Raw genomic sequence first — 57,671 nt, 5'->3', positions numbered from 1 at the left:
CAGGTTCCCGAGCACCCGTTCCAGCCGCCGCTGGTCCGTCTCGACACGGGCGTCCCGGACGATCCGCACCCGCGTCCCCGCCGCGCCGGACGCCCCGGAGGCCCGCACCACCCGCTCGGCCAGCGGCCCCAGCGCGTACACGTCCAGGTCCACCGCCTCACTGCGGGTGTCGAGCCGGGAGATCTCCAGCAGGTCCTCCGTCAGCGCCCGCATCGCCCGCACCCGGTCCCGCACCAGCTCCGCGGGACGCCCCGGCGGCAGCAGCTCGGCCGCCGCCGACAGGCCCGTCAGCGGCGTGCGCAACTCGTGCGCCACGTCCGCGGTGAAGCGCTGCTCGCTGAGCAGCTTGCCCTGCAGCGACGACGCCATCGTGTCGAGCGCGCCCGACACCGTCGCCACCTCGTCCAGCGGCCGCGAAGGATCCTTCGTCCGCGGGTCGTTCACCCGGGCGTCCAGGTCCCCGGCGCTGATCCGCCGCGCCACCTGGGCGGTCAGGTGCAGCCGCCGGGTCACCCGCGTCACCGCGAACCAGCCGACCACAAGCGTCGCCCCGATCGCCAGCACCGACGAGCCGAGGATCGCCTGGTCGAGGCCGCTGATCGTGCGGGCGCTCAGCGAGTAGTCCACCCGCACGGCCAGGGCGCGCCCGTCCGCGGGACCCGCCGCCCACATCGTCGGCCGGCCCCGGTGGTCGGCCACCATCGTGCCCCGGCTGCCGCGGGCCGCCAGGTCCCGCAGCGCCGAGGGCAGTCCCTCCGGGTCCACGCCCGCATACGGCGGCAGCGGCCCGCCCGCCTCGTACGTCCGGGTCACCTCCTCCAGGCGGTCCAGCGCCTTCTCCCGGGAGGTGTCCACGGTCTGCCGGGTCACCGAGACGTGGACCAGCGCGCCCAGCAGCGCCGCAAGGGCGCAGCACATCAGCGTGATGAAGACGGCGGCCTTCCACGTCAGGGTCGCCGTCCAGGCCGGTCGGCGGGGTGCGCTCACCGGGCGCTCCTCTGCGGCTCGGGTTCGGGTTCGCCCCCGGGCGGGGCCGCCGGGCCGGGTCCGCTCGCGGAGCCGCCGTCCGGCTGCGGCGCCTGCGCCGGAGGGCTGGGTTTGACCCGGACGATCTCGTCGCGGGCCGGCAGCATGGTGCCCTGCTGCCCGTCCCACGACCAGGCCGTGCGGTACTCGTAGCCGGGGATCCCCGCGGACACCGAGCGCAGGATGAGGTCCCGGCCCGCCAGCTCCACGCTGACGATCTGGTCCACGGTCGACATGACGCGGACCAGCCCGCCGTCCGGCCCCGGCATGTAGCACCGCACCGCCACGAGCTGCTCCGGCAGGCGCACGCCCACGATGAGTTCGTCCTTCCCGTCGCCGGTGAGGTCGCGGTAGTACGGCTTGAGGACCGGGCAGTCCCCGGGCTCGGCGGCGCACGCCCGGATGCGCTCGGCGGTCTCCTCGTACATGCCGTCCGCCCCGGTGTACGTGTCCGGGTTCGCGTCGAGCTCGGCCCGCAGCACCCTGATCGGGTCCACCCGGTGCACGTCCCCGCCCGGCACCTCGATCCCCGGCACGGCCTCGGTGTCGTTCTCGCCGTAGTCGTGCGGCGGCGCCGTGACCGGGGGCAGGTCCGGCCAGAGCCGGACCGGACCCACGGCCGTGGGCGTGGCGCCCGCGCTCTGCAGCCCCCCGGCGTCACCGCACCCCGCCGCCAGCGGGAGCAGCAGGAAGGGGACCGCCGCGAGCGGCAGCAGACGGGCCGCGTACGCGGACAGGCGGCGGCGGTGCGGGGTCACGGTGCTCCTGGTGCTTCTGACGACGGCTGCGGCGGCGGCCGTGTCGACACCTTATGCGCCGGACGTCCCTTCGCCCGCTCCTCCCGCACCGCAGCGCGTACACCGTAGGCGGGGCGTGTCGCGACCGTGCGGCGGCCGTGTAACAGCGGGCCGTAGCCCACCCCGCGGTCCTGTCACGGCGCACGTCCTGTCACGGCGTACGGGCCGGGGCGCGCGCCGCCGGAGCGGCTCAGGGCGCGGTGTCGCCGCCGTCCGGGCCCAGGGCCTGCCGGCACAGGGCGAGGAGCCGTTCGTCGTCGTGGATGTCGTGGTCGCTGCCGCCGACGAGGCCCGCCGAGGCGTTGTGGCGGCGGGCACGGGCCAGCTCTGCCCGCAGCAGCGGCACCATGGCGGCCCCGTCCTCCCCGTCCGCCCCGAGCGGGCCCAGCTCCGCCAGGAACTCGGCGACCCGCAGCCGGGTGTGCCGGTTCTCCCGCCAGGCCGCCGCCAGCACCGGCGACACCTCGCCCAGGCCGCCCGTCACCCGGCCGAGCGCCACCGCCGCGTCCACCCGGAGCCACACGTCCCGCGCCGTCAGGCAGGCCCGCAGCTCCGGCGCCGCCACGGCCGCGGCGCCGCCGAACGCGCCCAGGGCCCCGGCGGCCGACCGCCGGCTGAGCGCGTCCCCGGCCAGCAGCAGCGCCCGCAGCCTCGGCAGCACCGCGCGGGCGTCGCCGCCCTCCACCGCCCACAGGGCGCGGGCCGCAGCGGCGGCCATCCCCGCCGACGGGTCGTCCAGCAGCCTGCGCAGGTCGGGCGCCGCCTCCCGCGCCGCCGGCCCGAACGACGCCAGCGCCCGCAGCGCCGACTCCAGCACCCACTCCCGGCGGAACACCGGCGCGCCCCGCAGCACCCGCAGCACCTCGGGCAGCGCCTCCACGGCCCGCAGCCGCGCCAGCGCCAGCAGCAGCGGACCGCACCGCTCGCCCAGGTCGTCGTCCAGCGGCAGCGCCCCCAGCCGGCGGCGCAGCGCAGGCGCCAGCGGCGCGCCCCCTCCTCCAGGTGCGGGATCGCGTACAGCAGCCTGCCGTGCGGCTCCGGCTCCTCCAGGGCCCGGGCCAGCGCCGGCACCGCACGGGCGTCGCCCGCCCGGGTCAGCGCCAGCAGGGCCCGCGCCGCACCGGGACGGCCGCCCTCCCACTCCGGAACCCACGGTGCGGGCTCCGCCCCGACCCGCGCGGCCAGCGCGTCGGCGGCCGGCGCCGCCAGGGCGAACAGGTCCTCCAGCCAGCTCGCGGCCGCCGCCCGCAGCCGCGGGTCCGGGGTGTCGAGCTGCGCCCCGACCAGCCGCACCACCTCGCCGTAGCCGCCCCGCCAGGTGCGGACCAGGCTGCCGCACATCCACACCGCGTCGGTCCGCTGCGCGGTGTCGGGGCTGCGGAGCTGGGCGGTGATCAGCGCGATGCGGTCGTCGACCCGGTCGTCGAGGGCGCCGTGCAGGGTCCGCAGCAGGTCGTCGGCCCAGGCCGTGCCCCGTCCCGCACGCTGCTCCTCGCGCAGCTCCCGGAGCTGCCCGACAAGGGTGGGCGCCGCGGGCCGCAGGTCCCCGGCGGCTTCCGGCGCGCTGACCGGAGCGATCGGTTCCCGTACGCCGGGCGCGGTTCGCGAGTTGGCCGAATCCCACGGGGTCGCGGAGGCGTTGTACCCCGCAAGGGTTGCGCTGCCGAACCCGGACGGCATAACGGAACCACCCGCCCCAGCCGTACCACCGCTCCCCGCCGTACCGCCCCCGGCCGCCCCGCCGGCGCCCCCCGCCGCGCCGGCGCCCGCTCCGGGGCCGTCCACTCCCGCCGGGCACGCCCCGGCCGCGCCGCCCGCGCAGGACGGTCCGCATCCGCCCTGGTGCGCGCCCTCCGGCAGCTGCCGCAGCTCCGCCAGCAGCCCGATGACCGTCACCGCCACGTCCCGGGGCAGCAGCGCGGGTGCGCACCGGGCCAACTGGGCCAGCGCCGCCAGCCGCAGCGCCGGGTCCTGGGCCGCGCCGGACAGCCAGCCCAGCCAGCCCGCGGTCTCCCCGCGCAGCGACTCGTACCGCAGCGCGATCCGCCCCACCGCCTCGACCAGCGCGAGCCGCACCTCCGGGTCCAGCTCGACCGTCAGCCGCTCCCGCAGCAGGTCCAGGACGCGCGCCGGGTCGCCGTGCAGCGAGGCGAGCGCGCCCGGCGCGGCCAGCCGCACCTCGCGGTCCTCGTCGCCGACCAGCCCCAGGAAGACGTCGGCGCCCGCGGCCACCGCCGCCGCGGCCATCGCGTAGTTCGCGGCGTCCTCGAACTCCTCGCAGTCCGGGTCGAGTTCCTGCATCTCGTCGTCGCCCGACAGGTCGATGCCGCCGATGCTGGCGAGCAACTCCACGACGCAGCCGCGGTCCTGGACCTCCGGGCAGGCGACGAGCTCCAGCAGGAACGGGATGCAGGCCAGCGTGGAGTCGTACACGTCGCCCTGGTGGTGGACGGTGCCGTACATCCCGTCGAGGGCCTGCTCGCGCTCCGCCGGATCCGCGGAGGCGAGCCCGCGCAGCAGCGCAGGCACGTCGTCGGCCGGGCCGTAGGCATGACCCAGCGAGGCCCAGTCGACCTCGTCGATCCCCGTGAACATGCCTTCCCTCCCCGTGAACACTGCACTTGGGGGCAATAGTGCACCACACCGGGGACGCCGATGCCCCGGCAATCGGACACGCCTGGGACACGCCTCGGCCACATCTCCGGCCACATCTCCGACCACATCTCCGAGCGCCTCCCCCGACCGGCCCCCGGCCCCATTCCCCGGCCGAGCCCCGGCCCCGCCGCCCTGCCGTCCCGGGCGTGTCCCCGCCCCCGCTCCACGGCCCGCGCCGCGGCGGCCACGCCCTGCTCCTCGCCCCGCACCCTGTGCCCCGTCCCCCTTCCGCGCCATGGCCCGCGCCGCGGCCACGTCCCGCACCCCCGCGCCCCGCCCCCCTTCCGCGCACCGCGCCCCGTTCCACGGCCCGCGCCGCGGCGGCCACGCCCTGCTTCTCGCCCCGCACCCTGTGCCCTGCCCCTCACCCGCACTCCGTGCCCTGCCCCCGCTCCACGGCCCGCGCCGTGGCCACGCCCCGTACCCCAGTGCACCTGCCCCCTTCCGCGCCCCGCCCGCCGCACCGCGCGCCCGCAGGTCGGCCCCGTCCGGCGCGCCGCGCCCCGCAGTCCGCTGTCCCGCGACCCGACCCCCGCTCCGCGCTCCGCCGCCGTGCGGCGCCCGTACCGGGGCGGGCGCGGGTGAATCGCGGGCCCGGCGGGACTGACGGAGAGGACGCGGGGTCAGGACTGACCCCGTGGACCTGCCCCGTATCGCCCCCATGCTCGCCACCCCCGGCACCCTCCCGCCCGCCGCCCAGGACGCCGAGTGGGCCTACGAGACGAAGCAGGACGGCCAGCGGGCGGTGTTCTACCTCCCCGGTGACGGCACCCTCGCCCTGCGCTCCCGGTCCGGTGAGGACATCACCGCCGCCTACCCGGAGCTGCGGCCCCTGGCCGGTGCGCTGCCCGCCGGGCTCGCGGCCGTCCTCGACGGGGAGATCGTGATGCCGGACGAGGCGGGCCGCAGCGACTTCGCCCGGCTCCAGCCCCGCATGGGGCTCGCGGCCTCCCGGAACGCGCCCGCCGGCTGGCCGCCCGCGCGCCCGTCCACGCGGTGCTGTTCGACGTCCTCCACCTGCGGGGCCGCCTGCTCACCGGCCTGCCCTGGACCGAGCGGCGGCAGGAGCTGGAAGCCCTGGGCCTGGCCGGCCCCGCCTGGTCCACGCCCGCCGCGCTCGTCGGCCACGGCGCGCAGGCGCTGCGCGCCACCCGGGAGCACGGCCTTGAGGGCCTCCTCTGCAAGAGGCTCGCCTCCCGTTACGCACCCGGTGCGCGCTCCCGCGACTGGATCAAGATCCGCAACATGCGGACCGCCGACGTCGTCGTCGGCGGCTGGCTGCCCGGCGCGGGACGGCTCACCGGTCTGCCCGGCTCGGTGCTCATGGGCCAGTACGAGCGGCCCGGCGGGGACCTCCGCTACGTCGGCGCCGTCGGCACGGGCTGGAGCGAGCGGGAGCGCGCCGAGCTGGCCCGCCTGCTCCACGCCTCGGAGACGCCCGCGTGCCCGTTCGCCCAGGCGCCGCCGGTCGCCGCGACGGCCCACTGGGTACGGCCCCGGCTGGTGGGCGAGGTCCGCTACGCCACGCGCACCAGGGGCGGGCTGCTGCGCCAGCCGTCCTGGCTCAGGCTGCGCCCGGACCTGTCCCCCGAGGAGTCCTCCGCGTACCTGGACTGACGCCCGGGGCCCTCAGCCCTCCGGGACCGGCCCCGCGCCGGCGCCGTCGACCAGGGGCCGCAGCACGTCCCCGTACCGCTCGGCGCGCGGGGCGACGTCGCCGAGCAGGAACGTCAGCTCCTCGGGGCGGCCGCACGCCGCCACCTCTTCCCACGTCACCGGCGCCGACACGGCGGGCCGCGCCCGCGCCCGCAGGGTGTAGGGCGCGGCGGTGGTCTTCGCGGCGGCGTTCTGGCTGTGGTCCACGAAGACCCTGCCGGGCCGCAGGGCCTTCGCCATCCGGTGCACGACCAGCCGGGGCAGTTCCGCTTCCGCCTCCACGGCGAGCCGCTTCGCGTACGCGGACACCACGTCCGACGGCGTGGGCCTGATCCCCGCGTACAGGTGCAGCCCCTTCGCGCCGGAGGTCTTGGCATAGGCGGTGAGCCCGTCCGCCGCGAGCCGGTCGCGCAGCCACAGGGCGACCCGGCAGCAGTCGACGACCGTCGCGGGAGCGCCGGGGTCGAGGTCGAAGACGATGCGGTCGGCGACGCCCGGGGCGCCGGCCCGCCACTGGTGGGTGTGGAACTCCACCACGAGGTTCGCCGCCCACATCAGGGATGCCAGGCCGTCGACCACGACCTGGCGGGCGCCCGGCTCGTCGGAGCGGGGAACGGGCGCGGTGGTCACCCAGTCGGGGGTGCCGAGCGGCGGGTTCTTGGTGAAGAACAGCTGCCCCTCGGGCCCGTCCGGGTAGCGGAGGAAGGACAGCGGGCGGTCACGCAGATGGGGGAGGAGCAGGTCCGCGACGACCGCGTAGTAGTGCAGGATCTCCCCCTTCGTCGTCCCGGTCGCCGGATGGATGACCTTGTCCAGGTTGCTGAGGGCGATCCGCCGCCCCTCCACCTCCGTGATCGGCGTCATACGATGAGAATCCCACGATTCCGGTACGAAAGGGATGAACCGTGCGATCCATATGGAACGGCGCTATCTCCTTCGGGCTGGTCAGCATCCCCATCAAGCTGGTGAACGCGACCGAGAACCGGTCGATCTCCTTCCGCCAGATCCACACCGAGGACGGCGGGCGGATCCGCTACCGCAAGGTGTGCGAACTCGACGGGCAAGAGGTGACGGCGGCCGAGATCGGCAAGGCGTACGAAGAGGCCGACGGCACCATGATCCCGATCACCGACGAGGACCTGGCCGCGCTGCCGCTGCCCACCGCCAAGACGATCGAGATCGTCGCCTTCGTACCGGCCTCCCAGATCGACCCGCTCCAGATGGACGCCGCCTACTACCTGCAGGCGAACGGCGTCCCCGCAGCGAAGCCGTACACACTGCTGCGCGAGGCGCTCAAGCGCAGCGACCGCGTCGCGATCGCCAAGTACGCGCTGCGCGGCCGGGAGCGCCTGGGGATGCTGCGGGTCGTGGACGACGTGATCGCCATGCACGGGCTGCTCTGGCCGGACGAGATCCGCCGCCCCGAGGGTGTGGCACCCGAGACGCCCGTCACCGTCCGCGACGCCGAACTGGACCTGGCGGACGCCCTGATGGACACGCTCGGCTCCGTCGACATCGGGGAACTGCACGACGACTACCGGACGGCGGTGGAGGAGCTGATCGCCGCGAAGGCGGAGGGGGCGGTGGCGCCCCCGGAGCCGGGCCCCGAACGCGGCGCCCAGGTCATCGACTTGATGGCGGCGCTGGAGAGCAGCGTCCGCGCGGCCCGCGAGGCCCGCGGCGAGGAGGCGGCAGGGGAGGAGGTTGCGCGGGCAGCCGAGGCGTCGGTCACGGACCTGCCCTCCCGCTCCCGCAGGACGCCCCCGCGCGCCCCGGCCGCGCCCAAGGCGGCGGGCGGCAGGAAGTCGGCCACCGCCGAGGCGCCGGGGGGCCGGGCCCGGAAGGCCGCGTCCAAGACGGCGTCGGCACCGGCGTCGAAAACCAAGGAGGGGGCGGCGGCCGACAAGGCGGCGGTGAAGAAGGCGGCGGCCGCAAAGACGGCAGCGGCCGACAAGACGGCAGCGAAGAAGACGGCGGCCGCCAAGACGGCGGCGAAGAAGACGGTGGCGAAGAAGGCCACCGCGGGGCGGGGTGCGGCCCGCAAGCGCTCGGCCTGAACGGCGAGTGGGACGGCGCCCGCCGGGAGGGCTGTGGGCCGGGCGACGCAGCGACCCCTCCCGCGCCCGCCGAGGGAGGGGCGCGCCCGCTGCCGTCCCGGACGCCCGGACCCCGCGGACGGCGGCCCCGGGGCGTGGAGGGCCCGGGGCGTGGAGGGCCCGCCGGTCCCCGGCTATGGTTGCGCGAGCGAACCACGGGGGAGGCGGTGAGCCGGAGATGGCACGGGACTACGACAGCCAGCTGCTGGAGTCGGTGGCCGTACGGCGGCGCCGGATGCGGGACGCCCTGCTGTTCGGAGCGCAGCGGGCCCTGCGTACGGCCGACGAGCGGCTGGGCAAGGTCTTCGCCGGTATCGCCATCGCCGCCGTGCTGTGCGCGGGCTGCGTCGGCTGGTCCTTCCTCCAGCACACGCTGGCGAAGCAGAAGGCGGAGGAGGAGCAGCAGCGGCTCCGCCTGGAGCAGCCCTACGAGACGCCGAGCCCTTCGGCTGCTCCGTAGCCGATACGGTCCTGCGGGCGCTCCTCGGCAGGCGGAGTCCGCCGGCGGGGAGACCGCCCGCAACGGCCTTGCCGTGACGCCCCATCGATCCCGAAGGCAGCCGAAGCCGTGATGATAGGTTCCGCCAAGTGGTGAGCACAGCAACGACGTCCCGGGCCCCACTGAGCCGGGTGACCCTGGTCGGGGAGCGGCGCCGCGCCGATCTCGTCCTGCCCTCGGACACCCCGATCGGGCAACTGCTGCCGGACATCCTCCGGTTGCTCGACGACCGGGCCGCCTCCCGCCCGATGACCCGTCAACTCGTCACCGTGGACGGTTCCGCCCTGCCGCACGAGACCACGCTGGCCTCGGCGGCCATCGCCGACGGCGCCGTCCTGCGGCTCGTCCGGACCCACTCCGCGCCTCCCGCTCCCGTGGTGCACGACGTCACCGACCAGGTGGCGGACGATCTCGACGTCCAGGCGTGGCGGTGGCGTCCGGCCGCGCGCCGCGTCGGTGCCGGGGCGGCGTCCGTGGTGTTCGCGGTGACGGCCGCGGTCCTCGCCCGGCGCGAGGTCCCCCTCGACGCGCTGGCGGGAGTGCTCGCGGCGGCCATGGCGGTCCTGCTGGCGGCCGGCGCGCTCGTCAGCCGCATCGGGGGCGGAAACCGGGGCCTGGCGACGGCCCTGCTGCTGGTGTCCGGCACTCTCGGCACGCTCGCGGCCTGGACCGCGGCCGACGCGTACGCCTGGCCCGGTCTGCTGCGGCTCGCCGCGGTCGCCGCGGCGTTGACCGCGACCCTCGCGGCGCTCGGCCTCTTCTCGCCGCTCGGCCGCGGCGGACTCGTCGGCGCGGCGGCCATGGCCGTGACCGCCGCCGGGTGGGAGGCCGTCGCCGCCGTCCAGCCCGAACTGCCCCGGCTCGGTGCCGTGATGGCCGTGTGCTCCCTCGTGCTGCTCGGGCTGCTGCCCCGGCTCGCCCTGATGGCGTCCGGGCTGGCCGCGCTCGACGACCGCCGGTCCGGCGGCGCGTCCGTGAGCCGCCACGAGGTGCACAACGCCCTGGCCGCCACCCACCGGGGGCTCGTGCTGGCGACGGTTGTCACCGCGGTCTCCGCCGCGGCGGCCGCCTGGCTGCTGACGCTGGGTGGCCGGCCTTCCGCGTGGAGCACGGCCCTCGCTGCGGTGGTGGCGGTGGTCCTGCTGTCGCGGGCCCGCGCCTTCCCCCTGGTGGCGGAGGTCGCCGCGCTGTCCGCCGCCGGGGGAGCCGTCGTCGTCCGGCTCGTGGCGGTGTGGATGGAGCACACCGGGGGCGTCGGGCCGCTCCTCGTGCTGTGCGCGGCCGCGGCGCTGCCGCTGCTCGTGCTGGCGGTCCAGCCGCCCGAGCACGTGCGGGTCCGGCTGCGGCGGACGGGCGACCTGGCCGAGTCGATCGGCATGGTGGCGCTGTTCCCGCTGGCCGTGGGGGTGTTCGGCGTGTACGGGCAACTGCTCGACCGGTTCTGAGTCGGCGTGCCGAGCGGCGCGCGAGGCGGAGAAGAAGGGCAACGGGGCGGAACGACATGGCGAGCGGAAACAACTGGCAGAGCGATGTGCTGCGCGACCTGAGGGGCGGCGGCGCGGCCGCCTCCTCCTCGGGTGCGGCGGCCTCCGGAGGGACCGTCGGCGGAGCCACGGACGGCGGCGGGCCCGGCCCCGCGGCCCGGGGAGGCGCGTCCGCGGGCACCGGGCCGGGGAGCGACGCCCCGGCGCCGCAGTCCCCACTGGTCGACGGACCGCACGGGCACGTCCCGGGGCCCACGGGCCAGACGGCGGGGACCCCGGGCACCGCCACCGTGCCGCCGCGGACCCCCGCGCCCGCGGCACCGGGCGCCCCCGCCCAGGCCGCACCCACCGGGCCGGGCGCACCGCCGGCCCGGCCCGCGCCCCCAGGACCGGGCGCCCCTACGCAGGGCACCGCCCCTACGGAGGGCACCGCCCCTACGCAGGGCACCGCCCCTACGCAGGGCACCGTGCCCGCCCAGGGCACCGCCCCGGTCCCACCCGCCTCCGCTGCGCCGGGCGCCGCCCCAGTGCATCCCGCCCCAGTGCATAGCGCACCCGCCCACCCTGCTTCCGCCCAGCCGACTTACCCCCGACTTCCGCCCAGCCCGCTTCCGCCCATCCGGCCTCCGCGCACCACCCGACCTCCGCCCACCCGGCCCCCGCGCACCCCGCGGCCTCCGCCCGCCCGGCCCCCGCGCACCCCACGGCGGCCCACCACCCCGGGCCCGCCGCCGGGCAGCGGCCCACCGCCGAGTCCCGGCCCGTGGCCGACGCACACCTGGCCGGTGCCGTCCGCACACCGCGGCATGGCGAGTCCCGCACCGCCCGCGTCCTCCGCACCATGCGGAGAATCGTTTCCTCGTCGGTAGCGCGCGAGGTCGCGGAAGCGACCCGTACCGCCGAGACGCTGCAGCAGCCGGTGACGACCGGTCGGCAGATCGCGGTCACCTCGATCCGCGGCGGCGCCGGCAAGTCGACCGTCGCCGCCCTGCTGGGCACCACGTACGCGCACTACCGCCAGGACCCCGTCCTGATCGTGGAGGCCGACCCGTCCCTCGGCTCCCTGCCGCTGCGGCTCGGCGCCGAGCACCTGCGGTGGACGACGGCCGACATCGCGGACATCGTCGAACCGCAGATGTCCCTGCTGGACGTCACCGGCTACCTGACCCGGCTGCCCGGCGACGCCTGGCTCCTCCCCGCCAGCCAGGGCCGGATCGGCGCGATGCTGGACAGCACGACGTACGGGCGCGCCATGGTCGCCCTGCGCCGCTACTTCGGCGTCACGGTCGTCGACTGCGAGACCCTGCCCGCCGAGGTGGCCCGCGTCGCGCTCTCCGCGTCCCAGGCCCGCGTCCTCACAGCCCCCGCCACACCGGAGGGCGTCTCCAGCACCCGCACGGTCCTGGAATGGATGCGCGGACTGCCCGAGCACGTGATCGCCGGCACCGTCGTCGTCCTCACCGAGACGACCCCGCACACCCGCCTCGATCTGGCCAGGGCCGCCCGCGTGCTCGCACCGACCGGGGCGTCCGTGCACGTCCTTCCGTACGACCGGCACCTCGCCGCCGGCGGGCCCATCCGCACCGACCTGCTGGCCGAGCCGACCCGGCAGGCCGTCACCCGCTTCGCCGCCGACGTCTTCCAGATGTCCCTGCGGCGCCACTGAACCCCGTCTGAGCAGCTGATGAGCACCCGACTGATCCACCGCCCGGCCCGGACCACCCGCCCCCCGGCCGCCTCGGAGCCCCGCGTCGTCGAGGCACCGCCCAACCTCCCCGAGGGGAAGGCCGGCAACGTCGCGATGTCGCTGCTGCCGGTCGCCGGCGTCATGTCGTCCGTCGTGATGATGACGGTCGTCCGCAACAGCCAGTTCGCCGCGCTCGGCGCGCTCCTCCTCGTCGTCACCGTCATCGGCTCCCTCGTGATGGTGTTCTCCCAGCGCGGCAAGGCCCAGCGCACCCGCCGCACCCAGCGCGAGGCGTACCTGGCGTACCTGGAGGACCTGCGCGAGGAACTGGCCACCGAGGAGCGGGACCGGCGGGAGACCGCGGACGTGCTCAACCCGCCGCCGCACGCGCTGTACGACATCGTGCGCGACCCGGCGCGGCTATGGGAGCGCCGCCGCCACGACGGCGACTTCCTGCGGGCCCGGACGGGCACCGGGGAGATGCCCGTACGCGATCTCAGGATCGCCCAGCCGGAGTCCACCGTGCTCAGCCCGCCCGACCGGTTCATGCTGAACGAGGCGTCCGCCCTGACGGCACGCTTCCGCACCGGCCACGAACTCCCGCTCACCGTCCCCCTCGACCGGGTGGGCGACATCAGCGTCATCGGGCCCCGCGAGGACTGCCTGCGCGTGGTCCGCGCCCTGCTCGTGCAGGTGGCGGCGTTCCACGCACCCGACGACGTGGGCGTCGCCGTCGCCGCTCCCGGCGAGCGCCTCGGCGACTGGGAGTGGGCCAAGTGGCTGCCCCACCTGCTGGACACCGAGCGGTTCGACGGGCCGGTGGCCGCCCGGCGCATCGCCCCCTCCCTCCCGCAGCTCGCCCGCCGACTGGCCCCCGAGCTGCGGCGCCGCGCCTCCTACGCGGCCGAGGTGCGGCGCGGACTGTCCGGCAGAGACGCCCTGACGATGACGTCCCGGCTGCTCGTCGTCTCCGACGGCCACGGCGAGGACGCCGTCGAACTCCCCCTGCCGGACGAGGCCGTCGGCCTGCGGGACATGGGCGTCACCGTCGTCCACCTCCTCGCCCAGCGCATCCAGGAGCCCGGCCACGTCGGCGTCCGCATCACCGTCGACGGGGAGCGGGTCGTCATCGAGGACCTGCGCGGGGAGGAGCCGATCACCGCGCACGGCACCGCCGACGACGTGGACCTTCCGTTCGCCGAGGGCCTGGCGCGGATGCTGGCCCCGCTGCGGCTGTCCGCCGAGTCACTGGCGGACGCGCCGCTGTCCGGTCCGGTCGACTTCGCGGACCTCCTCGGCGTCGAGGACGTGGCCCGCCTCGACCTGGACCGGCTGTGGGCGCCCCGCGGGGAACGCTCCTTCCTGCGGGTGCCCATCGGGGTCAACGACGCCCGCGAGCCCGTACTCCTCGACCTCAAGGAGTCCTCCGAACTCGGCATGGGCCCGCACGGCCTGTGCGTCGGCGCCACCGGCTCCGGCAAGTCGGAGCTGCTGCGCACCCTCGTCCTCGCCCTGGCCGCCACGCACCCGCCGGAGGACCTGGCGCTCGTCCTCGTCGACTACAAGGGAGGGGCGACCTTCGCCCCGTTCGCCGGGCTGCCGCACGTCGCCGGGGTCATCACCAACCTGGAGAACCAGGCCGGCCTCGTCGAACGGGTCCACGCCTCCCTCGCCGGCGAGGTCAAGCGCCGCCAGCAGGTCCTGAAGGACGCCGGGAACGTCGCCGACATCGGCGACTACGCGGCCCTGCGCGCCGACAGGCGCCCCGACCTCGAACCGCTGCCGCACCTCTTCGTCGTCATCGACGAGTTCGGTGAACTCCTCACCGCCAAACCCGACTTCATCGACCTGTTCCTGTCCATCGGCCGTATCGGCCGCTCCATCGGCGTGCACCTGCTGCTCTCCAGCCAGCGCATCGAGGGCGGCAAGCTGCGCGGCCTCGACACCTACCTGTCGTACCGGCTGGGGCTGCGGACGTTCTCCGCCGACGAGTCCCGCACCGTCCTGGACACCCAGGACGCCTTCCACCTCCCGCCGCTGCCCGGCTTCGGCTACCTCAAGGTCGACACCAGCCACTACGAGCGCTTCAAGGCGGGCTACGTGTCCGGCGCGTACCGGGGACCCGTCCGGCACCCCGACGACTAGGACACCGGCCCCCTGGTGCTGGAGTACCCGACGCTCAACACCCTGGGTGATCCCGGGCGCGACACCGACGCGCAGGAGCCCGCCGTCCGGCGCCGGGAGACCGGCCCCACCGAGCTCGGCACCATGGTGGAGCAGCTGGAGCGCGCACCGGCAGCACCCGTGCGCCGCATCTGGCTGCCGCCGCTGCCCGCCGCGCTCCCGCTGGACCGGGTGGCCGGCCCCCTGGACGTCGGCGCCCGCGGGATGCAGCTGCGGAAGCGGCGCGGCCCCCTCCAGGTGCCGCTCGGGCTGCTCGACGACCCGACGAAGCAGTGGCAGGGCGAGTGGTTCCTCGACCTCACGGTCGCGGGCGGCCACGCCGCCGTCATCGGCGGCCCCCAGTCCGGCAAGACGACCCTGCTGCGCACCCTCGTCCTGTCCCTCGCACTCACCCACACGCCGCAGGAAGTCGGCGTCTACGCCCTCGACCTGGTGGGCGGCGGCCTCCAGGCGCTGTCCGGGCTCCCGCACGTCGGTGGCGTCGCCACCCGCGCCGACCGGGAGCGCGCCGCCCGCACCGTCGAAGAGGTACGCGGCATGCTCGCGCAGCGCGAGGAGCTCTTCCGCACCCACGGGATCGACTCCGTCGAGCAGCTGCGGACCCTGCACGCGACCGGCCGCCTCCCGGAGCTGGCGTCCGCCGAGATCGTGCTCGTCATCGACGGCTTCGGCGCGCTCCGCGACGACTTCGAGGAGCTGGACGACACCGTCTCCGACCTCCTCAAGCGCGGCGGCGGCTACGGCATCCACGTGGTGGCGGGCATGCTCCGCTGGAACGACGTGCGCATCGCCGTCCAGTCGAACTTCGGCACCCGCGTCGAACTGCGGCTCAACGACCCCGGCGAGTCCAGCATCGACCGCAAACTCGCCGAGACCCTGTCCCCCGACGAGCCCGGCCGGGTCCTCACCGACCGCAAGCTGTTCGCGCAGGCCGCCCTCCCCCGCACGGACGGCCTCGCCGACGCGGCCGAACTCGGCACGGTCCTGGAACGCACCGCCGGCACGGTCCGCGCCACCTGGAGCGGCGATGTCGCCCAGCCCGTGCGGGTCCTGCCGCACGTCCTGGAACCGGCCCTGCTGCCCGGCCCCGCGGCGGAGCCGCGCCGGGTCCCGATCGGCCTGGACCAGACCGGCCTCGCGCCCGTCCTGCTCGACCTGTTCGCGCACGATCAGCACCTCCTGGTGCTCGGCGACAGCGAGTGCGGCAAGACCAGCCTGCTCAGGACGGTCGCGAGGGGCCTCATGGAGCGGTACGGCGAGGACGACCTCGTGTTCGCCGTCATGGACCCGCGCCGGGGCCTGCGCGGGCTGATCCCCGAGGAGTTCCTCGGCGGCTACGCGTACAACGGCAAGCTGTGCGCGGGGCTTTCGGCCGGCATCGCCACCGAACTGGAGAAGCGGTTGCCCGACGAGAGCGCCCCCCTGGACGCCCTGGAGCCGGGCAGCTGGGGCAGCGGCCCCCGCATCGTGGTCCTCGTCGACGACTACGACGTCCTCACCACCGCCGGGCAGGCGCCGCTCACGCCGTTCCTCCCCTACATCCCGTCCGCCGTCGACATCGGCCTGCACTTCGTGCTGACCCGCCGGGTCGCCGGAGCATCCCGCGGCATGTACGAGCCGCTGGTCCTGGGCCTGCGCGAGTCCGGTGCCTCGGCGCTCGTGATGGACGGTGACCGCGGCGAGGGCCAGCTCTACCCGGGCGTGTACGCCTCGCCCCAGCCGCCGGGCCGGGGCGTCCTCGTCCGCCGGGGCCACGCCAACCGCCTGATCCAGACCGCCTACACCACCTGATCCGTACCGCTTGAACCGCATCGCCTGCACAGCTGACCGGCACCGCCTGCCCCGCCGGGTGCCTCGCCGCCCCCGGCCCGGCGCCCTGGGGCCCGCCCGGACACGTGCCGGGACGGCCGCAGGACCCTCACGGACCGCGACGGACCCGGCAGACCAGCGGGACCGGAGAGACCCGGCAGACCAGGGGGGCCGGAGAGAACCCGCAGGGCCGCCAGCCCCGGAGCCCCCGCCAGACTCGCCAGACTCGCCAGGTTCGCCAGACCCGACAGCCGCGGCAGACTCGCCAGACCCGAGAGAGCAGCGAGACCGGAGAGACCGGAGAGGCCTGAGAGAGCAGCGAGACCGGAGAGACCGGAGAGGCCCAGCAGGCCAGCGAGACCAGAGAGACCGGAGAGGCCCAGCAGGCCAGCGAGACCAGAGAGACCGGAGACGCCCAGCAGGCCAGCGACATTAGAGAGACCAGAGAGACCAGAGAGGCCGGAGACGCCCAGCAGGCCGGACAGCCTGGGGCACACCCGACAGACCGACCCCACACGCCCGAGGGACCGAAGGACCACATGACCAAGGACGTCATCGCGCTGACCCGCCGCATGCCCGACCCGGCGACCGTGCTCGCGGGGCTGCTCGCCGGAGGCCCCGACAAGGTGGGGCGCCTCACGGGCGAGGGCGCCGTCGTGCAGCTGTGCGACGAGACGGGCAGGCCGCTCGTCTCGGTCGAGGCGCCGCTTCTCGTACAGGTCGAGGGCGAGGCCGAACGCCTGATGGGCGCCGCTCCGCCGCCCGTCCCCTTCTGGTGGACGGAGGTCCGCGCCAGCACCGGTGTACCGGACGCCGAGCGGCTGGCCGGCACGTTCGCGGCCCGGCTCGCGGACCTGGCCGGGGGCTCCGCATGGCCGCCGGACGCCGCGGGGTCGCTGGACGTCGTCCGTACGGACGGGGTGGTCGTGGCGCCCGAGCCGGCCGCCGCGCAGCCCGCGGTGGACGTCCTCACCGACAAGGTCGCCGTCGTCATCCAGGACCGGCCGGTCGTCGCCATGACGGCCTGGCTCGCGGACGCCTTCCGCGCCGCGGCCGAAGCGGGTCTGGGCCTCCAGATCGTCAGCCCGCCCGGCACGTACATGTCGCCCGCCGTACGCGACAGCCTCGGCGGCTGGCCGTCGCGGTGGGTCGTGCAGGACGAGAGGGACGGCTACTACGACGGCCTGACGGGAGCCGTACTGCGCTGGCAGGAAGGCATGTTCGCGCCCCTCGTCCCGACCGCCCCGACCGCCGGCGGGCCGGCGGCAGCCCCGGCAGGCGCTACCGCGGACGCGCCGGCGACAGCCGAGGCGGAACCTCCGGTGGCCGCCGCCTTCCGGGAGGTGGCGCCCACCGGGGAGCGGCAGCTCGCGATCACCTACCGCGCGGTGCACCCGGCGGACGAGCGCCTGGTGCTGGGCGGCGGCCTGGAGGCGGTCTGGCGGGAGCTGACGGGTGAGCCGCCGGCCGGCTGGGGCACCGCCGAGCCCGCGAACCTGCCGTGGTCGCCCCGCCGCCTCACCGACGTGGCCCGCGCCCGGGCCCCCCTGCCGACCTGGCTCGTCGTGGTCGGCAGCCCCGACCGGCCGGGCCTCGCCACCGTACGGGTGCGCCGCACCACGGCGGGGGTCGAGGAGGAGGTCACCCTGGCGCTCGGCTACGGGGCCGGCGAGGAGCCGCCGGTGGACGCCGTGCCGCGTGCCGCGGAGGCCCTCGCCACCCGCCACCGCCTGCAGTCGATGCTCGTGCAGATCCGCAGGGCCCGCCGCGACCTCGCGGTGCCGCCCCGCTTCGAAGGCCCCGGCGTACCGCTGGCGTTCGCCCTCGGCGCGGAGGAGGTCCGGGCCGTTCCGGGCGACCGCGCCCGGCGCACCCCGCTGTCCCGGCCGCCCGTGGAACTGGGCCCCGAGACCCGCCCGGCGCTGTACTACCCGTTGCCGGGCGACCCGTCGGACCTGTCGGGCTGGGCGGACTTCGAGGCGCTGATGAGGCACTTGAAGGGTCAGTAGCAGAGAGGCGACGGGATGGCACTGTGTCATATCCGTGTCACAGGAACCTGGTTCCGGATTGCAAACGGGTTCGTCGGGTTGATACACATGGACGGGTAGCCGAACATCAGACCGGTTGTGGGGGGAAGCTGATGAAGTTCGACATGGGCTCCAAGGTCCTGACGACGCTGATGCAGCAGTCGAATCTGTCGACGAACGATCTGGGCCTGCTCATCCGCCAGTTGATCCAGGCGGCGGCGCCCCTGGAGGGCAAGTTCAACGGTGCGGGCAAGGCGTCGTTCGACCTGTTCAAGTCACGGTCGGACGAGATCACTGCGGAGCTGAACGCCTCGCTGCGGGCGATCCTCGGGGGCCAGTCGGGGATGGAGTCGGCGTTCGGCTCGGGTGAGCAGGAGCAGGGGGAGAACGCCCGGTCGCAGATGGCGACGGCGAACTTCGACGCGGCCCGCTTCTCGGGCCGCCGCTGACGTGCCGTCCCGCCCGGGCGGGCACGGCCGGCACACACCGACATCAACAGACGCATACCTGCGGGGGAGTGGACCTTTCGATGGCATCGGGCAGTGACCGCCGTTCGTACGACGTGTCGGCGTCGACGGAGGCGCAGACCAACATCCAGGCGGTGATCGCGCGTCTGGAGCAGGTGATCTCGGCGCGGGACGCGCAGGTGAAGGCCGCGATGAAGGACTTCCAGGCCGACGGCGTGTCGGACGAGTACCACGCGAAGGAACTGCGCTGGAACAGCGCCTCGCAGGAGGTCAAGAACATCATTCGGCTGCTGAAGACGACGTTGGAGAAGAACGACGCGACCGCGCAGCAGACGCTCGCGCGGGCCAAGGCGGCAGTCGACAACATCGGCTGACCGCTGACTGATCCGCGTACGGGGGTGCGGGCATGACGGGGTGGGACATCAAGCCGCAGGGCGTGCAGGGCCAGCTGCGGCTCACCGGCGCGAAGGCGGGTGAGCTGGAGAAGGCCCTGCAGGCGATGCTCAGCGACATCCAGGAGGCGGCGCAGGCCGCCGGGACGGCGGTGCCCGGATCGGCGGCCACCACACGGCTTCAGGGCCCGCCGTCGTCGTCCGACAACCTGGAGCGCAAGGCGCAGGGGCCGGTCGCCGCGGCCCTGGCGCAGTACGTGGAGAAGCGCGGCAAGGAGTTCACGTCGATGGCCGAACGCACCCAGGCCGCGGTCCTGGGCGCCGCCAAGGCCACCAACGCCTACGTCGAAGGCGACCTGGAGACGGCCAAGGAGGCCCAGGACGCGGCGCGATCGGTGCGCCTGGACCTGCTGAAGGACCTCGGGGGGAAGAAGTGAGCGGCAACGAGCCGGTCATCCCGGGGGAGGTGCCGGTCTTCACCGGCGATGAGGCACTCCTGGCCGCGAAGGTGAAGGCGCTGCGCGGCCACGGACCGAAGGTGTCCGCCGCGGCCTCCTCCGTCCACACCACGTTCGGCGGGCTGCGGGCCTTCTACGAGGCGCCCGAGGCCGAGCAGCTGTTCGCGACCACCAAACCGGTCGCCGACAAGGGCGTGGACCTCGGTTCCGACCTGAGGGTCATCGCCGGCGCGCTGGGCACCTACGCCGACACCATCGGGCCGCTCGTCAAGCGTCTCGGCGAACTACGGGCGCAGGCGGTGACCTTCCGCGAGCGGATCGCCGGCGACGACGAGTGGCGCGAGGACGGCGACCTGATCGACGAGAACCTCGAGCGCCGCAACGCGATCGCCGAGGTGTGGACGCAGTTCCAGGAGGCGGAGCGCTCCTGCCACGCGAAGATCGTCGCACTGGTGGGCGGCGAACCCCTGAAAATCAACGACGGCTCCAACGCCAAGAACATGTACGGCTACGACGCCGAGGCCCTCAAACAGGCCGAGAGCCTGCCCTGGGGCGACGCCGTCGAGGAGTCGATCCCCTGGTACCACATCCACGAGCACGCCTGGGAGTTCGGCAAGGGCATCGTCGTGGACGGCCTGTGGGGCACGATCAAGGGCCTGGGCACCCTGGTCGGCTTCGACGGCTGGGACGCGGCCGGCCAGGCGTGGACCGGCCTGGGCAAGCTCCTCACCGGCGTGGTGATCACCGCGATACCCGGCGTCGGCGCCGCGTACTGGGCGATGCCCGACGACAAGCTGCCGGCCTGGCTGCGCGACTCCCGCACCGCGATGAAGGAGACCGGCAAGGCGCTCGTGGCCTGGGACAAGTGGGGCTCCAACCCCTCACGCGCCGCGGGCGAGGTCACCTTCAACGTCCTGACCACCGTTTTCACCGGCGGCGCCGGCGGTGCGGTGGCCGGTGCCGGCAAGGCGGGCGCGGTCGCCAAGACGCTGTCCTTAACGAGCAAGGCCGGCAAGGCCATCGACCCGATGACCTACGTCTTCAAGGGCGCCGGCGCGGGCATGGTCAAAATCGGCGACATCATGACCGGCCTCAAGGGCGCCGGGGCCGTCGACATCCCCACCATCAACGTCGACGGCGCATTCGCCCTCCCCGACGGCGCAAGGACCCTGCCCGACGGAACGATCGACCTCCCTGCGGGCACACCCGTCCCGGAAGGCGCACTCAAGCTCCCGAACGGCACCATCAGACTCCCCGAGGGCACCACCACGCTCCCGCCGGGCACGGTCAAACTCCCCGTGGACGGCGCCGCGCGCTACGTGGACCCTGAAGGCCACCTCTACGACGCCGACGGCACCCTGGTGCAGAAGGCCGAGGACGCCCCCAAGGAAGCCGGTCCCACCGCAGGCGCCACCACCCCGCACACCACCACCCCGAAACCGGACACCCCGACCACCGCAGCGATCCCGGAACGCGAACTGGCCGCAGTCGGCGCCCGCACCAACGACGACGTACTCCACCTCGGCTCAGACACCCCCGACCCGCTCCGCCCCGCGGATGACACCCCGACTGCCCGCCCGGACACCACCCCGGGCGGCACGGCCCCGGGCGGCATGCCCGGCGGGCGCGCGAACAACGGCATACCCAGCAACGACCTGAACGCCCCTCGAGGCGGCCACAGTGACACTTCGCCCACCACCGGAACCCACACCGACGCGCCGCCGCCCGGCGGCGCTCAAGCCGACGAACCAATCATCGGCCGTCTCCGCGACACTCCGAGCGGCACAGGACACATCGACGGCGCAGGCGGCTCGACTCACTACTCCAACCATCCGAATACCGCTGGTACGAGTAGCCTGAATGACCTCGACGTCGGCGCGGACGACGCGCCCCGCGCAGCCGGCGATACGTCCACCGACAACCCGGTCACGGGTGCATCGGATGATTCAGCAACGAGGGGTGAAGGACCCGAGGAGAGCCCCGGGGCGAGCGAAGCCAAGGCGAGCGACGAGAACCCGTATGCCGGGCAAGAGCCTGACCACACCAGGCCAGCGCTGTTGCCGGCGGACGGCCCGCTCACGCTGAGGGATGTCCGTAACACCCGTGACCGCCAGCTTCGGTGGCAGCGGGGAGAGGAGTTCCACCGGCAACTGTGGGGAGGTGGTACCGAACGGTGGTATCCCGTACCGACGAATGCCGATGCGCGGTATCCCGTGACCGCCACAGGTGGACGTAAAGTGGATGTTCCAGTGGACTTGCCTGACGGTCGCACGGTGGCTGTCGAAGTCAAGACTTACGGCCCTTATCGCACCATCACGATGAAAGATGGAACCAGTAAGCTAGTCGAAAATAAGGTACCGCTCAAGCCGGAGATCAAGGAGCAGATCCACAAGGACATTGCTCTGCGAAACCTGAACCCCGACTATGATCCACGGTGGTCGTTCACGCACGCGGGACCATCAGATGAACTCCGGAATTATCTTGAAGATGCGAAGATCATATTCCTGGAATATGGCCCGGCACCCAAGAGGGATCAGTGGGATCCGCCGGTGAGGAAGAAGAAGTAGATTGACATCTGGTCGATCAGAATGGATGTGAGCATGAGCAGCGGAATGTCGAATGAGCCGGATTCGGATCTCCAAGAGTGGGGACGTGAGGCGCATCTGAATGTGCTCAACCTTGCATCTATGCTGGGCGTCGAACCGGATCGGTACACGAGCGACCCCTTGGTTCTGATGCCAGGTCTGCAGAACTATACAGATCGACTTCCGCTCGGCGAGTTCGAGCAGTCGGACTGGATCACGTTGCACACGGACTTGACCGCGTATCTTGGTGATGTGCTAGCGCTTCGCCACGGAGCGGCATGGATAAAGGTCGTCGACCGGCAATCGCCGACTGGTTACCGTTTTTTTGTTCAGGCTGAGGGTCTGGACGGGGCGGTTCACATGGTGGAACCCTTCGATGTGGTGATGGAGGAATTCCAGAATCTTCCGATCGAGATTGCTCGAATGATTGCCAATGCGGAGGCCGTGTTGCGTGTTTCGCCCTCTTTTAATACCTAAAGGTTGTCCCGCATATCTGGTGCTGCCTTGGCCTCGGGGCGGCTCGGTAGGGTCAGGGCCGCAGTCGATGGAACAAATTCATTTGATGGCGACGTGCGACCAGCTGACCGTGGGTCGGTCCGGGGCATGTGACGCGAGCCGAACGGGACATGGTGGCCGGCTGGCGGATCCCAGAGTTCATGAAGGACGCAACTCATCGAGGTGGTCTCCCGGTGGCCTCGCGTCTCCTTGAGCGGGTCGTGGTGCAGAGCGAGGCCGATCCGGTCCTGCACGCGGCCCGCGGACCGCTCTACCGCCTCACGTGGGAGGAGTCGGAGCCGCACACCGGTTATGACATGCCTGACTCGGGGCAGGTCACCGCGAGCCATCAGCGGCGCAACGCCGTTCGCCGATTACAAACCGAACTGGGGGCGCGTCGCCTTGAGCTCTCGTTCAGTCGAGAGCCGCGCAGTGGACCTGCGCGCCTGACCTTGATGTGATGATCTTGGTATCGCTGGTGTGATCACGGCGTCGGAGCCTTTCTGGGTAGCCCCGTCACCGGGCTGAGCCCGCGTGCCTTCGGAAGCTTCGGAAGCTGGTGACGGTGTTGCGGCGCGAGGGGACGGACGCGGTGCGCAGGGGGCGGCCGTGGAGCCTTCCGCTGGAGGACCGGCAAACTCAAGGGCTTCCCTCGTCGAGAATGCGGCGGATGTGTGGACTGCCGAGGTATTCGCGCAGCAATGTGGGGCTGGCGTTTTCAGTGGTGGAAGAAGCTGCGAATGCTGCCCTGTGTTAGACCTCAAGCAGTTCGGGGAGTCTGGCACTGATTTCAAGACATTCGTGGCGGATGTCAGGGATTCCATGGCCGACCATGGAGCCATGCGAACCGAGCAGCGCTCTGGCGGAGGTATACGGCAAGGAGAACGTTCAGTTCGTCGTACACGTGGACGACGAGGTTGTGATCATTCCGCCTGGCGCCAGATTCACTCCGGAGGGGCAGCCGTGATCACTATTGATCAGAAACTCATGGGGTTCTCGTCCATGACGTAGCGGACGTGTGGGCCACCGAAGTAGCCGCGGACGATGTGCGGCTGACGCTGACGCCTGCGGAAGAAGCGGCGGGTTTCGGCAGCGAGTTCGGCCTGGTCGCGGGCCCGGTGCTGCTTGGGCAGGCTGTGCTTGAGGTCGGCGTTGACCAGCTCGTCGGGGTTCAGCTCGGGCGAGTACGGGGGCAGGAAGTGCAGCTCTACATCATCGGGGTGGGCGGCGAGCCAGTCGCGGACCTTCTTCGAGCGGTGCGCGGAGTGACCGTCGACCACGAGGTGGACCTTGTGGTCGAAGTGGCCGGCGAGCCGGCCCAGGAAGCGGCACATCACTTCGGCGGTGAAGGACTCGGTGAAGACCATGAAGTGCATCCGGCCCTTGGTGCTGATCGCCGACATCGCGTTCACGGAGAACCGGTTCCCGCTCCGCCGCACGACGGGCGTCTTCCCCTTCTCACCCCAGGTGCGGCCGGTGACCTGGTCGGATCGGATGCCGACCTGGTCGGCGAAGAGGATCTCGCCGCCGTCTTTCTTCGCCTGCACGCGGATCTTCGGCCAGGTCTCTTCATGCCAGCGCCGGACGGCCTCGGGGTCCTGCTCGACGGCCCGCTTGTCCGGGCGCTGGAAGGACAGCCCCCATCGCTTCAAATACTTGCCCACCCCCACCTCGGTCAGCCGCACCCGGTACAGCTTCGCGATCAGCTCGCCCACCAGCCGCCGTGTCCACAGCTGACCGGAAAGCCCCACGTCACACGGCCGGTGGTCCAGGACCGCCTGCCGCACCGCGGCCTGCTCGGCCTCCCCGAGCACCTGGTGCACACCGACCGGCTTACCCCGAGGACGCATGACCAGGGCCTCCCGACCACCGGCCTGCCACTTCGCCCACCAGCCGTCGACCGCCTTCAGCGACACCCCGAACACTGCCGCCACGTCCTCGCGGTCCCGCCCCGCCATCAGAGCGGCCACCGCCCGCAGCCGCAGGGCCTCCTGCGCCGACGGCGACAGATGCCGCGCGTCCCCCACCAGATCGCTCACACCCACCCAACGACCCAGAACCCAAACCGTTTCTGATCAATAGGTGATTCGCGATGGTTTTTCCGAGATCTTGCAGGGCGGAATGAACAGCTGCGTCGGCCAGTTGACAGGGTGGCTCGCCTGTGCCTGAACTGCAAACAGATGCTCCAGGAGATGCCCATCCCTCACGGCAGGACCACGACCTCCCCCTCCCTCAGCGCAGAGAAGAGGACTCCCTGATGAGTTCTGTACCGCGCATTGACGTCGATGATCCGGGTGTCGGCATGGCGACTCCCAGCACATGCTCTATCGCGGAGACCTTTCCCTTGGGGAAGTGGCTGAATATCAGAACGGGCATCTGATCATTCCCGACGAATGCAGCGCGGAGTCCGGGACGGATGGTCACGTGAGTGGTATCAGGATGGGACGCCACGCTCCGAAGGGTTCGTCCAGGAAGGCCCAGCGGTGGGTGAATTTCGGGAGTGGCACCCCAACGGGGCCTTGAAATCGCGCAGGTTTTTCGACGGTGCCCTGGCCTCTCTCCGCGAGGTTGACACCTGGGATGAGAGCGGCGTGCGATTGAGGTCATGGCGCCGAGGCGACGCAGAATGGGACCACCCGTCAGCAGGTGCGGAACACTCTCAGCGCTTCAGAACAGCATGCGATCCTGCCAGCCATCGCAGGTGGACCAAGGGCCCCGCGGGAAGGAGCGCCGAAAACAAGCGCCCGGTGGCCCCTTGGTGCGTGTAGCGCATATCAGGTGGTGATTGATGGCATCAGGAACTCCAGCCGGGAGCCCTGCGGACATCAGCGGTCGCCGTGAGCGCGCAAGCCCTACGGCCGTCGATTCCGCTGATCAACGTACCGAGGTACGGCACAATGGCGGGCCTGACGGGCAGGCCTCGGGGAGGGGACGTACGTGCACGCCCAGGAGACGACGTTCAGCAAGCTGGTCCACGGCGAGGCCCAGTTCCAAGTCCCGTTGTACCAGCGCACCTACACCTGGCAGCGTGACGAACTGCGGCAGCTGTGGGACGACGTCCTGGTCCTCGTCGAGGACAGGCTGGGGGGTGAAGACCCGGCCGCGCACTTCCTCGGGTCGGTGGTGCTGGCTCCCGAACGCGTCGCGGCCGGGGGCATGCAGCGCTGGCTTGTGGTGGACGGACAACAGCGGATGACCACGTTGATGCTCGCCTTCACCGCGCTGCGCGACCGCCACAGGGCTCAGGGCCGAGAGCAGAAGGCGGCGCGTATCCACGACCTCATCCTGGTCAACCGCTACCAGGAGGGGCATGACCACTACCGTCTGCTGCCGACCCAGGCCGACCGTGACGCATACGTCGCCTGCGTTGACTCGCTTCCCACGGCGGGCGGTCCAGGCAACGTCGGCGGGGCGTACCGGTTCTTCCTTGCGGCCCTGACCGCCGGGGAGGAGAGCGGTGGTGAAGAGTGGGTCAGCGCCGTGGAGTCCGTCCTCCGCGACTTCCTGTCCATCGTCTCGATCACTGCCGCCGAGGGCGACAACGTCTACCGGATCTTCGAGTCCATCAACAACACAGGTGTCGGGCTGAGCCAGAGCGACCTGCTGCGCAACTACCTCTTCATGTGCTTGCCCAAGCGCGGGGAGACCGTCTACCGGAACCTGTGGCTCCCGATGCAGGAGCTCCTGGGGCCGGCGAGGCTGGAGCTCCTCGTCTGGCTCGACCTGGTCGTCGGGGGCGACAGCCGAGCCAAGCAGAGCGAAATCTACCGCGACCAGAGAAGGCGTCTGGAACCGCTGAGTTCGGACGAGCACGCCCTGGAGGCCGAGATCGCCCGGCTGTATGTGCGCGCCGGCCGCCTGATGCGCGTCGTCGAGCCGCACCGCGAGCACCACGCGGGCCTGCGGGAAGCACTGGAGCGGCTGTCCCGCTGGGGCGGCCACACCCACTACCCGCTGGCGCTGCTCCTGCTCGACCGGGTGGACGAGGACGGCTGCGACCCGGAGGAAGCGGCCACAGCCCTCTCCTACGCCGAGAGTTACGTGGTGCGGCGCCTGCTCGCGGGCAACTCCACCACGGGGAACAACCGCACGTTCATGGAGCTGCCCAAGGAGGTGGAGAAGGAGATGGAGAGCGGGCGGCCGCTCGCCGACGCGGTCCGACGTGCGCTGTCAGCCAAGACCGGCACCAGGGTCTGGCCCTCCGACGCGGTGGTCCGTGAGTCGATCCGCGACCGTCCCTTCTACAAGTCGGGACGCTCCAACCAGCGTTTCGAGATCCTGCGCCGGTTCGAGGAGAGCTACGCCGCCAGCGAACCGGTCGACTACGCCAAGGCGACGCTGACCGTGGAACACGTACTCCCGCAGCAGCCCGCGCAGCAGTGGTTCGACCTCCTCGCGGAGGAGGCCGGGGAGGGCGAGAGCCCGGAGGAGCTGCACGGTCAGTTGGTCCACACCCTCGGCAACCTCACTCTGTCGGGTGACAACGCCCGACTCTCCAACCACCCCTTCCGTCGCAAGCAGCAGATCCTCGAGTCCAGCGCGCTGCGGATGAACCAGCGGATCGCCGACCAGAAGCGCTGGGGACGGGCGGAGATCCTCTCGCGCGCAGAGGAGCTCAGCGACCTGGCCGTGAAGCTGTGGCCGGGTCCCCTCGACGGTCCGGTGAGCACCGACGCCGAATGGACGGGCTGGGCCGAGCTCCGTCAGGCCCTCATGAACATGCCGAAGGGCACGTGGACGACCTACGGCGATCTCGCCGCCCTCATCGGTACCTCCGCCATGGGGGTCGGGAGCCATGTGAGCGCCAGGCCCGCACTGCACGGGGCGCATCGTGTGCTGCTGGCCGACGGCAAGGTGGCACCCGGCTTCCGCTGGCCGGTTGGGCAGGAGGGGAGGCCCGGCCCCCGAGAGGTCCTGGAGAGCGAGGGCGTCCGCTTCGACGAGTCCGGCCGCGCCCGACGCTCCCACCGGCTCACCGCAGGCGACCTGGCCGCTCTCATCGGCAAGGACGACGTCGAGCAGGAGACACCGGAACTGGTCAGCGAGCGCGCCGAGGGGGAGGGGGAGACCGCAGCCGAGCGCTTCGAGGCTCTACTGCGCGGCAACCAGACACCGGCCACCGTGGAGGGGGTGCTCGCCTCCCTTCGGTTCTGGGAGGAGCAGGGCGGCTCACTCGACTACGGCAAGAAGTACGAGACCAGTTGCTTCCCGACCCTGTATCAAGACGCCGGCCGCGCCCGTTCCCTGTGGCCGTTCGCCCTCTACCCGGTGACGGGAACGGTCGAGGTGGTCTTCCAGTACCTGAAGCGCCGCCCGCCCTTCGACGACGAGCTGCCGCGTCGCGGGCTGATGGCGCGCCTGAACGCGATCGAGGGTATCGACCTCGCGGAGGCGAAGCTCGACCTCCGGCCTTCGTTCCCCCTGGAGGTTTTCGCCGAGCATGGCGAGGAGCTCCGCGGTGTCCTGGCCTGGTTCCTCCACACGGTTGCGCTCGCGAAGGCCCGGCGTCCGGTCGACGACGATCCGCAAGGGGAATCCTGACCGGTGCCGGCCCCCGGGGCGACGTGCCCTTGCCGGTCGTGCCTGGCCGCAGCCGCCGGTCGTCGCGCCTCGGCTGTGCCGTCGGCCGGTCCAGGTCAACGCCGCCAGCCGAAAGGATGCCGGTAGGTGTGTTGTCCGGACAGGTTGGTGCCGCGGCTGGCTGGTGGGTGGCCGCCGATGCCGGTGTGGGGTCGGTGGTAGTTGTACCAGTCCAGCCAGTCGGGGAACGCTGCCTGCCGTTCGCGGTCTGATGTGTAGGGCCGGATGTAGGCCCATTCGTCGAGCAGGGTGCGGTGGAAGCGTTCGATCTTGCCGTTGGTCTGCGGCCGCCAGGGCCGGGTCCAGCGAGGGCTGATACCCAGCTCGTGGCAGGTCTGGCGCCAGGTGTTCTTGGTGTAGGCCCAGGCGTTGTCGGTCAGGACCCGCTCGATGGTGATGCCCTGGTGGGCGAACCAGGCTGTTGCCCGTCGCAGGAAGGCCGCACAGGTGGCGGCCTTCTCGTCGGGCAGGTCCTCGGTGTAGGCGAGGCGGGAGTGGTCGTCCAGGGCGGTGTGCAGGTAGGCGTATCCGGTGCCGTTGCGGCGGTCCTGGTTGACCCGGCCGGCCGGCCGGCCGAGGAACTTGTGGCCGCCGCCGTCGGGGATGCGGCCGAGTTTCTTGACGTCGATGTGGAGCAGTTCGCCGGGCCGGGAGCGTTCGTAGCGGCGGACGGGTTCGCCGGTGGCCCGGTCCAGCATGGTCAGGGCGGGCAGGTGGTGCCGGACGAGGATGCGGTGGGCGGTGGAGGCGGCGATGCCGCAGCGGGCGGCCAGCCGCACCGGTCCGATGCGGTGCTCGCGCCGCAACCGCACGACCTGCTCCTCGACGGCTGCCGGCGTTCGGCGCGGGCTGTGGTGAGGGCGGCTGGAGCGGTCGTGCATCCCGGCCGGGCCCAGCTGCCGGTAGCGGCTCGCCCAGCGTGCGGCTGTGGTGTGGCTGACCTGAAGCGTTCCGCGGCCCGCCGCAGCGGCCATCCGTCATCCACGACACACCGGGCCGGACGCAGCCTGCCGGTCGGGGTCAGCGGGGCATTACGGTGGGACACGAGGGCCTCCTGGCAGTCGGCGGTAGATGTCGCAATCCACACCGAAACCAGAAGGCCCTCACCCGTTCAAGCACCCAGCACGCGTGTCACCAACGTCCCGGGACAACACAGCTAGGGCCTGTGCCCGGAGTCGGGTGTACCGAGCGCATGGCCCGCAACGGTACGCGGCGGGAAACCCTTCTCTGCGGTCGTCACGGCCGTGCGGGCACCCGGGTGGCGGCGACAAGCTCGCTCAGGCAGCCTGGAGGCGACCAGCCGGCAGCGGTGCCGACCATCCGGTGCCGGGGCCGTTCCGCGCTCCGACCGCTGCACTCCGACCGGCGGGCTGCCAGGCAGGAGGGGCACGGACGTCCGGCTGCCCGGCAGCGCGTGTGGACTGTCGACATCGCCGGGCTGCCACCCGCGACGCTCCCCGGCGCAGGCCGCGGAGAGACCGCGGCTGCCGTCGAACGGCCGCGCATGCAAGAAGCCCCCACAGACTTCCGTTCGTATCGGGGCCCTGGGGCCCTGGGCATCTCCCGCGAAGTGCCCAGGGCAGAAGACCTGCCCGGACCGCGCCCCAGGGCCACGGCACGGACAACACGCCTGACGACGGACGCGTACCGCCACACGGCATGGCGGGTGGCGGTACGAGCAACACGACACCGCACAGAAGCGGTTGATGTGGTGGCGCCGGAGTCGGCGGCATCGATGGTCCGGGCACGGCCCTGCCGAGGGGCGGCCACCGCGGACACGGTGGCCCCACCAGGGTTGGCCTCCGGCAAGCCGAGTACCGAAAGGAACGCCAGGGAAGACGATGTCACCTGATGCCCGTAAAGGTTGGACGCCGCACGTGTTCCCCCGTGACCCAGAAGCCGCTCACCGACTGCAGGATTGGCTACGGGAAGGGGAAGGGGGCCTCGACGCAGTGGGCCTCGATTTCAGGGGTGCCGATCTTACTGGAGGCGACTTCTCTGCATCCTGGTTCAGCGGCGCCACGTCGGCGGGCGTGGCACTCAAGGAGGTGGACCTCTATCGCGCTGACATGCAAGGGGCCGACCTTTCCGGGGCTGACCTGACGGGTGCCTCCTTCGTACGATGCAATCTTGATGACGCCGTCATGAAGGCAGCTGTTCTTGACGGCGCAGACTTCGGCAAGGCCTCTCTCTATGGCGTCGACGCATCGGGTGCGAGCTTCCGTGGTGCACAGCTCATGGGCGCTTCCCTGTTGGACGTCAACCTCTGCGGAGCTGATCTGACCGGTGCAGCAGCGATGCAGAATTCATTCAGAGTCAGACTGGACGAGCATGTGATTCTGGAGGGTTTCACGGGGTCGATCTTCGGCCCGGTTGAAGTCTCGACTGGCGGAGGGGTGAGGGCAATCGGTGGCGCTGACCTCGAGCAGTGGATGCGCGAAAAGGGAGGGGTGGTCACGGTCTGCTCCTGAATGGGGCACACGTATTGATCAGAAACTCATGGGGTTCTCGTCCATGACGTAGCGGACGTGTGGGCCACCGAAGTAGCCGCGGACGATGTGCGGCTGACGCTGACGCCTGCGGAAGAAGCGGCGGGTTTCGGCAGCGAGTTCGGCCTGGTCGCGGGCCCGGTGCTGCTTGGGCAGGCTGTGCTTGAGGTCGGCGTTGACCAGCTCGTCGGGGTTCAGCTCGGGCGAGTACGGGGGCAGGAAGTGCAGCTCTACATCATCGGGGTGGGCGGCGAGCCAGTCGCGGACCTTCTTCGAGCGGTGCGCGGAGTGACCGTCGACCACGAGGTGGACCTTGTGGTCGAAGTGGCCGGCGAGCCGGCCCAGGAAGCGGCACATCACTTCGGCGGTGAAGGACTCGGTGAAGACCATGAAGTGCATCCGGCCCTTGGTGCTGATCGCCGACATCGCGTTCACGGAGAACCGGTTCCCGCTCCGCCGCACGACGGGCGTCTTCCCCTTCTCACCCCAGGTGCGGCCGGTGACCTGGTCGGATCGGATGCCGACCTGGTCGGCGAAGAGGATCTCGCCGCCGTCTTTCTTCGCCTGCACGCGGATCTTCGGCCAGGTCTCTTCATGCCAGCGCCGGACGGCCTCGGGGTCCTGCTCGACGGCCCGCTTGTCCGGGCGCTGGAAGGACAGCCCCCATCGCTTCAAATACTTGCCCACCCCCACCTCGGTCAGCCGCACCCGGTACAGCTTCGCGATCAGCTCGCCCACCAGCCGCCGTGTCCACAGCTGACCGGAAAGCCCCACGTCACACGGCCGGTGGTCCAGGACCGCCTGCCGCACCGCGGCCTGCTCGGCCTCCCCGAGCACCTGGTGCACACCGACCGGCTTACCCCGAGGACGCATGACCAGGGCCTCCCGACCACCGGCCTGCCACTTCGCCCACCAGCCGTCGACCGCCTTCAGCGACACCCCGAACACTGCCGCCACGTCCTCGCGGTCCCGCCCCGCCATCAGAGCGGCCACCGCCCGCAGCCGCAGGGCCTCCTGCGCCGACGGCGACAGATGCCGCGCGTCCCCCACCAGATCGCTCACACCCACCCAACGACCCAGAACCCAAACCGTTTCTGATCAATAGTCCGTCGGGTAGGGGGATCTCGATGAGACCGGAGATCAGGGTGTCGACTCGTCCCCGTTCGCCGACGACAGGAGCGGCCGGCCTGCAACCGGCACTCCGCGGCCAAGCGCCCGAGCGGAGGCTGTAGCGCCTCGGCTCTGCGGCTGTCGCTGGCTGTGTCCGTGCGGAGCTTGGGGCTTCCCAGCCCGTGAGGGGGTGACGGGGAGATGCCGACGACCTCCGCTGCGCGGGTCGACACCGATGACCCGGATGTCGACATGGACGATGCGCAGCGCCAATCCCACCTTGCATCCTCCTCGGTGCGCTGCGCTCTCTGGTGGGGGCGCGGCAGGCCGGCAGGGGTGTGCAGAGGAGGAGGGTGGTGTGCGTCGTGCAGGGCTCCACGGCCTTGAGAGGTGCTGCGTGGAAGTGGGCAGCCTGCTGCCCCTGTCTCACAACCGCACGACGCCGACAGGCGGTTGCCCGTTCTGGACGGGGCTTCCGGGGCCGCACGGTCTCGTGGGTGGTCAAGCGGCGGGGGGCGTAACGCGTACGGCAGGCCACCGATCCGCAGGGGGCGCGAGAAAGTTGCATGCCGACGGCCAAGTTGCAGGTGGGGGCTTGGCCCAACGGTCCGGCATGCCCGGTAGCCAGGGGTCCAGGGCGAGAAATGCGGGCGCGGCGGATCCGCCGACGCAGACCCGGGTCCCGAGTCCCGGAGGGGTCGGGGCGGGCGGATGCATCCCGGCTGTGAGCAACGGCAGGACCGTACGACCGGCGAGGAGGGGCATCGGTCGGTGAACGAGCTTCATCGAGAACAGCGCCCGAGACGCCGGTACCCATCGCTTCGCCGGCCGTGGGCGACTCCTCGCATGGGCCGCAGCGGGCGTGAGGGCCGTCTGCCCCGGGGTGGGGGGCTGCAGCGGTCAAAGCAAGGACGGAAGTGGCGGACGGACCGCCCAGGAAGCCGGCCGCGAGGCGGAACAGGCAGCGGGCACCAGGCGTCACGCCGGTGTGGATGAGTCAGCAGATGGGCGGTGCGTCAGAGGACTCCTTCGGCTCGTCCGACGCATACGGCATGTCCGGCAAGCGCCGCGTCCGCCTGTAGGCGCACGCGTACCCCTCGGACCGCTCCCGCGCGCACCTCCGGGCCCGTACGAACCCGGGATCAGCAACCTCCCGCCGTCTTCCCCGTCGCCGAACCGAGGGAGGCCCCCACAGGGGCGCCCCCGCTGCGTGGTCTCAGCGGGGCTGCATGCCGCACCGAGCGCCGGGGTTCAGATGTGCCGTCGGCGCGGGCGCCGAGGTGGATAGGGAACCGAGCCTGTCCGAAGGCGGCAGACACGGCAGCCCCCGAGTAGCCGCCGGCCGCAGGCCGGCCGCGCGTCGAGCCCGTCCGGGGGTACACGCGGCCTGTCCGTGGCCGGTGGTCACCTGCAGAGAACAAACAAAGACCCCGACCTCAGCGTTTCCGCTGATGGCGGGGTCTTCGGGCACTTCCTGCGAAGTGCCCCCGGCAGGATTCGAACCTGCGCACACGGCTCCGGAGGCCGTTGCTCTATCCCCTGAGCTACGGGGGCTTCGTCGCTGCTGCTCGCGGCGACGGGAAGAACACTACCAGCTCTCGGCGGGTGCCTGTGAACAGGTATTTCCCGTGGTCGGGTGGCGTGTGGTCGCCTGGTGGGGGTGGAAGTGGCGAAAACCCGGACGCAGGGGTGGGCGGGGACCTACTCTCTAGTTGTGTCAGGCGCGTCCGGGCGGGTGCTGGTTGTGGACGACAACCGGGTCATCCGGCAGTTGATCAGGGTCAACCTTGAGCTGGAGGGCTTCGAGGTCGTGACCGCGGCCGATGGTGCCGAGTGTCTTGAAGTGATCCATGACGTGCGGCCCGACCTCGTCACCCTCGATGTCGTCATGCCCCGGCTGGGCGGGCTCCGGACCGCCGCTCTCCTGCGTGGTGACGCGCGGACGCGGCATGTGCCTGTCGTGCTGATCAGCGCCTGCGCACAGGACGAAGTGCAGGCCGACGACGTGTGCGTCGACGCCTTCCTCGCCAAGCCCTTCGAGCCCGGCGAGCTGGTGCGGGTCGTGCGCGGGCTCGTCACGCCGCCCATGGACGGATGCCACGGGGCAGGCCGGGCGGGCAGTACCCGGGGCTGAAGCGGCGGAGCCGGGGCCGGCCGGACACCCCTCTCGGGTGAGGCGGGGGCGGCGCGGAGGCCGGCTGGGCCGTCGCCGTGCTGCCGGGGAGCGCCCGGGGCGCGGCACCCGCGGTCGTAGGGGTGTCGGCGGCAGCCCGGGGCGCGGCACCCGCGGTCGTGCGGGTGTCGGCGGCAGCCCGGGGCGTACCCCCACAGCGGAGCCCCGACGTACCTCCACAGGGGGACTCAACCCGGGGCCTACCCCCACAGCACGGCCCGGGTCCTGCCCCCACAGGCAAGCCCGGGACGTACCCGCACAGCAGGGCCCGGAGCGACCCCACGGCGGACCTCACCGCGGCGGCCGAGGTGAGGCGGGGTGCGCCGGGGTGTTCGTATCGCGGAACCGGTTCGCGTGGCCACCCCCCTCCTCGCCTACGCTTGTCCCGTGACCCCCGCGGATCTCTCCCACACCGTGCTGCACGCCGTGCGCCGCGCGGTGGGCGAGGGTGCGCTGCGGGAGGTCGAGGTGCCGCCGCGCGTGGTTGTCGAGCGGCCGCGGCCCGGTGGGTGCGGGGACTGGGCCACCAACGCCGCGCTGCAGCTCGCCCGCGGTGCCGGCCTGCCGCCCCGGCGGGTCGCCGAGGTGCTGCGGGAGCGGCTGCTGGACGAGCCGGGCATTGCGCGCGTCGACATCACCGGGCCCGGGTTCCTGAACCTCACGCTCCGTTCCGCCGCCCGCGGCGACGCCGACCGGGCCCTCGTGCGCAGGATCCTCGCGCAGGGGCCCGCTTACGGGCACGGTGACGCCCTGCGCGACGAAGACCTGCACCTCTTCGGTGCGGAGTACGGCACCGCCCTCCGGGGCGAGGAGCGGGAGCGGGTCGTCGGCGACGCGGTCGCCGCGCTGGTGCGGTCGCAGGGCGGGCGCGTCCGGTACGCCGCTCGCGGGGAGCGGCTCGCCGTGCGGGCCGCCCACTACGACGTCCTCGCCGCCCTCGGGCCTGACGCGGGGCGGTGGGCGCTGCTCCGGCCCGCCCGCCACGACCGCGTGCCGGAGCCGGGCGCGCTGCTGCGGCAGACCGAGGACAACCCCTTCTTCCTGGTGCGGTACGCCCACTCCCGGGCCCGCGCCCTGCAGCGCAACGCCCGGGATCTGGGGTTCCACGCCTCATTCGAGGGGCCGGGCGGCGCAGGCAGCCCTCACGGCAGCCCTCACGGCGGCCCGGACGTCGGCCCGGACAGTGGCCGTCACGGCGGTGCGGACGGCGGTCGTCACGGCGGCGTGGACGGTGACCGTCACGGCAGCGGCAGCGGCCGCGACAGCGGGAACGGCGAGGCCGCCCGCCTCGTGCACGCCCTCGCGGACCACCCCCTCGTCCTCCTCGGCGCGGCCCGGCACCGCGCGCCCGACCGGGTCGCCCGGCACCTGGAGGTCGTCGCCGACGCGTTCCTCGGGTTCCAGCACGCCGTGCTGCCCCGCGGGGACCAGAAACCCACGGCCGCCCACCGCTCCCGGCTCGCGCTCGCCGAAGCCGCCGGGACGGTGCTGGCCGGCGGCCTGTCCCTGCTCGGCATCCGCGCCCCCGAACACCTCTGAGGAAGCCAGACAGCCATGAGCCGTTCCGCACACCCCGCCGGGCCCCGCCACGCCGACGTGCTGCCCGAGGGCCACTACAGCCCGCCGCCCGCCGACCTGAACCGCCTCGACGAGAAGGTGTGGGCCAGGACCGTCCGGCGGGACGGCACCGGGGCCGTCACCGTGGGCGGCATCGATGTCGGCTCCCTCGCCGAGGAGTTCGGGACGCCCGCGTACGTCCTCGACGAGGACGACTTCCGGGCCCGCTGCCGTGCCTGGGCCGACGCCTTCGGCAAGGACGCCGACGTCTTCTACGCGGGGAAGGCGTTCCTCTCGCGGGCCGTCGTGCGCTGGCTGCGGGAGGAGGGGCTGAACCTGGACGTGTGCTCCGGGGGCGAGCTGGCCACGGCACTGTCCGCGGGCATGCCGGCGGAGCGCATCGCCTTCCACGGCAACAACAAGAGCATGGACGAGATCCGGCGGGCCGTGGAGGCGGGTGTCGGGCGGATCGTGCTCGACTCCTTCCAGGAGATCGTGCGGGTGGCGCACGTCGCCCAGTCCCTCGGCAGGCGCCAGCGCGTGCAGATCCGGGTGACGGTCGGCGTCGAGGCGCACACGCACGAGTTCATCGCCACCGCCCACGAGGACCAGAAGTTCGGCATCGCCCTCGCCGGCGGGCAGGCCGCCGAGGCCGTGCGGCGGGTGCTCCAGCTGGACTCCCTCGAACTGGTCGGCATCCACTCGCACATCGGGTCGCAGATCTTCGACATGGCCGGGTTCGAGGTCGCCGCGCGGCGGGTGGTCTCGCTGCTGGCCATGGTCCGCGACGAGCACGGCGTCGAGCTGCCCGAGATCGACCTCGGGGGCGGGCTGGGCATCGCGTACACCTCCGACGACGACCCGCGCGAGCCCCACGAGATCGCCAAGGCCCTCAGCGAGATCGTCTCGCGGGAGTGCGAGGCCGCCGGGCTGGCCACGCCCCGGATCTCCGTGGAGCCCGGCCGGGCCATCGTCGGGCCCACGGCCTTCACGCTGTACGAGGTGGGCACCGTCAAGGCGCTGGAGGGGCTGCGCACGTACGTCTCCGTCGACGGCGGCATGTCGGACAACATCCGGACCGCGCTGTACGACGCCGAGTACAGCGTCGCCCTCGTGTCCCGCACCTCCGACGCCGAGCCGATGCTCACCCGGGTCGTCGGCAAGCACTGCGAGAGCGGCGACATCGTCGTGCGGGACGCGTTCCTGCCGGCGGACATCGCGCCGGGGGACCTCGTCGCCGTGCCGGCCACCGGCGCCTACTGCCGGTCCATGGCCAGCAACTACAACCACGCTCTGCGCCCGCCCGTCATCGCCGTCAAGGACGGCGCGGCGCGGGTGATCGTACGTCGGGAGACAGAGGAAGATCTTCTGTCTCTCGATGTCGGCTGATGAAATAGATGTCTCAGGATCCGGACGGGGGATAGAAACTCCCGTCCGGTGAGTGAGACTGGACCACCGTAGAAATACGAAGCAGGAACGGAAACGAGGTCGGATGATGCGTACGCGTCCGCTGAAGGTGGCGCTGCTGGGCTGTGGAGTGGTCGGCTCCGAGGTGGCGCGCATCATGACGACGCACGCCGACGACCTCGCCGCCCGCATCGGCGCCCCCGTCGAGCTCGCCGGGGTCGCCGTGCGCCGGCCCTCCAAGGTCCGCGAGGGCATCGACCCGGAGCTCGTCACCACCGACGCCATGGCCCTCGTCAAACGCGGGGACATCGACGTCGTGGTCGAGGTGATCGGCGGTGTCGAGCCGGCCAGGACGCTCATCACCACCGCGTTCGCGCACGGCGCCTCCGTCGTCTCCGCCAACAAGGCCCTGCTCGCCCAGGACGGAGCCGCCCTGCACGCGGCCGCCGAGGAGCACGGCCGGGACCTGTACTACGAGGCGGCCGTCGCCGGCGCCATCCCGCTCATCCGGCCGCTGCGCGAGTCCCTCGCCGGCGACAAGGTGAACCGGGTGCTCGGCATCGTGAACGGCACCACCAACTTCATCCTCGACAAGATGGACACCTCCGGTGCGGGCTACTCCGAGGCCCTCGACGAGGCCACCGCGCTCGGGTACGCCGAGGCCGACCCGACCGCCGACGTCGAGGGCTTCGACGCCGCCGCCAAGGCCGCGATCCTCGCCGGCATCGCCTTCCACACGCGCGTACGGCTCGACGACGTCTACCGCGAGGGCATGACCGAGGTCACCGCCGCCGACTTCGCCTCCGCGAAACGCATGGGCTGCACCATCAAGCTGCTCGCCATCTGCGAGCGCGCCGCCGACGGCGGGTCCGTCACCGCGCGCGTGCACCCCGCGATGATCCCCCTCAGCCACCCGCTGGCCTCCGTGCGCGGCGCCTACAACGCCGTGTTCGTCGAGTCCGAGGCCGCCGGGCAGCTCATGTTCTACGGCCCGGGCGCCGGCGGTTCGCCGACCGCCTCGGCCGTGCTCGGCGACCTCGTCGCCGTGTGCCGCAACCGCCGGGGCGGCGCGACGGGACCCGGCGACTCCGCGTACACCCAGCTGCCCGTGAGCGCCATGGGCGAGGTCGTCACGCGGTACCACATCAGCCTCGACGTGGCCGACAAGCCGGGCGTCCTCGCCCAGGTCGCCACCGTCTTCGCTGAGCACGGGGTGTCGATCGACACCGTCACCCAGCAGGGCAAGGACGGAGAGGCATCCCTCGTCGTCGTCACCCACCGCGCGCCCGACGCCGCCCTCTCCGGGACCGTCGAGGCACTGCGTCAGCTCGACACCGTGCGCGGTGTCGCCAGCATCATGCGTGTTGAAGGGGAGTAGGACCCATGACCAGCAACGGCACCCACCAGTGGCGCGGCATCATCGAGGAGTACCGGGACCGCCTTCCGGTCACGGACACCACGCCGGTCGTGACGCTGCGTGAGGGTGGTACGCCGCTCGTCCCGGCCCAGGTCCTCTCCGAGCGCACCGGCTGCGCCGTCCACCTGAAGGTCGAGGGTGCGAACCCCACCGGGTCCTTCAAGGACCGCGGGATGACCATGGCCATCAGCAAGGCCAAGGAGGAGGGCGCGAAGGCCGTCATCTGCGCCTCCACCGGCAACACCTCCGCTTCCGCGGCCGCTTACGCGGTGCGGGCCGGAATGGTCTCCGCGGTGCTCGTGCCGCAGGGCAAGATCGCGCTCGGCAAGATGGGCCAGGCGCTCGTCCACGGCGCGAAGATCCTCCAGGTGGACGGGAACTTCGACGACTGCCTGACGCTGGCCCGCGCCCTGTCCGACAACTACCCCGTGGCGCTGGTCAATTCCGTCAACCCGGTGCGGATCGAGGGCCAGAAGACCGCCGCGTTCGAGATCGTGGACATGCTCGGCGACGCCCCCGACATCCACGTCCTGCCGGTCGGCAACGCGGGCAACATCACCGCGTACTGGAAGGGCTACCGCGAGTACGCGGCCGACGGCGCCGCCACCCGCACCCCGCGCATGTGGGGCTTCCAGGCCTCCGGCTCCGCGCCCCTGGTGCGCGGCGAGGTCGTCAAGGACCCGTCCACCATCGCCACCGCCATCCGCATCGGCAACCCGGCCTCCTGGGACTACGCCCTGGCGGCCCGCGACGAGTCCGGCGGCTTCATCGACGAGGTGACGGACCGTGAGATCCTGCGCGCCTACCGGCTGTTGGCCGCGCAGGAGGGCGTCTTCGTCGAGCCCGCGTCCGCCGCGTCCGTCGCCGGCCTGCTGAAGGCCGCGGAGCAGGGCAAGGTCGACCCGGGCCAGACGATCGTCTGCACGGTCACCGGGAACGGGCTGAAGGACCCGGACTGGGCCGTCGCCGGCGCCCCGCAGCCGGTCACCGTCCCGGTCGACGCCGCGGCCGCCGCGGAGCGCCTCGGCCTCGCCTGAGGGCGCGGCGCGGGCCGGCCCCGGCCGCGTCCCGCGCCGTCCTGCTCCCCGCGCCCGCGGCAGGAGCACAGGAGGGCATACGACACGCATCGTGCGCCTCCTGTGCGCCCTATGTCGCGGCAGAACCTTCCTTCGATAGGCTGTACCGAGCCCACCGCGCCGCCCATGCGCGGGTGACGGCGCTTTCCGCGACGCCGAAGCGGCCCACGGCCCCTCCGGGACGGCCACCGGGCCTCGCGCGTCGGCCGGAAGTCCGTGAGACCCCACCCCCGCCCATCCCCGCCCCGCAGGTCACCCCCGCAGGTCCAGATCAAGGAGAGTCAACGAGCGATGGCCGGTCCCGCGTTCCGCGCCGCCGCCGTCCGGGTGCGCGTCCCCGCCACCAGCGCCAACCTCGGCCCCGGCTTCGACGCCCTCGGCCTGGCCCTGGGGCTGTACGACGACGTCGTCGTCCGGGTCGCCGACTCCGGGCTGCACATCGACATCGCCGGCGAGGGCGCCGACACCCTGCCGCGCGACGAGAGCCACCTCCTCGTACGGTCCCTGCGCACCGCCTTCGACCTGCTCGGCGGCCAGCCCCGCGGCCTTGAGGTCGTCTGCGCCAACCGCATCCCGCACGGCCGCGGGCTCGGCTCCTCCTCCGCCGCGATCTGCGCCGGCATCGTCGCCGCCCGCGCCGTGACCATAGGCGGCGAGAGCCGGCTCGACGACGCCGCGCTGCTGGAACTCGCCACCGAGATCGAGGGCCACCCCGACAACGCCGCCGCCTGCCTGCTCGGCGGCTTCACCGCGGCCTGGACCGAGAACGGCGCCGCGCGCGCCATCAGGATGGAGCCCGCGCGTTCCATCGTTCCGGTGGTTTTCGTACCCGGAAAGCCGGTACTCACAGAGACGGCGAGGGGGCTGCTGCCCCGGACCGTCCCCCATGTGGACGCCGCGGCCAACGCGGGGCGCGCCGCACTGCTCGTCGAGGCCCTCACCAGGCGCCCCGAGCTGCTGCTCGCCGCGACGGAGGACCGCCTCCACCAGGAGTACCGGGCGCCGGCGATGCCGGAGAGCATCGCCCTGGTGAACCGACTGCGGGCCGACGGTGTGCCCGCGGTCATCTCCGGTGCGGGCCCCACGGTGCTCGCACTGGCCGAGGACGGCGCGGCGGAGAAGGTCGCGCTGCTGGCGGGGGAGGGCTGGGCCGCCAACCGGCTCGGTCTCGACACCGCCGGAGCGAGCGTGCTGCCGCTCACCGCGTAGGACGACCGCGACAGCGCACCATGCCGGCGCGTGAACGCACAGCACCGCCAGACGCCCTCCCGGAGGGTCCCCGGATCCGGGGAATGCCGGGAGCAGCGGATTGCCGGTGTGGGAGAGGGGGAATGTTTGTTGGAGCCGGTAGTGTTAACCTCAAGTCTGCACCCGACGTCTTCAAGGCGCGGTGCTGCGTGTCCCCGTCAGGGACCACCATTCTTCCGGGAGCCTCCTCCCCAACTGCCTGAGCAGCCTGCCTGAGCAGTTTCGAGCACGCTCCGGAACCGGCGCGCGTCACCCCTCGCTTTTCCCGGGAAGAGGGCCGAGCAGGGGGCCTCGGGTCGGACCACGCACGTTTATCTCTCCTCCCGCCGCACCCGGCGGGACCACCGCCCCGGCACGGTCGACATCAGGGACCGAGGCCGGACAGCACAACCGGTCGCCGAGCCAGAAGGCCGACGTCCGCTCCAGGGAAGGACCCTTCGTGAGCGACACCACCGATCTGATGGGCGTGACTGCCGACAAGTCTGTCGACACCCCCGCGCCCGCCGCGGGTGCTGCCTCTGGCACCACCACACGGCGCCGCCGCTCCGGCACCGGCCTCGAAGGCATGGTCCTGGCCGAGCTGCAGCAGGTCGCGTCCGGCCTCGGCATCAGGGGCACCGCGCGCATGCGCAAGAGCCAGCTGATCGAGGTCATCAAGGAGGCGCAGGCCGCCGGGGGCGCACCCGCCGCCAAGAGCGCCGACGCCGCCGAGGCCAAGCCGAAGCGCCGCACCACCTCCCGTACCCGTACGGGCGACGAGGCCGGCGCCAAGACCGGCGAGGCGGCCGGCACCGGCGCCAAGGCCGCGAAGGCCGACAAGGCCGACCAGGCCGAGGGCGCCGAGTCCGCGGGCCGCGCCGCCCAGGCCGACCAGGGCGTCCAGCAGCACATCGACATCCCCGGCCAGCCCACCAAGGCCGCCGCCCGCGAGCCCCAGCCCGCGGTCGAGGAGACCGCCGGCGCCCGCCGCCGGCGCCGGGCCACCGCGCCCGCCGGCACGCCCGACGGCGCCGAGGCGGCCGCGGAGGCCCGTACGGACGTCCGTACGGAGGCCCGGACCGACACCCGCGCCGACCGTCCCGAGGGGCAGTCCGAGAGCAAGGCCGCGGAGGGCGTCGAGACCGCCGAGGGCGGCCGCCGTGAGCGCCGCGACCGCCGCGACCGCCAGCGCGACCGCGACCGCGACCGGGACCGGGACCGCGACCGCCGTGACCGCAAGGGCGACGACCAGCAGGGCGGCGGCCAGCGCCAGCAGGCCCCCAGGGCGGCCAGGGCGGCCAGGCCGGGCCGCAGGGCGACGACGACTTCGACGGCGGCCGCCGGGGCCGCCGCGGCCGCTACCGCGACCGCCGGGGCCGCCGCGGCCGCGACGAGTTCGGCCCGGGCGAGCCGCAGGTCTCCGAGGACGATGTCCTGATCCCCGTCGCGGGCATCCTCGACATCCTCGACAACTACGCGTTCATCCGGACCTCCGGCTACCTGCCGGGCCCGAACGACGTGTACGTGTCGCTCGCCCAGGTCCGCAAGTACGGGCTGCGCAAGGGCGACCACATCACGGGTGCCGTGCGCCAGCCGAAGGAGGGCGAGCGCCGCGAGAAGTTCAACGCGCTGGTCCGCCTCGACTCGGCCAACGGCATGGCCGCCGACTCCGGACGCGGCCGCCCCGAGTTCAACAAGCTCACCCCGCTGTACCCGCAGGACCGGCTCCGCCTGGAGACCGACCCGGGCGTGCTGACCACGCGGATCATCGACCTCGTGTCGCCGATCGGCAAGGGCCAGCGCGGTCTGATCGTGGCCCCGCCGAAGACCGGCAAGACCATGATCATGCAGGCGGTCGCCAACGCGATCACCCACAACAACCCCGAGTGCCACCTGATGGTCGTCCTCGTCGACGAGCGTCCCGAAGAGGTCACCGACATGCAGCGGTCGGTGAAGGGCGAGGTCATCTCCTCGACCTTCGACCGCCCGGCCGAGGACCACACCACCGTCGCCGAGCTGGCCATCGAGCGCGCCAAGCGCCTCGTGGAGCTGGGCCACGACGTGGTCGTCCTGCTGGACTCCATCACCCGCCTGGGCCGTGCGTACAACCTCGCGGCCCCCGCCTCCGGCCGCATCCTGTCCGGTGGTGTCGACTCGACCGCGCTGTACCCGCCGAAGCGCTTCTTCGGTGCCGCGCGGAACATCGAGGACGGCGGCTCGCTGACCATCCTGGCCACCGCGCTGGTCGACACCGGCTCGCGCATGGACGAGGTGATCTTCGAGGAGTTCAAGGGCACCGGCAACATGGAGCTCAAGCTCGACCGGAAGCTCGCCGACAAGCGCATCTTCCCCGCGGTGGACGTCGACGCGTCCGGCACCCGCAAGGAGGAGATCCTGCTCGGCAACGACGAGCTCGCCATCGTGTGGAAGCTGCGCCGGGTGCTGCACGCCCTCGACCAGCAGCAGGCGGTCGAGCTGCTCCTCGACAAGATGAAGCAGCACAAGTCGAACGCCGAGTTCCTGATGCAGATCCAGAAGACGACGCCGTCCTCGGGCAACAACGACTGACGGCCGAGGGCCGGCACCCGCCGGCCGAGGCCCTGACCACTGCGCCCCGTCGAATGTCCGACGGGGCGCAGTGGTCTGTGCGGAACCTGTGTAAGATCAAGCCACCTGGTGGGGGGGAACGTATTTTCTATACGCCTGCCGTTCTTGCGAGCCGCACGTCTCCGTGCGGCTCGCGGCGCGCCGCTGTGCACGCGCGGCGCACGGCGGGTGGCAGCTGCCTGTTCCGACCCCCACTTCCTTTCCGTACGGCGCCCTGCCACGGGCCGCCGTACGTCCATGACGATGGGGGTAGTGAGTGTCATCTCCCCGGCCGAGGACCCGATTCGTCCTCCCGGCGCTGTTCACCGCACTCGCGGTCGGCGGCGCCGGCCTGTCCGCCTCACCCGCCTACGCGGCCGACGAGCCGCACCAGCCCGGGAAGCGGCAGACCCTGACGGTGCCGTCCAGCGCCGAAATCGCCGCCCAGGCGAAGAAGTTCCTGAAGCAGGAGGCCGGTTCCGCCGGCGACCGCAAGGCGGACGGCGCGCGCAGCGCCGCCCCCGCCCCGGCCGGGGAGCAGCCGTCCGCGACGGCCTCCCCGTCGCCGTCCGGCTCCTCCACCACCGCCGACCCGAAGGTCATCGGCGGCGTCGACGCCCCGTTCGGCGAGGCGCCGTGGATGACGCAGCTGTACGGCTTCGACCCCGCCACCGGGGACAACTTCTTCTGCGGCGGCGTGCTGATCGGCCCCGCCAAGGTCCTCACCGCCGCGCACTGCGTCGCCGGTGTCGACTGGACCCAGCAGGGCATCGCGGTCGCCGGTGCCACCCAGGCGGCCTCCGACGGCGTGGGCGGCGAGCCCAACTGGCACGGCGGCACGCCCGCGCTGGTCAAGCGGCAGTGGGTCCACCCGTCCTACGACGGCGACATCCGCAACGACATCGCCGTGCTGACGCTCGACCGGCCCATGCCGCACAAGCCGCTGCGGACCGTGACGCCCAACGACACCGCGTCGTACGCCGCGGGTACCACGGCCACGGTCTACGGCTGGGGCCGCACCAGCGGCGCCCCCGGCTCCGAGGGCTCCCAGACCCTGAAGCGGGCCGACCTGCCCATCCAGGCGGACTCCGCGTGCACCAGCTTCCCGGCCGGTGCCGCCAACTTCGTGCCCGGCGAGATGTTCTGCGCCGGGGAGCCCGCGGGCGGCACCGACGCCACCACGGTCAGCCCGTGCAACGGCGACTCCGGAGGCCCGCTCATCGTGGGCGGCCGCATCGCCGGCATCGTGTCGTGGGGCGTCGAGGACTGCATCGAGGCGGGTGCGTACAGCATGTACGCCAAGGTCTCCACCTTCGCCGGCGCCATCGGCCAGCAGGCCGACGACGCGAACTTCACCGACGACAACAAGGCCGACATCGTCGCCGTCCGCAAGGACAACGCCGAGGGCTACACCTACGCCTCGCAGGGCACCAGCCTGGGCGCCGCCGAGTTCTCGGGCTTCTGGGACGGCGTCGACCTGGTCCGCCAGGCCGACCTGAACGCGGACGCCAACCAGGACTTCGTCTTCCGCGCCGGCGGCGACCTGTACTGGTCGCGCTGGCAGTGGGACGCCGGGACGGAGGTGTACGACTGGGTGGAGACCCGGATCGGCTCCGGCTGGAGCGGCTTCCGCGCCATCCTCGTCCCCGGGGACGTCAGCGGGGACGGCTGGTCCGACCTGGTGACGGTCGACTCCGCGGGCGCCCTGTGGGTGTACCCCGGGCGCGGCGACGGCACCTTCATGAGCCGTATCCAGGGCGGTTCCGGCTGGACCGGCTACACGATCGCGGGGCACGGCGACTACACGAGCGACGGCGTCCCCGACGTCCTCGCCCGTGACGCCCAGGGCCGCATGTGGCTGTACGTCGGCCGCGGCGTGGCCAACGCGCCGCTGAGCAACCAGCGGGTGCAGATCGGCACGGGGTGGAACTTCACCGCGTACGTCGGCCCCGGCGACGTCACCGGCGACGGTGCGTCCGACATGGTGGTCCGCGACAGCGACGGCAAGCTGTACCTGTACCCGAGCCGCAACTCGCCCACCCAGCCGTTCCGCAGCCGCCACACGATCGGCAGCAGCGGCTGGAACGCGTTCGCCATCATCACCTGACCGGCTCCGGGTGCGGCGACCGGCGGCAGCGCCGGTCGCACGCCCGGCCCCGACAGCGACCGTACGCGCCCTGTGCCCACTGTGCCCACGCACAGTGGGCACAGTGCGTCCCGTGCAACCCTTTGCGCCCCTCGGCCGTCTGACCTGAAGCCGGAGCGGCAGAAACCGAGGAGACCATGGGCGAACAGGACGCGGGCGGCCGAATAGACGGGACGGGCCGCCCCCACGACGAGTCCGCGGCGCGGCGGCGCGGACGCAACGCCGCCACATGGACCGCGGTCGGTCTGCTCCTCGCCGGAGCGGCCGTGCTCGGTGCGGCGTACCTGAAGCTCGACGGGAACATCCGGACCGTCGACATCAGCACGCAGCTCGGCGACGACCGGCCGGAGAACACCGACGACGGCTCCCTGGACATCCTCGTCCTCGGATCCGACTCCCGCGCCGGCGACAACGCCGCGTACGGCCGCGACGACGGCGGCTCCTCCCGCTCCGACACGGCGATGGTCGTGCACGTCCACGACGGACGCACGGCGGCCAGCGTCGTGTCCATCCCGCGGGACACGCTCATCACCCGCCCCGAGTGCACCGGCCGGGACGGCGAGCCGGTCCCCGCCGCCTACCGCGCCATGTTCAACACCGCCTACGAGGTCGGCGGGCCCGCCTGCGCCGTGAAGACGGTCGAGCAGATGTCGGGGATCCGCATGGACCACTACGTCGAGGTCGACTTCACCGGCTTCCGGAAGCTCATCGACGAGCTCGGCGGCGTCGAGGTCACCACGACACGGCCCATCAAGGACGGCAGCAGCCACCTGGACCTGCCCGCGGGCACGCACACCCTGGACGGCGAGCAGTCCCTCGCCCTGGTCCGCACCCGCAAGGGCGTCGGCGAAGGCAGCGACCTGGGCCGCATCCAGCTGCAGCACGCCTACATGAAGGCGCTCATGGAGCAGGTGCAGCGGGTGGGGGTCTTCACCAGCCCCGCCAAGCTGTGGGGGCTCGCCGACGCCGCGACGAAGGCCGTCAAACCCGATTCGGGGCTCGACAGCGTCTCGGAACTCGTGGACTTCGCGAGCGGGCTGGCGGGACTCGACGCGGACGAGGTGCAGATGATCACGCTGCCCGTGGTGTACGACACGGTCGACCGCAACAGGGTCGTGCCGGTCGAGACCCAGGCGCAGCAGGTGTGGTCGGCGCTGCGGCTCGACCAGCCGATCCCGGCGGAGGCCACGAAGGACACGGCGACGGGCAGCGCGGAGGGCGTCGTCCGCTGACCGCCGCGCCGCGCGCCTGCACCGCCTCCTGCGGGCCCCGCGCCCGGTCCCGGCGGCCCCGCAGGCCCCGGCGCCGGTCGGTCTCGGCGGTCCTTCGCCGGGCCCGGCCGCGGCGGCTTCCGATGCCTGCCGACCCTCGGCCCGAAGGCCCCGGCGCGGTGGCACCGCCGGGGCGCCCGGCTCCGGCGGCTTCCGGCACCCGGCGGCCTCGGGCGCCCCGGCGGTTCCCACTCGGTCGGGCCGTGTGCCAGGAGGCGGGGCCGCGCCTCGACGGGCCTCGGTCAGCAGGGCGTCACCACAGCGCCGGGAACCCGCCGGGAGCGCTCCGGCTGCGGGGTGCGGACGGGCAGGTGCTCTGCGGCCGCGGGGTCCGGGTGTCCGCCGTACGGGGGAGCGAGGGACCGGGGCGCGCGGTGTACGGCGCTGCGGGCCACGCGTCGCGGGCGGGGCCTGCGGCACGCGCCGACAGAGGTGCGACGGCAGCAAGCGGCGTACCGGCCGGGCGGGCCCGTGCCCGTGGTCCACGCGGGTCGGCCCCGGCCGGGCGCGGCCCGTACCGGTGGTCCACGCGGGCGCAGCCGAGGGTCCGCCGGGTGCGCCGCCCGCGCGGAGCCGGCAGGGCGGGCCGTAGCCCGCCCGGGTGCGACGGCGTACGGCGGACCGGCGGTCGGCCGCGCACGCCACGGCACAGCGCCCCCTCACGGGGCGGGCGGCCCCGCGCCCCGGGGCCGTGGGCCGGAGGGGCAGCAGCCCGGAAGCGGGGTCGGCGGGGCGGGAATGGAATCGGCGGGGCCCCGGTTTTGGGAGATGCGGCCGGTCCTGGCAGACTGGTACGTCGGCCCCGGTTCACGTGCACGCAGCCCGCGTGTGCGACCCGGTGCCCTCCGACACCTAGGAGACACCTTGAAGCGCGACATCCACCCCGAGTACGTCGAGACCCAGGTCAGCTGCACCTGCGGCGCGTCGTTCACCACCCGCAGCACGATCGAGGCCGGCACCATCCGTGCCGAGGTCTGCTCCGAGTGCCACCCGTTCTACACGGGCAAGCAGAAGATCCTCGACACCGGTGGCCGTGTGGCCCGCTTCGAGGCCCGCTTCGGCAAGGCTGCCGGCTCCAAGAAGTAGCGAGCCCTGTGCCGGTCTCCGGCCGCCCCGGTGGGGGGTGGCCGGGACCGGCTTTTTGGTCGGTGGGCCCGGGGCCAGTGCCGGGGCGCCGGCCCCTCTCCCGCAGCCCTTTCGTACGGAGAAACACCAGGAGCCCCCGATGTTCGAGGCGGTCGAGGAACTGGTCGGCGAGCACGCCGACCTGGAGCAGAAGCTCGCCGACCCTTCGGTCCACGCCGACCAGGCCAACGCGCGCAGGCTGAACAAGCGCTACGCCGAGCTCACCCCGATCGTCGCCGCGTACCGCTCCTGGAAGGAGACCGGCGACGACATCGAGACGGCGCGGGAGTTCGCGGCGGCCGACCCGGACTTCATCGCCGAGGTCAAGGAGCTGGAGGCGCAGCGCGAGGAGCTGACCGAGAAGCTGCGCATGCTGCTCGTGCCCCGCGACCCCAGCGACGACAAGGACGTCATCCTGGAGATCAAGGCCGGCGCGGGCGGCGACGAGTCCGCCCTCTTCGCCGGCGACCTGCTGCGCATGTACCTGCGGTACGCCGAGCGGGTCGGCTGGAAGACCGAGATCATCGACGCCACCGAGTCCGAGCTCGGCGGCTACAAGGACGTCCAGGTCGCCGTGAAGGCCCGCGGCCAGCTGGAGCCCGGACAGGGCGTGTGGGCCCGCCTCAAGTACGAGGGCGGCGTGCACCGCGTGCAGCGCGTGCCCGCGACCGAGTCGCAGGGCCGCATCCACACCTCCGCCGCCGGCGTGCTCGTCACGCCCGAGGCCGAGGAGGTGGAGGTGGAGATCAACCCGAACGACCTGCGGATCGACGTCTACCGGTCCTCCGGGCCGGGCGGCCAGTCCGTGAACACCACCGACTCCGCCGTGCGGATCACGCACCTGCCGACCGGTGTCGTCGCCTCCTGCCAGAACGAGAAGAGCCAGCTCCAGAACAAGGAGCAGGCCCTGCGCATCCTGCGCTCCCGGCTCCTCGCCATCGCCCAGGAGGAGGCCGAGCGGGAGGCCGCGGACGCGCGCCGCAGCCAGGTGCGCACCGTCGACCGGTCGGAGAAGATCCGGACGTACAACTTCCCGGAGAACCGCATCTCCGACCACCGCGTCGGCTTCAAGGCGTACAACCTGGACCAGGTCCTCGACGGGGACCTCGACGCGGTGATCCAGGCGTGCGTCGACGCCGACGCCGCAGCGAAGCTCGCTGCGGCCTGACGGCAGCCACCGCGCCGTCACCGCCCGTACGACCGCACAGCCCCGGAGGACCAGCGACGTGAACCTGCTGCTTGCCGAGGTGGCCCAGGCCACCCAGCGGCTGGCCGACGCCGGCGTGCCGTCACCGCGCTTCGACGCGGAGGAGCTCGCCGCCTTCGTCCACGGCGTCAAGCGGGGGGAGCTGCACAGCGTCAAGGACGCCGACTTCGACGCCCGCTACTGGGAGGCCGTCGCGCGCCGCGAGGCCCGCGAACCGCTCCAGCACATCACCGGGCGGGCGTTCTTCCGCTACCTGGAGCTCCAGGTCGGCCCCGGCGTCTTCGTGCCCCGGCCGGAGACCGAGTCGGTCGTCGACTGGGCGATACAGGCCGTGCGGGCCATGGACGTCGTCGAGCCGCTGATCGTCGACCTGTGCTCCGGGTCCGGCGCCATCGCCCTCGCCATGGCCCAGGAGGTGCCGCGCTCCCGCGTGCACGCCGTGGAGCTGTCCGAGGACGCCCTGGTGTGGACCCGCAGGAACGCGGAGGGCTCGCGGGTCACCGTGCACCGCGGGGACGCGCTGACGGCGCTGCCCGAGCTCAACGGCCAGGTCGACCTGGTCATCTCCAACCCGCCGTACATCCCGCTCACCGAGTGGGAGTACGTGGCGCCCGAGGCCCGGGACCACGACCCCGAGATGGCGCTGTTCTCCGGCGAGGACGGCCTCGACGTGATCCGCGGCATCGAACGCACCGCGCACCGGCTGCTCCGCCCCGGCGGGCTCGTCGTCGTCGAGCACGCCGACACCCAGGGGGGCCAGGTGCCGTGGATCTTCAGTGAGGCGGCCGGCTGGGCCGACGCCGCCGACCACCCCGACCTGAACAGGCGGCCGCGCTTCGCCACCGCGCGCAAGGCGCTGCCATGACCACCACCCTGCATGTGTACGCGTACGAGGAGGCCCGCTGATGGCACGGCGATACGACTGCAACGACGCGACCGACCGCTCGACGGGCCTGCGTGAGGCCGCGTCCGCCGTCCGCCGCGGCGAGCTGGTCGTGCTGCCCACGGACACCGTCTACGGCATCGGCGCGGACGCGTTCAGCGCGGAAGCGGTCGCCGACCTGCTGGAGGCCAAGGGCCGCGGCCGGACCATGCCCACGCCGGTCCTCATCGGTTCGCCGAACACCCTGCACGGGCTGGTCACCGACTTCTCCGAGCAGGCGTGGGAGCTCGTGGACGCCTTCTGGCCGGGCGCGCTGACCCTGGTCGCCAGGCACCAGCCGTCCCTCCAGTGGGACCTGGGCGACACCCGCGGCACGGTCGCCGTGCGGATGCCGCTGCACCCGGTGGCGATCGAGCTGCTGACCGAGGTCGGCCCGATGGCCGTGTCGTCGGCGAACCTGACGGGGCACCCGGCGCCGGAGGACTGCGACGCCGCGCAGGGCATGCTCGGCGACTCCGTCTCCGTCTACCTGGACGGCGGGCCGACCCCGGGCATCGTGCCGTCCTCCATCGTCGACGTCACCCGGGACGTCCCGGTCCTGCTGCGCGCCGGGGCGGTGTCGGCGGAGGAGCTGCGCAAGGTCGTACCCGACCTTGAGGTGGCCCCGTGAACGGAGCCACCGACCGAGGACACGCGCAGTGACCGCCCCTGAGGGGCGTGGCATAGGCAGGGAGCGAAGCACCTTCCGGATCCTCCACGTCAGCACCGGCAACGTGTGCCGCTCACCGATCACGGAGCGGCTGACCCGCCATGCCCTGTGCGGCCGCCTGGGCGACCCGGCGGGCGGCGGGCTCATCGTGGAGAGCGCCGGGACGTGGGGCCACGAGGGCGCGCCGATGGAGGCCAACGCCGAGGCGGTCCTCGCGGACTTCGGCGCCGACGCGAGCGGCTTCGCGGGGCGCGAGCTCGTGGACGAGCACGTGATCCGCGCCGATCTGGTCCTCACGGCCACCCGCGACCACCGCGCCCAGGTCATCTCCATGGGGCACAGCGCGGGGCTGCGCACCTTCACGCTGAAGGAGTTCACCCGCCTCGTGAAGGCCATAGACCCCAGCACGCTGCCCGACCCCGACGCGGACGGCGTGGTCGCCCGCGCGCACGCGCTGGTGCACGCCGCCGCGGCGCTGCGCGGCTGGCTGCTGGCGCCGAGCCCGGAGGCGGACGAGGTGAGCGACCCGTACGGCGGGCCCATCACGTACTTCCGGTCGATCGGCGACGAGATCCACCAGGCGCTCGAACCCGTGGTGACGGCCCTGACGGGGTCCCCACCCGCAGGTGACCGGGCGCGCCCGGCGGCGGCCCGCGCAGGGCGCCCCGCAGCCGCGTACGGCCCCGGTGCGCTTCCCGCCGACCGGTCCGCGCCTCCGCCGAGGCCCCGCGGTCGCGTACGGCTCCGCCGCGCCCGCTCCCGCCGACGTGCCCGCCCGCTCCGGGGCCCCCGCCGCCACCGGTGCGGTCACCCGACGCTCCACAGGGTGCGACCCCTGCCGGCGCGTCCGACCGTGCGCCCACGTACGCCGCGAGGCCGCGGACGCCCAGGCGGGCTGACCGCCCTACCGCGAGGCCGCGCACGCTCACACGGGCTGGCGCCCTGTCGCGAGGCCGCGGACGCTCACGCGGGCTCGCCCCGCTGGGAGGCCGCGGACGCTCACACGGGCTGGCGCCCCGCCGCGAGCGCGGGAGCCCACGCGGGCCTCTCCTGCCCCGCCGCAGCCCTGCCAGGCCGCAGTGACTCCCACCGCCCCGCGCACAGCCGCAGGCGGCCCCGCCGCCTCCCGGCGCCCCGCCCGCCGGCAGCGGCCCGCGCCCCCGTACCCCGGGGGCCGTCGCCGGCGACTCGGCCGCGTCGGTTCCGCGAGCGGGGGAGACCAGGGGCGGGCGGACCGCGCCGCGTGCGGCGGGCGGCCTTCCACGACCGGCGGAACGTGCCGGCCGGGCCTACATTGGAGGGCACGGGGGCCGGGTCGTCTGGTGTGCCTGGAGGCACTGATGTCGGTCACCGCTGGAGTCGGCGAGACACGCGCGTACGGGGCGGACCCCGAGGCGCTGCGCCGGCAGGACCCCGAGATCGCCGATGTGCTGGACGGCGAGGCGCGCCGGCAGGAGGACTGCCTGCAACTCGTCGCCGCCGAGAACTTCACGTCCCCCGCGGTGCTCGCCGCACTCGGGTCCCGGCTCGCCAACAAGTACGCCGAGGGCTACCCGGGCGCCCGCTACCACGGCGGCTGCGAGTACGCGGACGCCGCCGAGCGGCTCGCCGCCGACCGGGCCCGCGCCCTGTTCGGCGCCGCACACGCCAACGTCCAGCCGCACTCCGGGTCCGCCGCCGTCCTCGCCGCCTACGCCGCGCTCCTGCGCCCCGGCGACACCGTCCTCGCCATGGGCCTCGCGCACGGCGGGCACCTCACGCACGGCTCGCCGGCCAACTTCTCCGGCCGGTGGTTCGACTTCGTGCCGTACGGCGTCGACGCGGAGAGCGGGCTCGTCGACCACGAGCAGGTCCGCGCCCTCGCCCACCAGCACCGCCCCAAGGCGATCGTCTGCGGGTCCATCGCCTACCCCCGCCACCTCGACTACGCGGCCTTCCGGGAGATCACCGACGAGGTCGGGGCCGCCCTCATCGTCGACGCCGCCCACCCGATCGGGCTCGTCGCCGGAGGAGTGGCGCCCAACCCGGTGCCGTACGCCGACGTCGTGTGCGCCACCACCCACAAGGTGCTGCGCGGGCCGCGCGGCGGCATGCTGCTGTGCGACGGGGAACTGGCCGGGCGGATCGACCGCGCCGTGTTCCCGTTCACCCAGGGCGGCGCCCAGATGCACACCATCGCCGCCAAGGCCGTGGCCTTCGGCGAGGCGGCGACCCCCGGCTTCGCGGCCTACGCACGGCAGGCCGTGGCCAACGCGCGCGCCCTCGCCGCGGCGCTCGCCGCACGCGGCTTCTCGGTCACCACCGGCGGCACGGACACCCACCTGGTGTCGGCCGATCCGGCGCCCCTCGGCGTCGACGGGCGGGCCGCGCGGGCGGGCCTCGCGGCCGCCGGGATCGTGGTGGACACCTGCGCCCTGCCGTACGGCCACGGGCGCGGGATCCGCCTGGGGACGGCGGCGGTGACCACGCAGGGGATGGGTCCGGCCGAGATGGAGCGGACCGCGGAGCTGTTCGCGTCCGCCCTGCGGGGCCCGCAGGATCCGCCCGCCACCCGTGAGGCGGTCCGTGAACTCGTCGCGGCCTTTCCCCCGTACAGGGGGTGGAACCGCCCCTGAGCGCCCTTCCCCGGCCGGTCCGGAACCGTACGCCGCCCCGCGGTGTCCTCCACCACATGACCGGCGGGACTAGGGTGTGGGGCTGTGATGGCCAGCGATTCCTGTGGGGCAGCCTGTGCGTAACTACCTGCTGACGCTCTGCATCACGGCTGCGGTGACCTACCTGCTCACCGGACCGGTGCGGAAGTTCGCCATCGCCTCCGGCGCGATGCCGGAGATCCGGGCCCGCGACGTGCACCGGGAGCCGACCCCCCGGCTCGGCGGTATCGCCATGTTCTTCGGACTCTGCTCCGGCCTGCTGGTCGCGGACCACCTGGACCGGCTGAACAGCGTCTTCGCCCTGTCGAACGAGCCGCGCGCCCTGCTCTCCGGCGCCGCGCTGATCTGGCTGATCGGCGTCCTCGACGACAAGTTCGAGATCGACGCCCTGATCAAGCTCGGCGCGCAGATGATCGCCGCGGGCGTGATGGTCGTCCAGGGTCTGACGATCCTCTGGCTGCCCATCCCGGGCATCGGCACGGTCGGCCTCACCCAGGGCCAGGGCACGCTGCTGACGGTCGCCCTGGTGGTCCTCACCATCAACGCGGTGAACTTCGTCGACGGACTGGACGGGCTGGCCGCCGGCATGGTGTGCATCGCCGCGGCCGCGTTCTTCCTCTACGCGTACCGGCTGTGGTTCGGGTACGGCATCGAGGCCGCCGCGCCGGCCACCCTGTTCGCCGCCGTGCTGATCGGCATGTGCCTGGGCTTCCTGCCGCACAACATGCACCCGGCCCGGATCTTCATGGGCGACTCCGGCTCCATGCTGATCGGCCTGGTCCTGGCCGCGTCGGCGATCTCGATCACCGGTCAGGTCGACCCGGACGCGCTGAAGATCTTCGAGGGCGGCTCCACCCGGCAGGCCACCCACGCGGCGCTCCCGGTCTTCATCCCGCTGCTGCTGCCGCTGACCGTCATCGCGATCCCGATGGCCGACCTGTTCCTCGCCATCGTGCGGCGCACCTGGAAGGGGCAGTCGCCGTTCGCCGCCGACCGGGGGCACCTGCACCACCGGCTGCTGGAGGTCGGCCACTCGCACAGCCGGGCCGTCTTCATCATGTACTTCTGGTCCGCGCTGATCGCCTTCGGGACGCTGATGTACTCGGTGCACTCCGCGTCCATGTGGATCATGCTGCCGATCGTGGCGCTGAGCGCCGTCGGGCTGGTCCTGCTGCTCCTGCCCCGCTTCAAGCCGCGTGCGCCGCTGTGGGCGCAGTCCTTCGTGCCGCCCCGCTACCGCCGCCGCAGGTTCCGCAAGCAGTACGCGTCCGCCGGCCCGGAGGCCGCGGAGGCGGCGTCCGACGGGAGCGCCTTCGCCGACGCGGACGGCGAGGGCCTGCGCGTGCCGGCCGGGATCCACGGGGCGACCGCCATCGGGGCCCGTGCCCACCTCCCCGAACGGCGGAAGGCCGGAACGCCGAGTTGACGGAAGCGACCAGCCGGGGCATTAGCAGACAAAGCTCCGGCCTGTCGCGCACACACGCGCGCTGTCCCTCTCATGTGTGAGTGTTGGCACACCTTCGGGTAAAGACCTCGCCAAAAAGTTTGTGATACCGTTCACGAGACCCGGGGACAGTTGGGTGGTCGTTGTGCGATGGCCTCTTGGCTCCGACGATTCGCCATCACACCGGGTCTAGCTTTGTCCATGACGACACGCCTGCCTGCCCTCAGTAGCGGAGACGCCGCCATGCCCCCCAGCGCCACCCGCGCCCTTCTTCCGATGGTCGTACCCACGGCTGCCGTCGGTGTGCTCGCCATCGCCGTGAGCGCCCTGACGGCAGGCTCGGAGGGCGCGATCGGCTCCGCGTTGGGCGCACTCGTCGTGCTGCTCTTCATGGCACTCGGGCAGCTGGCGCTCCAGTACGTGGCCAAGGCCATGCCCCAGCTCTTCCAGGGCATGGGCCTCATGGTCTACTCCGTCCAGCTCGTCCTGCTGCTCGCTTTCGTCATGGCCGTCCGGGACACCACGCGGTTCGACCTCAAGGCGCTGGCGCTCACGCTCGTGACCGCGACGCTGGTGTGGGTCGCCGCCCAGGCCCGGGCCCACATGAAGGCGCGGATCCCGTACGTGGAGCCCGTCGCGGAGGTCACGCACCGGCCGCGGGGTGCAGAGGTGCCCGATGAGAAGTAGGGGCGATATAAGCGTCCGACAGCAGGGCTGCTATCGTCCGGTTCCAACTGCGGCACTGAGGGTGCGGGCAGATGAGCTGCCGCCGACCCCATCGCGAGGCTCCAGGCCTGTCCGCCGCCACCACCCCTGTAAGACCAGTCCGGTGCCGACCTGCGGCTGCCTGCCGCTCCGATACAACGAGGTTGCCGTAACCATGCGCCATGCAGAAGGAGCTCTTGGTGACTGCTGACGCCCAGACGCTCGCCTTCGAGGTCGACTGCCATCTGTTCCAGGATTGTGGCTTCCCCGCCCCTTCCGTGTGGTCGTTCATCTTCGAACCGATCTTCGAGATCGGCCCCGTCGAGTTCAACAAGCCGATGCTGCTGGCGATCATCGGCACCTTCGCCATCATCGCCTTCTTCTGGGCGGCCTTCGGCAACGCCAAGGTCGTGCCCGGCAAGCTGCAGATGGTCGCCGAGGCGCTCTACGAGTTCGTCCGGCAGGGCGTGGCCCGAGAGGTCATCGGGAAGAAGGGCGAACCCTTCGTCCCCCTCCTGGTGTCGCTCTTCTTCTTCGTGTGGATGCTCAACCTCTGGGCACTGATCCCGCTGGCCCAGTTCCCGGTGAGCTCCGTCATCGCCTACCCGGTCGGCCTCGCCCTGCTGGTGTGGGTCACCTACATGACGGTCACCTTCCGCACCAACGGCCTCGTCGGCGGCTTCCGCAACCTCTGCGTGCCGAGCGGCCTCCCGAAGCCGATCTACGTGCTGCTGACGCCGCTCGAGTTCGTGTCGAACGTCTTCGTGCGCCCCTTCACCCTGGCCGTACGACTCTTCGCGAACATGTTCGCGGGCCACATCCTGATCCTGATCTTCACGATCGCCACGTGGTACATGCTCGGAACGGTCCTGGGCACCGTCTACGCCTCGGCCTCCTTCCTGATGACGCTCGTCCTCACGGTCTTCGAGCTGTTCATCCAGGCACTGCAGGCCTACGTGTTCACCGTCCTGACCGCCACGTACCTGTCCCAGGCGCTCGAAGAAGCGCACTGAGGAAACAGCCACCCGGCTAACCCAAGACGTCCGGTGGACCACCAGCCACCGGCCCACCAAGAGAAGGAACCACGGACATGTCTGCTGCTCTCGAGACCCTCGCGGCCGTCAACGGCAACGTCGGCACCATCGGTTACGGCCTCGCCGCGATCGGCCCGGGTATCGGTATCGGCATCATCTTCGGCAACGGTGTGCAGGCCATCGCCCGCCAGCCCGAGGCGGCCGGCCTCATCCGCCAGAACATGCTGCTCGGCTTCGCCGTCGTCGAGGCCCTCGCCCTCATCGGCTTCGTCGTTCCGTTCATCGTCAAGTAACGGTCCGTACGCAGCCGTAACCGACGGAAAGGTCCATCATGTTGCATCTGGCAGCTGAAGAGCCGCAGATGCCGCTGCTCCCGGTCTGGCCCGAGATCCTCATCGGCCTGATCGCCTTCGGCATCGTCTTCGTCATCTTCGCCAAGAAGCTCCTCCCGACGATCAACAAGGCTCTGGAAGAGCGCCGTGAGGCCATCGAAGGCTCCATGGAGAAGGCGGAGGCGGCACAGGTCGAGGCCCAGAGCGTCCTCGAGCAGTACCGGGCCCAGCTGGACGAGGCCCGCCACGAGGCCGCGCGTCTGCGGCAGGAAGCCCAGGAGCAGGGCGCCGCGATCATCGCCGAGATGAGGGCGGAAGGTCAGCGCCAGCGCGACGAGATCATCGCCACGGGCCACGCCCAGATCGAGCGCGAGCGCGCCGCCGCGGCCGCCGTGCTGCGGCAGGACGTCGGCCAGCTGGCGACCGGGCTCGCCGGCAAGCTGGTCGGCGAGTCGCTGGAGGACCACGCCCGCCAGAGCCGCGTCATCGACAGCTTCCTCAGCGAGCTTGAGGAGAAGGCCGAGGCCGCCCGATGAACGGAGCGAGCCGCGAGGCACTGGCTGCCGCGCGCGAGCGCCTCGACGCGCTGACCGACAACACGTCGGTCGACGCGGCGAAGCTCGCCGAGGAGCTGGCCGCCGTCACCGCGCTGCTCGACCGCGAGGTGTCGCTGCGTCGGGTCCTGACCGACCCGGCGCAGGCCGGAGAGGCCAAGGCCGACCTGGCCACGCGACTGCTGAGCGGTCAGGTGGGCGGCGAGACCGTCGACCTGGTCTCCGGCATGGTCCGCGCCCGCTGGTCCCAGTCGCGCGACCTGGTCGACGCGGTCGAGGAGCTGGCGAGCACCGCGGAGCTCACCGCGGCGCAGAGCGCCGGCACGCTCGACGACGTGGAGGACGAGCTGTTCCGGTTCAGCCGGATCGTCGCCTCCCACGCCGAGCTGCGTGCCGCGCTCACCGACCGGACCGCCACGGCCACCGCGAAGGGCGAGCTGCTGCGCAGCCTCCTCGGCGGCAGGGCGAACCCGGTCACCGAGCGCCTGATCGTCCGCCTGGCCGCCCAGCCCCGAGGACGTAGCCTGGAGGGGGGCCTCGAGTCCCTGTCCAAGCTCGCCGCGGCGCGGCGTGACCGGATGGTCGCGGTCGTCACCTCGGCCGTGCCGCTCACCGACCCGCAGAAGCAGCGTCTCGGCGCGGTGCTGGCCAAGCTGTACGGCCGGCAG

The 57,671-nt window shown here is 72.6% G+C and carries 39 protein-coding genes, 1 tRNA gene and 6 pseudogenes (2 of these 46 running past the window's edge); 37 read left to right on the top strand and 9 right to left on the bottom strand.

Annotated features, from left to right (window positions below):
- From L6E17_RS07420 to L6E17_RS07405, 4 genes are all read right to left on the bottom strand, one after another.
- Nucleotides 1-987, bottom strand: the 5' portion of a protein-coding gene (locus L6E17_RS07420; RefSeq protein ID WP_236239962.1) for a HAMP domain-containing sensor histidine kinase. It extends 435 nt beyond the left edge of the window; only the first 987 of its 1,422 coding nucleotides appear in the window; it begins with the start codon at nt 985-987; its stop codon lies off the left edge, out of view.
- A complete protein-coding gene (locus L6E17_RS07415; RefSeq protein ID WP_308315840.1) occupies nt 984-1,784 on the bottom strand; it encodes a hypothetical protein in 801 nt (266 codons plus the stop codon). The genes L6E17_RS07420 and L6E17_RS07415 overlap by 4 nt, the downstream gene beginning before the upstream one ends.
- A gap of 229 nt (nt 1,785-2,013) precedes the next feature.
- On the bottom strand, nt 2,014-2,388 hold the full coding sequence (locus L6E17_RS07410) for a hypothetical protein (RefSeq protein WP_236239961.1): 375 nt from the start codon (nt 2,386-2,388) through the stop codon (nt 2,014-2,016).
- Complete coding sequence (locus L6E17_RS07405) at nt 2,358-4,418, bottom strand: HEAT repeat domain-containing protein (RefSeq protein ID WP_236239960.1); 2,061 nt, start codon at nt 4,416-4,418, stop codon at nt 2,358-2,360. The genes L6E17_RS07410 and L6E17_RS07405 overlap by 31 nt, the downstream gene beginning before the upstream one ends.
- Before the next feature lie 721 nt (nt 4,419-5,139).
- Here L6E17_RS07405 and L6E17_RS07400 point away from each other — a divergent pair.
- Nucleotides 5,140-6,095 (top strand): annotated as a pseudogene (locus L6E17_RS07400) (ATP-dependent DNA ligase).
- Nucleotides 6,096-6,107: 12 nt separating this feature from the next.
- On the opposite strand, the gene ligD reads toward L6E17_RS07400, so the two are convergent.
- The gene (gene ligD, locus L6E17_RS07395) at nt 6,108-6,998 is read right to left on the bottom strand and encodes a non-homologous end-joining DNA ligase (protein ID WP_236239959.1); all 891 of its coding nucleotides are present in this window, start codon (nt 6,996-6,998) and stop codon (nt 6,108-6,110) included.
- Between the two features lie 41 nt (nt 6,999-7,039).
- On the opposite strand from ligD, the gene L6E17_RS07390 reads away from it, so the two are divergent.
- The 13 genes and pseudogenes from L6E17_RS07390 to L6E17_RS07330 all read left to right on the top strand — a co-directional run.
- Nucleotides 7,040-8,191, top strand: a complete 1,152-nt coding sequence (locus tag L6E17_RS07390) for a Ku protein (RefSeq protein WP_236239958.1) — start codon at nt 7,040-7,042, stop codon at nt 8,189-8,191.
- A gap of 217 nt (nt 8,192-8,408) precedes the next feature.
- Nucleotides 8,409-8,690 carry a hypothetical protein gene (locus L6E17_RS07385; RefSeq protein ID WP_236239957.1) on the top strand — a complete coding sequence of 94 codons (282 nt, stop codon included), beginning with the start codon at nt 8,409-8,411 and terminating at the stop codon, nt 8,688-8,690.
- A gap of 128 nt (nt 8,691-8,818) precedes the next feature.
- The gene (gene eccD, locus L6E17_RS07380; RefSeq protein WP_236239956.1) at nt 8,819-10,174 is read left to right on the top strand and encodes a type VII secretion integral membrane protein EccD; all 1,356 of its coding nucleotides are present in this window, start codon (nt 8,819-8,821) and stop codon (nt 10,172-10,174) included.
- Nucleotides 10,175-10,976: 802 nt separating this feature from the next.
- Nucleotides 10,977-11,879 (top strand): MinD/ParA family protein, encoded by a 903-nt coding sequence (locus L6E17_RS07375; RefSeq protein WP_236239955.1) that lies wholly within the window; start codon nt 10,977-10,979, stop codon nt 11,877-11,879.
- Nucleotides 11,880-11,897: 18 nt separating this feature from the next.
- A pseudogene (gene eccCa, locus L6E17_RS07370) lies at nt 11,898-15,875 on the top strand (type VII secretion protein EccCa).
- A gap of 557 nt (nt 15,876-16,432) precedes the next feature.
- The gene (locus L6E17_RS07365; protein WP_236239954.1) at nt 16,433-17,902 is read left to right on the top strand and encodes a DUF6177 family protein; all 1,470 of its coding nucleotides are present in this window, start codon (nt 16,433-16,435) and stop codon (nt 17,900-17,902) included.
- 131 nt (nt 17,903-18,033) lie between these two features.
- A complete protein-coding gene (locus tag L6E17_RS07360; protein ID WP_236239953.1) occupies nt 18,034-18,369 on the top strand; it encodes a hypothetical protein in 336 nt (111 codons plus the stop codon).
- Nucleotides 18,370-18,449: 80 nt separating this feature from the next.
- A complete protein-coding gene (locus L6E17_RS07355) occupies nt 18,450-18,761 on the top strand; it encodes a pore-forming ESAT-6 family protein (protein ID WP_071263678.1) in 312 nt (103 codons plus the stop codon).
- A 32-nt stretch (nt 18,762-18,793) separates the two neighbouring features.
- Complete coding sequence (locus L6E17_RS07350) at nt 18,794-19,216, top strand: DUF6507 family protein (protein WP_236239952.1); 423 nt, start codon at nt 18,794-18,796, stop codon at nt 19,214-19,216.
- The gene (locus tag L6E17_RS07345) at nt 19,213-21,804 is read left to right on the top strand and encodes a hypothetical protein (protein WP_236239951.1); all 2,592 of its coding nucleotides are present in this window, start codon (nt 19,213-19,215) and stop codon (nt 21,802-21,804) included. Before L6E17_RS07350 ends, L6E17_RS07345 begins: the two co-directional genes overlap by 4 nt.
- Nucleotides 21,805-21,837: 33 nt before the next feature.
- Entirely contained in the window at nt 21,838-22,299 is a 462-nt protein-coding gene (locus L6E17_RS07340; protein WP_236239950.1) for a hypothetical protein, read from the top strand.
- 212 nt (nt 22,300-22,511) lie between these two features.
- A complete protein-coding gene (locus tag L6E17_RS07335; protein WP_236239949.1) occupies nt 22,512-22,778 on the top strand; it encodes a hypothetical protein in 267 nt (88 codons plus the stop codon).
- Between the two features lie 10 nt (nt 22,779-22,788).
- Nucleotides 22,789-22,951: pseudogene (locus L6E17_RS07330) on the top strand (IS5/IS1182 family transposase); the annotation flags it as partial.
- A 343-nt stretch (nt 22,952-23,294) separates the two neighbouring features.
- Here the strand turns inward: L6E17_RS07330 and L6E17_RS07325 are convergent.
- Complete coding sequence (locus L6E17_RS07325) at nt 23,295-24,296, bottom strand: IS630 family transposase (RefSeq protein ID WP_236240391.1); 1,002 nt, start codon at nt 24,294-24,296, stop codon at nt 23,295-23,297.
- Nucleotides 24,297-25,254: 958 nt separating this feature from the next.
- Here L6E17_RS07325 and L6E17_RS07320 point away from each other — a divergent pair.
- Nucleotides 25,255-27,858, top strand: coding sequence for a DUF262 domain-containing protein (locus L6E17_RS07320; protein WP_236239948.1), 2,604 nt, complete (start codon nt 25,255-25,257; stop codon nt 27,856-27,858).
- Between the two features lie 95 nt (nt 27,859-27,953).
- On the opposite strand, the pseudogene L6E17_RS07315 reads toward L6E17_RS07320, so the two are convergent.
- Nucleotides 27,954-28,942 (bottom strand): annotated as a pseudogene (locus tag L6E17_RS07315) (IS481 family transposase).
- A 907-nt stretch (nt 28,943-29,849) separates the two neighbouring features.
- On the opposite strand from L6E17_RS07315, the gene L6E17_RS07310 reads away from it, so the two are divergent.
- The gene (locus L6E17_RS07310; protein WP_236239947.1) at nt 29,850-30,368 is read left to right on the top strand and encodes a pentapeptide repeat-containing protein; all 519 of its coding nucleotides are present in this window, start codon (nt 29,850-29,852) and stop codon (nt 30,366-30,368) included.
- A gap of 18 nt (nt 30,369-30,386) precedes the next feature.
- On the opposite strand, the gene L6E17_RS07305 is transcribed toward L6E17_RS07310, so the two are convergent.
- Both L6E17_RS07305 and L6E17_RS07300 read right to left on the bottom strand, forming a co-directional pair.
- Nucleotides 30,387-31,388, bottom strand: a complete 1,002-nt coding sequence (locus L6E17_RS07305) for an IS630 family transposase (RefSeq protein WP_236240391.1) — start codon at nt 31,386-31,388, stop codon at nt 30,387-30,389.
- A 1,590-nt stretch (nt 31,389-32,978) separates the two neighbouring features.
- Nucleotides 32,979-33,050 (bottom strand) — tRNA-Arg (locus L6E17_RS07300).
- A gap of 160 nt (nt 33,051-33,210) precedes the next feature.
- On the opposite strand from L6E17_RS07300, the gene L6E17_RS07295 reads away from it, so the two are divergent.
- From L6E17_RS07295 to L6E17_RS07195, 21 genes and pseudogenes are all read left to right on the top strand, one after another.
- Complete coding sequence (locus L6E17_RS07295; RefSeq protein WP_308315839.1) at nt 33,211-33,630, top strand: response regulator; 420 nt, start codon at nt 33,211-33,213, stop codon at nt 33,628-33,630.
- 426 nt (nt 33,631-34,056) lie between these two features.
- On the top strand, nt 34,057-35,208 hold the full coding sequence (gene nrtL, locus L6E17_RS07290; RefSeq protein ID WP_236239946.1) for an ArgS-related anticodon-binding protein NrtL: 1,152 nt from the start codon (nt 34,057-34,059) through the stop codon (nt 35,206-35,208).
- A gap of 15 nt (nt 35,209-35,223) precedes the next feature.
- Nucleotides 35,224-36,615 carry a diaminopimelate decarboxylase gene (gene lysA, locus L6E17_RS07285; RefSeq protein ID WP_236239945.1) on the top strand — a complete coding sequence of 464 codons (1,392 nt, stop codon included), beginning with the start codon at nt 35,224-35,226 and terminating at the stop codon, nt 36,613-36,615.
- Between the two features lie 106 nt (nt 36,616-36,721).
- The gene (locus tag L6E17_RS07280) at nt 36,722-38,011 is read left to right on the top strand and encodes a homoserine dehydrogenase (protein ID WP_236240389.1); all 1,290 of its coding nucleotides are present in this window, start codon (nt 36,722-36,724) and stop codon (nt 38,009-38,011) included.
- A gap of 5 nt (nt 38,012-38,016) precedes the next feature.
- A complete protein-coding gene (gene thrC, locus L6E17_RS07275) occupies nt 38,017-39,087 on the top strand; it encodes a threonine synthase (RefSeq protein WP_236239944.1) in 1,071 nt (356 codons plus the stop codon).
- 330 nt (nt 39,088-39,417) lie between these two features.
- Complete coding sequence (gene thrB / locus L6E17_RS07270) at nt 39,418-40,335, top strand: homoserine kinase (RefSeq protein ID WP_236239943.1); 918 nt, start codon at nt 39,418-39,420, stop codon at nt 40,333-40,335.
- 478 nt (nt 40,336-40,813) lie between these two features.
- Nucleotides 40,814-42,921: pseudogene (gene rho / locus L6E17_RS07265) on the top strand (transcription termination factor Rho).
- 295 nt (nt 42,922-43,216) lie between these two features.
- On the top strand, nt 43,217-45,046 hold the full coding sequence (locus L6E17_RS07260) for a trypsin-like serine protease (RefSeq protein ID WP_236239942.1): 1,830 nt from the start codon (nt 43,217-43,219) through the stop codon (nt 45,044-45,046).
- Between the two features lie 176 nt (nt 45,047-45,222).
- Complete coding sequence (locus L6E17_RS07255; protein WP_236239941.1) at nt 45,223-46,317, top strand: LCP family protein; 1,095 nt, start codon at nt 45,223-45,225, stop codon at nt 46,315-46,317.
- A 903-nt stretch (nt 46,318-47,220) separates the two neighbouring features.
- On the top strand, nt 47,221-47,442 hold the full coding sequence (rpmE, locus tag L6E17_RS07250) for a 50S ribosomal protein L31 (RefSeq protein ID WP_031136586.1): 222 nt from the start codon (nt 47,221-47,223) through the stop codon (nt 47,440-47,442).
- Nucleotides 47,443-47,581: 139 nt separating this feature from the next.
- Nucleotides 47,582-48,649 carry a peptide chain release factor 1 gene (gene prfA / locus L6E17_RS07245; RefSeq protein ID WP_236239940.1) on the top strand — a complete coding sequence of 356 codons (1,068 nt, stop codon included), beginning with the start codon at nt 47,582-47,584 and terminating at the stop codon, nt 48,647-48,649.
- Between the two features lie 58 nt (nt 48,650-48,707).
- Entirely contained in the window at nt 48,708-49,553 is an 846-nt protein-coding gene (prmC, locus tag L6E17_RS07240; protein ID WP_236239939.1) for a peptide chain release factor N(5)-glutamine methyltransferase, read from the top strand.
- Between the two features lie 40 nt (nt 49,554-49,593).
- Nucleotides 49,594-50,241, top strand: a complete 648-nt coding sequence (locus L6E17_RS07235; RefSeq protein WP_236239938.1) for an L-threonylcarbamoyladenylate synthase — start codon at nt 49,594-49,596, stop codon at nt 50,239-50,241.
- Nucleotides 50,242-50,269: 28 nt separating this feature from the next.
- Nucleotides 50,270-50,893, top strand: a pseudogene (locus tag L6E17_RS07230) (protein-tyrosine-phosphatase); the annotation flags it as partial.
- 727 nt (nt 50,894-51,620) lie between these two features.
- Nucleotides 51,621-52,895 (top strand): serine hydroxymethyltransferase, encoded by a 1,275-nt coding sequence (gene glyA, locus L6E17_RS07225; protein WP_236239937.1) that lies wholly within the window; start codon nt 51,621-51,623, stop codon nt 52,893-52,895.
- Nucleotides 52,896-53,010: 115 nt separating this feature from the next.
- Nucleotides 53,011-54,360 carry an MraY family glycosyltransferase gene (locus tag L6E17_RS07220; RefSeq protein ID WP_236239936.1) on the top strand — a complete coding sequence of 450 codons (1,350 nt, stop codon included), beginning with the start codon at nt 53,011-53,013 and terminating at the stop codon, nt 54,358-54,360.
- Between the two features lie 261 nt (nt 54,361-54,621).
- A complete protein-coding gene (locus tag L6E17_RS07215; RefSeq protein ID WP_236239935.1) occupies nt 54,622-55,065 on the top strand; it encodes a hypothetical protein in 444 nt (147 codons plus the stop codon).
- A gap of 200 nt (nt 55,066-55,265) precedes the next feature.
- Nucleotides 55,266-56,096 (top strand): F0F1 ATP synthase subunit A, encoded by an 831-nt coding sequence (gene atpB, locus L6E17_RS07210; RefSeq protein ID WP_236239934.1) that lies wholly within the window; start codon nt 55,266-55,268, stop codon nt 56,094-56,096.
- Between the two features lie 77 nt (nt 56,097-56,173).
- Nucleotides 56,174-56,410 carry an ATP synthase F0 subunit C gene (atpE, locus tag L6E17_RS07205; protein WP_071265766.1) on the top strand — a complete coding sequence of 79 codons (237 nt, stop codon included), beginning with the start codon at nt 56,174-56,176 and terminating at the stop codon, nt 56,408-56,410.
- A 38-nt stretch (nt 56,411-56,448) separates the two neighbouring features.
- Nucleotides 56,449-56,985 carry a F0F1 ATP synthase subunit B gene (locus tag L6E17_RS07200; RefSeq protein ID WP_236239933.1) on the top strand — a complete coding sequence of 179 codons (537 nt, stop codon included), beginning with the start codon at nt 56,449-56,451 and terminating at the stop codon, nt 56,983-56,985.
- On the top strand, nt 56,982-57,671 hold the 5' portion of the coding sequence (locus L6E17_RS07195) for a F0F1 ATP synthase subunit delta (RefSeq protein ID WP_236239932.1). 126 nt of this gene lie beyond the right edge of the window; the window shows 690 of its 816 coding nt (coding positions 1-690); its start codon is at nt 56,982-56,984; its stop codon lies beyond the right edge, outside the window. The genes L6E17_RS07200 and L6E17_RS07195 overlap by 4 nt, the downstream gene beginning before the upstream one ends.

This window comes from Streptomyces sp. CC228A (genome assembly GCF_021390935.1).
Taxonomy (GTDB): Bacteria; Actinomycetota; Actinomycetes; order Streptomycetales; family Streptomycetaceae; genus Streptomyces.
This window is presented reverse-complemented; position numbering and strand designations above follow the sequence as displayed.

Bases quoted from the DNA above. Each gene is read 5' to 3' on its own strand.
- L6E17_RS07405 (WP_236239960.1), bottom strand. From the start codon at position 4,418: ATGTTCACGGGGATCGACGAGGTCGACTGGGCCTCGCTGGGTCATGCC.
- ligD (WP_236239959.1), bottom strand. From the start codon at position 6,998: ATGACGCCGATCACGGAGGTGGAGGGGCGGCGGATCGCCCTCAGCAAC.
- L6E17_RS07385 (WP_236239957.1), top strand. From the start codon at position 8,409: ATGGCACGGGACTACGACAGCCAGCTGCTGGAGTCGGTGGCCGTACGG.
- L6E17_RS07365 (WP_236239954.1), top strand. From the start codon at position 16,433: ATGACCAAGGACGTCATCGCGCTGACCCGCCGCATGCCCGACCCGGCG.
- L6E17_RS07360 (WP_236239953.1), top strand. From the start codon at position 18,034: ATGAAGTTCGACATGGGCTCCAAGGTCCTGACGACGCTGATGCAGCAG.
- L6E17_RS07355 (WP_071263678.1), top strand. From the start codon at position 18,450: ATGGCATCGGGCAGTGACCGCCGTTCGTACGACGTGTCGGCGTCGACG.
- L6E17_RS07350 (WP_236239952.1), top strand. From the start codon at position 18,794: ATGACGGGGTGGGACATCAAGCCGCAGGGCGTGCAGGGCCAGCTGCGG.
- L6E17_RS07340 (WP_236239950.1), top strand. From the start codon at position 21,838: ATGAGCAGCGGAATGTCGAATGAGCCGGATTCGGATCTCCAAGAGTGG.
- lysA (WP_236239945.1), top strand. From the start codon at position 35,224: ATGAGCCGTTCCGCACACCCCGCCGGGCCCCGCCACGCCGACGTGCTG.
- L6E17_RS07280 (WP_236240389.1), top strand. From the start codon at position 36,722: ATGCGTACGCGTCCGCTGAAGGTGGCGCTGCTGGGCTGTGGAGTGGTC.
- thrC (WP_236239944.1), top strand. From the start codon at position 38,017: ATGACCAGCAACGGCACCCACCAGTGGCGCGGCATCATCGAGGAGTAC.
- thrB (WP_236239943.1), top strand. From the start codon at position 39,418: ATGGCCGGTCCCGCGTTCCGCGCCGCCGCCGTCCGGGTGCGCGTCCCC.
- L6E17_RS07255 (WP_236239941.1), top strand. From the start codon at position 45,223: ATGGGCGAACAGGACGCGGGCGGCCGAATAGACGGGACGGGCCGCCCC.
- prfA (WP_236239940.1), top strand. From the start codon at position 47,582: ATGTTCGAGGCGGTCGAGGAACTGGTCGGCGAGCACGCCGACCTGGAG.
- L6E17_RS07235 (WP_236239938.1), top strand. From the start codon at position 49,594: ATGGCACGGCGATACGACTGCAACGACGCGACCGACCGCTCGACGGGC.
- glyA (WP_236239937.1), top strand. From the start codon at position 51,621: ATGTCGGTCACCGCTGGAGTCGGCGAGACACGCGCGTACGGGGCGGAC.
- L6E17_RS07215 (WP_236239935.1), top strand. From the start codon at position 54,622: ATGCCCCCCAGCGCCACCCGCGCCCTTCTTCCGATGGTCGTACCCACG.
- atpB (WP_236239934.1), top strand. From the start codon at position 55,266: ATGCAGAAGGAGCTCTTGGTGACTGCTGACGCCCAGACGCTCGCCTTC.
- atpE (WP_071265766.1), top strand. From the start codon at position 56,174: ATGTCTGCTGCTCTCGAGACCCTCGCGGCCGTCAACGGCAACGTCGGC.
- L6E17_RS07200 (WP_236239933.1), top strand. From the start codon at position 56,449: ATGTTGCATCTGGCAGCTGAAGAGCCGCAGATGCCGCTGCTCCCGGTC.